The organism is Mesorhizobium sp. M0052, assembly GCF_040323255.1.
Lineage (GTDB): Bacteria > Pseudomonadota > Alphaproteobacteria > Rhizobiales > Rhizobiaceae > Mesorhizobium.
Window position 1 is genome coordinate 57,672 of record NZ_JAMYUS010000017.1, and the last position, 56,369, is coordinate 114,040.

At 60.7% G+C, this 56,369-nt stretch carries 54 protein-coding genes and 2 tRNA genes (2 of these 56 cut by a window edge); 33 read left to right on the forward strand and 23 right to left on the reverse strand.

What is annotated here, in order from left to right:
- A protein-coding gene (locus NKJ77_RS22260) for a nodulation protein NodZ (RefSeq protein WP_023747232.1) crosses the window boundary here: on the forward strand, positions 1-381 show its final stretch. 606 nt of this gene lie to the left of the window's left edge; 381 of the gene's 987 nt are visible here — the last part of the coding sequence; the start codon falls outside the window, past its left edge; the stop codon is at positions 379-381.
- 240 nt (positions 382-621) lie between these two features.
- The gene (locus tag NKJ77_RS22265; protein ID WP_023747231.1) at positions 622-2,037 is read left to right on the forward strand and encodes a mannose-1-phosphate guanylyltransferase/mannose-6-phosphate isomerase; all 1,416 of its coding nucleotides are present in this window, start codon (positions 622-624) and stop codon (positions 2,035-2,037) included.
- 198 nt (positions 2,038-2,235) lie between these two features.
- On the opposite strand, the gene NKJ77_RS22270 is transcribed toward NKJ77_RS22265, so the two are convergent.
- Genes NKJ77_RS22270 through NKJ77_RS22285 form a run of 4 tightly spaced genes read right to left on the reverse strand, consistent with a single transcriptional unit; the run spans position 2,236 to position 5,187 of the window.
- Positions 2,236-3,792: an E2 ligase fold family C protein gene (locus tag NKJ77_RS22270; RefSeq protein ID WP_023708035.1), complete on the reverse strand. Its 1,557-nt coding sequence runs from the start codon at positions 3,790-3,792 to the stop codon at positions 2,236-2,238.
- A gap of 3 nt (positions 3,793-3,795) precedes the next feature.
- The gene (locus NKJ77_RS22275; RefSeq protein ID WP_023708034.1) at positions 3,796-4,284 is read right to left on the reverse strand and encodes a Mov34/MPN/PAD-1 family protein; all 489 of its coding nucleotides are present in this window, start codon (positions 4,282-4,284) and stop codon (positions 3,796-3,798) included.
- The gene (locus tag NKJ77_RS22280; RefSeq protein ID WP_023708033.1) at positions 4,281-4,898 is read right to left on the reverse strand and encodes a putative metal-binding protein; all 618 of its coding nucleotides are present in this window, start codon (positions 4,896-4,898) and stop codon (positions 4,281-4,283) included. The genes NKJ77_RS22275 and NKJ77_RS22280 overlap by 4 nt, the downstream gene beginning before the upstream one ends.
- Complete coding sequence (locus tag NKJ77_RS22285) at positions 4,891-5,187, reverse strand: DUF2604 domain-containing protein (RefSeq protein WP_023708032.1); 297 nt, start codon at positions 5,185-5,187, stop codon at positions 4,891-4,893. Before NKJ77_RS22285 ends, NKJ77_RS22280 begins: the two co-directional genes overlap by 8 nt.
- A 477-nt stretch (positions 5,188-5,664) precedes the next feature.
- Here NKJ77_RS22285 and NKJ77_RS22290 point away from each other — a divergent pair, with 477 nt between their 5' ends.
- The 4 genes from NKJ77_RS22290 to NKJ77_RS22305 all read left to right on the forward strand — a co-directional run bounded on the left by NKJ77_RS22290 (position 5,665) and on the right by NKJ77_RS22305 (position 9,800).
- The gene (locus NKJ77_RS22290; protein WP_198020971.1) at positions 5,665-6,558 is read left to right on the forward strand and encodes a nucleotidyl transferase AbiEii/AbiGii toxin family protein; all 894 of its coding nucleotides are present in this window, start codon (positions 5,665-5,667) and stop codon (positions 6,556-6,558) included.
- A 503-nt stretch (positions 6,559-7,061) separates the two neighbouring features.
- Positions 7,062-7,562: a hypothetical protein gene (locus NKJ77_RS22295; RefSeq protein WP_023708031.1), complete on the forward strand. Its 501-nt coding sequence runs from the start codon at positions 7,062-7,064 to the stop codon at positions 7,560-7,562.
- Positions 7,516-8,031 (forward strand): hypothetical protein, encoded by a 516-nt coding sequence (locus NKJ77_RS22300; RefSeq protein ID WP_156932383.1) that lies wholly within the window; start codon positions 7,516-7,518, stop codon positions 8,029-8,031. The genes NKJ77_RS22295 and NKJ77_RS22300 overlap by 47 nt, the downstream gene beginning before the upstream one ends.
- Positions 7,989-9,800: a 5'-methylthioadenosine/S-adenosylhomocysteine nucleosidase family protein gene (locus NKJ77_RS22305; RefSeq protein ID WP_084567123.1), complete on the forward strand. Its 1,812-nt coding sequence runs from the start codon at positions 7,989-7,991 to the stop codon at positions 9,798-9,800. Before NKJ77_RS22300 ends, NKJ77_RS22305 begins: the two co-directional genes overlap by 43 nt.
- A 447-nt stretch (positions 9,801-10,247) precedes the next feature.
- Here NKJ77_RS22305 and NKJ77_RS22310 read toward each other — a convergent pair whose 3' ends face one another.
- The 4 genes from NKJ77_RS22310 to NKJ77_RS22325 all read right to left on the reverse strand — a co-directional run bounded on the left by NKJ77_RS22310 (position 10,248) and on the right by NKJ77_RS22325 (position 17,227).
- On the reverse strand, positions 10,248-10,472 hold the full coding sequence (locus tag NKJ77_RS22310; RefSeq protein WP_023708028.1) for a hypothetical protein: 225 nt from the start codon (positions 10,470-10,472) through the stop codon (positions 10,248-10,250).
- 208 nt (positions 10,473-10,680) lie between these two features.
- A complete protein-coding gene (locus NKJ77_RS22315) occupies positions 10,681-14,694 on the reverse strand; it encodes a DNA/RNA non-specific endonuclease (protein ID WP_156932382.1) in 4,014 nt (1,337 codons plus the stop codon).
- Positions 14,691-15,932, reverse strand: a complete 1,242-nt coding sequence (locus tag NKJ77_RS22320; RefSeq protein ID WP_352535770.1) for a hypothetical protein — start codon at positions 15,930-15,932, stop codon at positions 14,691-14,693. Before NKJ77_RS22320 ends, NKJ77_RS22315 begins: the two co-directional genes overlap by 4 nt.
- Positions 15,929-17,227, reverse strand: a complete 1,299-nt coding sequence (locus tag NKJ77_RS22325; protein ID WP_023708025.1) for a hypothetical protein — start codon at positions 17,225-17,227, stop codon at positions 15,929-15,931. The genes NKJ77_RS22320 and NKJ77_RS22325 overlap by 4 nt, the downstream gene beginning before the upstream one ends.
- Positions 17,228-18,033: 806 nt before the next feature.
- Here NKJ77_RS22325 and NKJ77_RS22330 point away from each other — a divergent pair.
- On the forward strand, positions 18,034-19,350 hold the full coding sequence (locus tag NKJ77_RS22330) for a hypothetical protein (RefSeq protein WP_023708024.1): 1,317 nt from the start codon (positions 18,034-18,036) through the stop codon (positions 19,348-19,350).
- Positions 19,337-19,534, forward strand: coding sequence for a hypothetical protein (locus tag NKJ77_RS22335; protein WP_156932381.1), 198 nt, complete (start codon positions 19,337-19,339; stop codon positions 19,532-19,534). The genes NKJ77_RS22330 and NKJ77_RS22335 overlap by 14 nt, the downstream gene beginning before the upstream one ends.
- Positions 19,535-19,666: 132 nt before the next feature.
- Here NKJ77_RS22335 and NKJ77_RS22340 read toward each other — a convergent pair whose 3' ends face one another.
- A complete protein-coding gene (locus NKJ77_RS22340) occupies positions 19,667-19,987 on the reverse strand; it encodes a helix-turn-helix domain-containing protein (RefSeq protein ID WP_023708023.1) in 321 nt (106 codons plus the stop codon).
- A gap of 134 nt (positions 19,988-20,121) precedes the next feature.
- On the opposite strand from NKJ77_RS22340, the gene NKJ77_RS22345 reads away from it, so the two are divergent.
- The 18 genes from NKJ77_RS22345 to NKJ77_RS22430 all read left to right on the forward strand — a co-directional run bounded on the left by NKJ77_RS22345 (position 20,122) and on the right by NKJ77_RS22430 (position 36,711).
- Positions 20,122-20,361 carry a DUF2188 domain-containing protein gene (locus tag NKJ77_RS22345; protein WP_352535773.1) on the forward strand — a complete coding sequence of 80 codons (240 nt, stop codon included), beginning with the start codon at positions 20,122-20,124 and terminating at the stop codon, positions 20,359-20,361.
- Between the two features lie 16 nt (positions 20,362-20,377).
- Positions 20,378-20,647, forward strand: coding sequence for a multiubiquitin domain-containing protein (locus NKJ77_RS22350; protein WP_031212482.1), 270 nt, complete (start codon positions 20,378-20,380; stop codon positions 20,645-20,647).
- The gene (locus NKJ77_RS22355) at positions 20,622-21,800 is read left to right on the forward strand and encodes a ThiF family adenylyltransferase (protein WP_023708020.1); all 1,179 of its coding nucleotides are present in this window, start codon (positions 20,622-20,624) and stop codon (positions 21,798-21,800) included. The genes NKJ77_RS22350 and NKJ77_RS22355 overlap by 26 nt, the downstream gene beginning before the upstream one ends.
- Positions 21,793-22,194, forward strand: a complete 402-nt coding sequence (locus NKJ77_RS22360) for a ubiquitination-like system serine protease family protein (protein WP_023708019.1) — start codon at positions 21,793-21,795, stop codon at positions 22,192-22,194. Before NKJ77_RS22355 ends, NKJ77_RS22360 begins: the two co-directional genes overlap by 8 nt.
- A 313-nt stretch (positions 22,195-22,507) precedes the next feature.
- Positions 22,508-24,538 (forward strand): conjugal transfer protein TraG, encoded by a 2,031-nt coding sequence (locus tag NKJ77_RS22365; protein WP_023747225.1) that lies wholly within the window; start codon positions 22,508-22,510, stop codon positions 24,536-24,538.
- Between the two features lie 117 nt (positions 24,539-24,655).
- Positions 24,656-25,069, forward strand: coding sequence for a CopG family transcriptional regulator (locus tag NKJ77_RS22370; RefSeq protein WP_023708017.1), 414 nt, complete (start codon positions 24,656-24,658; stop codon positions 25,067-25,069).
- Positions 25,066-26,034, forward strand: coding sequence for a P-type conjugative transfer ATPase TrbB (trbB, locus tag NKJ77_RS22375; protein WP_023669259.1), 969 nt, complete (start codon positions 25,066-25,068; stop codon positions 26,032-26,034). The genes NKJ77_RS22370 and trbB overlap by 4 nt, the downstream gene beginning before the upstream one ends.
- A gap of 11 nt (positions 26,035-26,045) precedes the next feature.
- Complete coding sequence (locus tag NKJ77_RS22380) at positions 26,046-26,354, forward strand: TrbC/VirB2 family type IV secretion system protein (protein WP_023669260.1); 309 nt, start codon at positions 26,046-26,048, stop codon at positions 26,352-26,354.
- The gene (locus NKJ77_RS22385; RefSeq protein ID WP_023689361.1) at positions 26,354-26,626 is read left to right on the forward strand and encodes a VirB3 family type IV secretion system protein; all 273 of its coding nucleotides are present in this window, start codon (positions 26,354-26,356) and stop codon (positions 26,624-26,626) included. The genes NKJ77_RS22380 and NKJ77_RS22385 overlap by 1 nt, the downstream gene beginning before the upstream one ends.
- Complete coding sequence (gene trbE, locus NKJ77_RS22390; protein ID WP_023669262.1) at positions 26,620-29,070, forward strand: conjugal transfer protein TrbE; 2,451 nt, start codon at positions 26,620-26,622, stop codon at positions 29,068-29,070. Before NKJ77_RS22385 ends, trbE begins: the two co-directional genes overlap by 7 nt.
- Entirely contained in the window at positions 29,067-29,792 is a 726-nt protein-coding gene (gene trbJ / locus NKJ77_RS22395) for a P-type conjugative transfer protein TrbJ (RefSeq protein ID WP_023669263.1), read from the forward strand. The genes trbE and trbJ overlap by 4 nt, the downstream gene beginning before the upstream one ends.
- A 36-nt stretch (positions 29,793-29,828) precedes the next feature.
- On the forward strand, positions 29,829-31,151 hold the full coding sequence (gene trbL / locus NKJ77_RS22400; RefSeq protein ID WP_023747224.1) for a P-type conjugative transfer protein TrbL: 1,323 nt from the start codon (positions 29,829-29,831) through the stop codon (positions 31,149-31,151).
- Entirely contained in the window at positions 31,152-31,883 is a 732-nt protein-coding gene (trbF, locus tag NKJ77_RS22405; RefSeq protein WP_023724108.1) for a conjugal transfer protein TrbF, read from the forward strand. It abuts the gene before it with no gap.
- Positions 31,873-32,901: a P-type conjugative transfer protein TrbG gene (gene trbG / locus NKJ77_RS22410; RefSeq protein ID WP_023724107.1), complete on the forward strand. Its 1,029-nt coding sequence runs from the start codon at positions 31,873-31,875 to the stop codon at positions 32,899-32,901. Before trbF ends, trbG begins: the two co-directional genes overlap by 11 nt.
- Positions 32,902-32,911: 10 nt before the next feature.
- Complete coding sequence (locus NKJ77_RS22415) at positions 32,912-34,129, forward strand: TraB/TrbI/VirB10 family type IV secretion system protein (RefSeq protein WP_023747223.1); 1,218 nt, start codon at positions 32,912-32,914, stop codon at positions 34,127-34,129.
- Positions 34,130-34,142: 13 nt separating this feature from the next.
- Positions 34,143-34,421 carry a DUF2274 domain-containing protein gene (locus NKJ77_RS22420; RefSeq protein WP_023689356.1) on the forward strand — a complete coding sequence of 93 codons (279 nt, stop codon included), beginning with the start codon at positions 34,143-34,145 and terminating at the stop codon, positions 34,419-34,421.
- A gap of 673 nt (positions 34,422-35,094) precedes the next feature.
- Positions 35,095-35,388 (forward strand): helix-turn-helix domain-containing protein, encoded by a 294-nt coding sequence (locus NKJ77_RS22425; RefSeq protein WP_023689355.1) that lies wholly within the window; start codon positions 35,095-35,097, stop codon positions 35,386-35,388.
- The gene (locus tag NKJ77_RS22430; protein WP_050588757.1) at positions 35,389-36,711 is read left to right on the forward strand and encodes a type II toxin-antitoxin system HipA family toxin; all 1,323 of its coding nucleotides are present in this window, start codon (positions 35,389-35,391) and stop codon (positions 36,709-36,711) included. It begins immediately after the preceding gene.
- A 263-nt stretch (positions 36,712-36,974) separates the two neighbouring features.
- Here the strand turns inward: NKJ77_RS22430 and NKJ77_RS22435 are convergent, their stop codons facing one another.
- From NKJ77_RS22435 to NKJ77_RS22485, 11 genes are all read right to left on the reverse strand, one after another.
- On the reverse strand, positions 36,975-38,285 hold the full coding sequence (locus NKJ77_RS22435) for a tyrosine-type recombinase/integrase (protein WP_023747221.1): 1,311 nt from the start codon (positions 38,283-38,285) through the stop codon (positions 36,975-36,977).
- Positions 38,286-38,497: 212 nt separating this feature from the next.
- Positions 38,498-38,573 (reverse strand) — tRNA-Phe (locus NKJ77_RS22440).
- 214 nt (positions 38,574-38,787) lie between these two features.
- On the reverse strand, positions 38,788-38,979 hold the full coding sequence (gene yacG / locus NKJ77_RS22445; protein WP_023669280.1) for a DNA gyrase inhibitor YacG: 192 nt from the start codon (positions 38,977-38,979) through the stop codon (positions 38,788-38,790).
- A complete protein-coding gene (locus NKJ77_RS22450; protein WP_023681911.1) occupies positions 38,976-39,602 on the reverse strand; it encodes a Maf-like protein in 627 nt (208 codons plus the stop codon). Before NKJ77_RS22450 ends, yacG begins: the two co-directional genes overlap by 4 nt.
- A 19-nt stretch (positions 39,603-39,621) precedes the next feature.
- On the reverse strand, positions 39,622-39,840 hold the full coding sequence (gene infA, locus NKJ77_RS22455) for a translation initiation factor IF-1 (RefSeq protein ID WP_006200926.1): 219 nt from the start codon (positions 39,838-39,840) through the stop codon (positions 39,622-39,624).
- A 185-nt stretch (positions 39,841-40,025) separates the two neighbouring features.
- A complete protein-coding gene (locus NKJ77_RS22460; RefSeq protein WP_081725519.1) occupies positions 40,026-40,490 on the reverse strand; it encodes an arsenate-mycothiol transferase ArsC in 465 nt (154 codons plus the stop codon).
- Positions 40,478-40,963, reverse strand: a complete 486-nt coding sequence (locus NKJ77_RS22465) for a UPF0262 family protein (RefSeq protein ID WP_023669283.1) — start codon at positions 40,961-40,963, stop codon at positions 40,478-40,480. Before NKJ77_RS22465 ends, NKJ77_RS22460 begins: the two co-directional genes overlap by 13 nt.
- A gap of 6 nt (positions 40,964-40,969) precedes the next feature.
- Complete coding sequence (gene hisD, locus NKJ77_RS22470; RefSeq protein ID WP_023727783.1) at positions 40,970-42,262, reverse strand: histidinol dehydrogenase; 1,293 nt, start codon at positions 42,260-42,262, stop codon at positions 40,970-40,972.
- 134 nt (positions 42,263-42,396) lie between these two features.
- On the reverse strand, positions 42,397-42,831 hold the full coding sequence (locus NKJ77_RS22475) for a DUF2948 family protein (protein WP_023692404.1): 435 nt from the start codon (positions 42,829-42,831) through the stop codon (positions 42,397-42,399).
- A 167-nt stretch (positions 42,832-42,998) separates the two neighbouring features.
- Positions 42,999-44,291 carry a UDP-N-acetylglucosamine 1-carboxyvinyltransferase gene (gene murA, locus NKJ77_RS22480; protein WP_023727782.1) on the reverse strand — a complete coding sequence of 431 codons (1,293 nt, stop codon included), beginning with the start codon at positions 44,289-44,291 and terminating at the stop codon, positions 42,999-43,001.
- Between the two features lie 134 nt (positions 44,292-44,425).
- A complete protein-coding gene (locus tag NKJ77_RS22485) occupies positions 44,426-44,620 on the reverse strand; it encodes a hypothetical protein (protein ID WP_023669287.1) in 195 nt (64 codons plus the stop codon).
- Between the two features lie 150 nt (positions 44,621-44,770).
- On the opposite strand from NKJ77_RS22485, the gene NKJ77_RS22490 reads away from it, so the two are divergent.
- The 7 genes from NKJ77_RS22490 (at position 44,771) to NKJ77_RS22520 (ending at position 54,019) form a co-directional block, all read left to right on the forward strand.
- Positions 44,771-44,845: transfer RNA gene (locus NKJ77_RS22490), tRNA-Thr, on the forward strand.
- Between the two features lie 404 nt (positions 44,846-45,249).
- Positions 45,250-49,086 carry a caspase family protein gene (locus NKJ77_RS22495; RefSeq protein WP_352535774.1) on the forward strand — a complete coding sequence of 1,279 codons (3,837 nt, stop codon included), beginning with the start codon at positions 45,250-45,252 and terminating at the stop codon, positions 49,084-49,086.
- A gap of 182 nt (positions 49,087-49,268) precedes the next feature.
- Positions 49,269-50,663, forward strand: coding sequence for a multicopper oxidase family protein (locus NKJ77_RS22500; RefSeq protein WP_352535775.1), 1,395 nt, complete (start codon positions 49,269-49,271; stop codon positions 50,661-50,663).
- A 152-nt stretch (positions 50,664-50,815) separates the two neighbouring features.
- Positions 50,816-52,138 carry an NAD(P)H-dependent oxidoreductase gene (locus tag NKJ77_RS22505; RefSeq protein ID WP_023747215.1) on the forward strand — a complete coding sequence of 441 codons (1,323 nt, stop codon included), beginning with the start codon at positions 50,816-50,818 and terminating at the stop codon, positions 52,136-52,138.
- A 71-nt stretch (positions 52,139-52,209) separates the two neighbouring features.
- Positions 52,210-52,452, forward strand: coding sequence for a type II toxin-antitoxin system VapB family antitoxin (locus NKJ77_RS22510; RefSeq protein ID WP_352535776.1), 243 nt, complete (start codon positions 52,210-52,212; stop codon positions 52,450-52,452).
- The gene (locus NKJ77_RS22515; protein WP_352535777.1) at positions 52,421-52,843 is read left to right on the forward strand and encodes a type II toxin-antitoxin system VapC family toxin; all 423 of its coding nucleotides are present in this window, start codon (positions 52,421-52,423) and stop codon (positions 52,841-52,843) included. The genes NKJ77_RS22510 and NKJ77_RS22515 overlap by 32 nt, the downstream gene beginning before the upstream one ends.
- A gap of 276 nt (positions 52,844-53,119) precedes the next feature.
- Positions 53,120-54,019 carry an MBL fold metallo-hydrolase gene (locus tag NKJ77_RS22520; RefSeq protein ID WP_023747213.1) on the forward strand — a complete coding sequence of 300 codons (900 nt, stop codon included), beginning with the start codon at positions 53,120-53,122 and terminating at the stop codon, positions 54,017-54,019.
- 67 nt (positions 54,020-54,086) lie between these two features.
- Here the strand turns inward: NKJ77_RS22520 and proC are convergent, their stop codons facing one another.
- The 3 genes from proC to NKJ77_RS22535 all read right to left on the reverse strand — a co-directional run.
- The gene (gene proC / locus NKJ77_RS22525; RefSeq protein WP_352535778.1) at positions 54,087-54,902 is read right to left on the reverse strand and encodes a pyrroline-5-carboxylate reductase; all 816 of its coding nucleotides are present in this window, start codon (positions 54,900-54,902) and stop codon (positions 54,087-54,089) included.
- Between the two features lie 85 nt (positions 54,903-54,987).
- The gene (locus NKJ77_RS22530; RefSeq protein ID WP_352535779.1) at positions 54,988-56,307 is read right to left on the reverse strand and encodes an O-antigen ligase family protein; all 1,320 of its coding nucleotides are present in this window, start codon (positions 56,305-56,307) and stop codon (positions 54,988-54,990) included.
- A protein-coding gene (locus tag NKJ77_RS22535; RefSeq protein ID WP_023692395.1) for a glycosyltransferase family 2 protein crosses the window boundary here: on the reverse strand, positions 56,276-56,369 show its 3' end. Its footprint extends 905 nt past the window's final position; only the last 94 of its 999 coding nucleotides appear in the window; the start codon falls outside the window, past its right edge; its stop codon occupies positions 56,276-56,278. Before NKJ77_RS22535 ends, NKJ77_RS22530 begins: the two co-directional genes overlap by 32 nt.

The window sequence follows — 56,369 nt, forward strand, 5'->3', positions numbered from 1 at the left end:
GTTCGGCAAGTGTGCGCTGCAATTGACAAGGCTAAGGCGTTACCGCATCCCAGGCCTGTGCGGCTGTTCTTATGCACGGACAGCGCGCGGATACTGGATCTTCTGTCGGCCAGGTTTCCCGATCTGCTCACTGTCCCGAAGCACTTCGGATCCAATCAAGGTGGCCCCTTACACACTGCAGCACTCGGGATTGACGGCGGAATTTCCGCCCTCGTTGAGATGTATCTTCTCGGGCGCTGCGATACCGTAATTCGGTTTCCCCCGACGAGCGCCTTTACACGATATGCACGTCTATTCGCACCACGGGTAATTGAATTCGATCTGAAGGAGCCAAGTCGTTTGACTTTGATAGAAGACAGCCAAGTCTCTGATCTCAGTTAAGACCCGCGACCTGCGCAATTCGGCAGACGCAACCAACAGGCATAGTTGAATGCGCATTTCTCACCGACGCCAGTGGAGGCGTCGTACATTACCGATAGCGTCGTCATCTGACGCCGCCTGCAACGCGCCAGAACTTCGCCGTTACGCGGGGGCCGCAGACAAGCCAGAGCGACGGCGATCGTGACGCTGACGCTCGAAAGAACGTGGACGATCACTCCAGAGACGAAATCGAGGTTGGTTATGAAAGTGATTCCCGTGATCATCAGCGGCGGAGCCGGATCGCGGCTATGGCCCGCCTCAAGGCAATCGCACCCCAAACCTTTCCTCAAAGTAGCGGATGGATATTCTCTCATTCAGCACACTGTGCTGCGTGCCGCTTCGATAGAAGGTGTCGTGGAACTCGTCGCTGTGACATCCGGGGAACACCTCTTCCTGACCAAGGACGAATTTGACGAACTGGATTCCGTGGTCCTGCCACGCACCTTTCTGCTCGAGCCCGAAGCTCGGAATACGGCCGCCGCCGTGGCTGCAGCCGCGATCCATGCGAGGGTAACGCAAGGCCCTGACGCGATCCTGTGCGTTTTCCCGGCCGATCACCTGATTAGCAACCTGCCTGCGTTTCTAGACGTCATGGGCCTGGCCATGGAACATGCGAAGCTCGGGCGGATCGCCACATTGGGCATCACCCCAACCAGACCGGACACGGCATTCGGCTACATCGAAGCAGATGGTGAGAACGTCGTCCGTTTCGTTGAAAAACCGGATCTGGATACAGCCAAAGCCTATGTCGCGTCTCAACGCTTCTTCTGGAACGCCGGCATCTTCTGCTTCAGTGCGCAAACCATGCTCGACGAGATGGTTTTGCATTGTCCCGAGGTGCTCCAGGCCGTCGCCGACAGCTACGAGAACGGCCGCGCCAGTCAATGCCAAGGCTTTGCCAAAATCGAACTCGCGCCTGAGCATTTCGGTTCCGCGCCGCGGATCTCGCTCGACCACGCTGTCATGGAGAAAACTAACAAACTTGCCGTGATTCCCTGCGACATGGATTGGAGCGACATCGGATCTTGGAACGCAATGGCCGATTTGATCGCCCCCGACGAAAGCGGGAACAGGATACACGGCGATGTGCACATGGTCGACACGACCGGCACCTATGTGAGCTCCGACAAGCGCGTCATCGGCACGGTGGGCGTAAGCGATCTGGTGATCGTGGATTCCCCGGACGCTTTGCTGGTCACATCCCGCGACCGCGTTCAGGACGTTAAGAAGCTCTTCGAGGGCCTCAAGGCTTCGGGACATGAAGCTCATCTGGTCCATAGCACGGTACACCGGCCCTGGGGTTCCTATACGGTTCTGGAGGAAGGCGAGCGCTTCAAGATCAAACGCATCGAGGTGAAGCCCGGTCGCCAGTTGAGCCTGCAGATGCACTATCATCGTTCGGAGCACTGGGTCGTGGTCAGCGGCTCCGCCAAGATCGTCAATGGCGAGCAGGAGTTGTTCCTGGGGACAAACGAATCTACTTACATCCCCTGCGGCCATAAGCATCGGCTCGAGAACCCAGGCAGAATTGACCTGGTGATCATCGAAGTGCAGAGCGGCGATTATCTCGCCGAGGATGATATCGTTCGCTTCGACGACGAATATGGTCGAACGTAGATAACAGTACAAAAAAGTTAAACGACGAGGCGTCGCTCAAGGATCTCTGTCGTGGGTTCTGGGCCTGACATTGGCAAGCAGCGGGCCGAGCGTGTCATAGTATCCGCCCCGCGCTCTCCAGGCACTCGATCGTGGTCGAAAACGTCGGTGAGCGCTTGACAGCGCGCCGTCCGCGGTAACGAAGACTTCAGATCTTTCTCAGGCGGACCAGTTGCTCAGCTGTTCAACGGCACAGCCGTATTTCAGCCTGTAGGCGGCAACGAAATCCTCATCGCTGCAGATGCAGCGGCCGCTGGAATCTTTGGCTTTCGGATCATGGAGGTGAGAACCAAGGGGGCGCAGTAGATTCACGCGAGTGCTTGTCGTCGGACTCATCGGAAAACCCGCACTATGCTTGACCAGGTCTGCGGCAAGCATGATCCCGGCAAGCGCTGATTGAAAGGCCATCGGAACCACGGTTCGAACGAGACGACTTCCATCGCTAAGCTGGAACACCAGGCCGCCGCAGATAACCTGCTGATAAAAGGAACGGAGGGGCTGGCCAACAAACGCGGCGAGCGGCTCAAACGGCACAGCCATTGCCGTAGCCACCCGAGCTACGAACTCATTAGGGACTCCGGTATTGGTCTGCAGGAGCGTTTTTACCTCCTCGTGTGCTTCCGGCATTCCGAGTTCCTCCGCGACCAGTTGGTGTTCGTCCTTGGATTTCCCGGTCGGCATGTACATGCAGCAAAGGCAAGCCTGGCCGTCATCGAAACCATGCCGCGAGATGCCTAGATCTTGCTCCTGAGTCCAGGCGTTCGCGATCCATCGGGGCAGAGCACCTTGGACAGCTAGACGGTCGGCGGCGGTGTCAAGCGCCACACCCACTCGGTCGAATACCCAATCGCCCCGGCGCGCAACATATTCTGCCCACTTCATAGGGTGCGCCTCGACTTCAAGGGCGGTGGACCGAAGGGCGTTGGTCGCGAGGGCCGCCTTAGAGAGGCCGACCTCCGCCTGACCTGCCAACACGTAGCGCTGCAGGTTTGAGAGTTCGATAGCTTCGTGATCAACTACATGCAGGCGCCCCGACAGACCGGATTGCCTTGCCAGCGCCCAGAGCGAGCCATGGCCTATCGCGCCGAGCCCAACGAGGTGCGTTTCGCCAAGGTCGACAGGGAAATTTAAGGGGCTGGAATCGCCGGCGTTGCTCTTGTTGTAGGTGCATAAAGAGAGGTCGATGTTCTCGTCCAGCTCGGCGCCGGTCAGCTGGGAAGCAAAGATGGTTCGAAAGACGTTGGCCGCGGCGAAGCAGCTTGCGGCGCCAGCTCCATAGGGCAGCAAGCTCGAGCCAGAGCCCACCGGGTCCGTACGCGACAGCTTTGCCGCCCAACCCTGGGATCCCATGAAAAACGTTGGGCACCGAAGTGATGGGTGCACCGCGCCTGCAGCTACACAGACCGTCGCATACTTGCCGGAACGCCGGATGCTGATTTTTGGATTGATCGACTTTGCCAAGCGCTCGAGCGCTTGAGCTTGAGAGCTCGCGGCCATATCCAGGGGGAGTATGGCCAGGACCGGATACAGTCTGGCAAGCAACCTGACCGTAAGGTCAAGCGTCGCCTGGCCCTCGGCACACGAAGCGGCTTGGCTGTCGAAGGCCACAGCCACGACCTGCTTTTCGAGGGCTGCTTTGAAGTCGCATAGATGAAAGTCGGCCAGCACCTGAGAAGCTGCCGTGGCGGCGCGGTCAATGAAGTTAGCGAGTGCCATCGTTCAACCCGTTATCGTGATCATCCGCCTTAGTGCCGCGGATGGGAACTCATTCCAGTTCGCCTTCGCGTCAAGTCGATAGGCGGCGACCCGAGCAAGATCGAAAGGCTCGCGGGCGAAATTGGGCACCACCAGCGACAGACACCCAACTGTGGTAGCGACCGCGTAGGCGTCGTCGGTCGTCGAATGGTAGGCTCGGCCCGGATGGCTATGGATCTGGGCGAAGAGTTTAAGGTTGCTCTTGTAGAGCCAGACATTGAGCCGGTGTAGTTCTTCGGCCGGAACTATCACGCAAACGCCGTCACCCGTACGAATGTGACGCTGTGCTGGGATAACGGTCTCTGTTACGCCAAAGTGTTGGTCTTGCTGAACGCCGACCCAGAGCGCCATCCCCTCATGGCCCTGTCGCCCAACTGAGCGCAGGTGCGCCTGGACACTTGAAAGACAGTCTCGGGGAAGAGCGACTGTTCCGACATCCTTGAGCTCGGTCATTCTGGAATGGCGGGTAGGGGTGCTATCATGGCTCCCACTGAGATTTGGAACTGATACTGAAGCTGCTCCACGGGACCGGTCCCGTACTTGATGATCTTGTCCAGGATGAAGGCCAAACAGCCCTCGCCAGAAGCCCGATGGAGAAGCCATGAATCACCTGAATGGGCTGGATTGTCGTGGTATTCCCGGACGCCTGCCATGCACAGGAATGGCGTGTGTTCCGCACTGTTGGCCTGGATGAAGTCCGACAGCGACGGAGCGTTCTGCTGCATTAGGACCAAAATCATATCCGGTGGGGTTCCGGGTAGATGCGGTCGTCTCAGCATCCTGAGCAGCAAATCTTTCCGGGCAATCGGCCGGCGTATAAAGGGGTCTACGAAGACCACCGACGGAGGTCGGAGGTCGTAATTGGAGAAGTCGATCTCGACAGCTGCACCGATTATCTGTGGCTTTATCTTCGGCGGTACGAAGATGAAGAAGGCCGTCGGGAAGCTCGCCTCGATCAGGAAACAACCCTGAGCCCGGTAAATACCTGCTTGTGTTTGGAACCAGCCGATCTGCCGATCGAACTTCGCTCGGGACACCTCCGGGTCCACAGTTTGGAGTTCAGGCACCTGCGACGCCCGCCTTCAGGCTGAGGAACAGGGTCACAGTGGTCGCGAAACCGAAATCGCCAACTTTTTTGTCGACGTCGAGCAAGGTGCCGGCCTCGTCCTTGAATTCCCAATTCTCGGCCGGCTGGGCGACGTTCTGCGTGTTTTCAAGCGCTTTGGTGCGGACGACGTGAAGCGGCTGGTTGGGATTGGCTTCGACCTGTGTGGGCTGGCCGTTCACCACCACCGTGATCTCGATCTTCCCGGGGCCGCCGCCGTGATTTTCGCCCTTGCCCGAATCCTCCGACATTGTCCTACTCCTGTGGCTTACCAACGGGCCCCAAGCCGCCAGTGCAGACCTGCTGGTGAGCGGGCTGGCGGTCCTCAATCGTCCACTCGGCGCCACGGACCGCGAGTACGCGAAAGACAGGGGATAACATCGAATCGATGCTGTCTCCTTTTTATGGGGACTTGTGGGGCAAGTAAACGGCCGAAACTGCTCTTCGCAAATATAATCGATTAGAGCATTGGCAAAATACCGGCCACCATCTATTCATGAACGCGCCGCAGCTTGCTCATTCCACTGGCCGCGTGCAACTCGGGCACTCGGTGATTCAGTTGGTAACATGCAAAATGGACCCACGCCGCAATATCCAACGTCGAAGTCGGCAATACCCCCGCAAGTTGTCCCTGCTCGTTTGGAATAACGCGCCTGGGTTGGGCCTCGCCCTCCCGCATGGATGCGGCACGCTCGTCGCCATCGCAACAACGCAAGTGGGTGCCCTGGGTGAATAAGGTTCCCCTCTTGCCGGCACACGAACGCTCCGCGCTGTTCGGCGAAACGGGCGCGATCCGCGGCGTTGCCAATACGATCGTAGAGAAGGACTTCTGGGTCTGCGGGACTTTGAGACGACTCTTCGAGGTGCCAAGGAGGACGCCCACCTTGCTCTTCAAAGGCGGAACGTCCTTATCCAAAGCTTACGGCGCGATCCGCAGATTCTCAGAGGACATAGATCTGTGGTTCGACCGCGCCGAGCTCGGCTATATCGGCGATCGTGATCCGAGCGGGACGGGATCAGCAGAACAGGCCGGCAGGCTTGTCGAGGAGCTCGTCGGGGACGTCGAAATGCACGTTGCAGAGAAGCTGCTGCCGGCGCTGCGCGCAGCAATGATCTACAGACGATCAACTTTCACTATCCGACCGCGCCGGCCGCGGAAGAGTACGAAGGCATGGCCGACACCACTTCGGGGGTTCAGCTCGAGTTCGGCGCCCGTGGCGACCCATGGCATACCGACAGAAGACGACCCGTTCCTATGCGGCGGAAGATTTTCCAGATTTCTTCGAGAATCCGGATTCCACAGTTACCGTGTTGTCGGTTCGGCGGACTTTATGGGAAAGATAACCGCCCTCCATGCCGAGACGCACAGGCCCGAGGAAACGCCGACGCCGCAATATCTCTCGCGGCATTACTACGACATAGCGATTCTGCTCGACACCGAAGATGGGAAGGGTGCGGCCTTGGACTTTGAGCTGCTCGAACAGGTAGCCAAGCACAAGGCGGTCTTTTTCCGCTCTAGCTGGGCGAGCCACGTACGGGGGTGGTCCGGGACGCTTCAGCTCGTGCCTTCCGAAATGCGAGTGCGGACCTGCGCTCCGACCACCGTGGCATGCCGCCGATGATGTTCGATCAAAAGCCACTGTCATTCGACAAAGTCGTTTCGCGTCTCCGGGAATGAAACCATCAATGCCTCGTCGCCCATTCTGCAGAAGCCGGGCGAGTAATTCAAGTCTGAGAAGCGTACGGCCGAATACAGGGCCTGTTGTTCCAATCTGGGCAATCGGCCGGCACTGGCGGTGGCGTTGTCGCGACAGGAACAGTTCTCGATCTTTTTACTTCGCCAACCACTGCTTTGCGCCTCAACTCGGTCGCAGAGATCATCATCGACCTCGCCTGAAAGGGGACTTACCTTGGCGGCTACATGTCCCCTGTGCGCCAAACTCGGTCATAGGACGCCAACAGACACCTGCCGGCGCGCTTCCTCCTTTTCGATCGAGGCACCGACTGCGCTAGTTGGATCTGCAATGCATTGCTAGGTCACCGAACGATGTTGTTTCAACACCGAGAATGTGCAAGTAAAACTCGCCTTAAGGAGGCTTGGCCGTTCAAAGCTGGGTGAAAGATCGTGGTGTTCAAGCTCGCGGTTATTGGCAGTTTCCGTCGTCCGAACTATCCAAAAGTCAGGTCAACAATCGAGGTATTCCGGCTTGCGGGCCTTGATGTCACTTCTCCATCCGGAAGCGAAATTATAGGCGGGGAAGAGTTCGTCCGATTCGAGAGCGACCCCCTGGATCAATCCGATGCTCAGATACAGACGGAAACCCTTGAACGAATATTCTCGGCAGATGCTGTCTACGTGATTACCGGCCCGAACGGATATGTCGGCAAAACGACATGCTACGAGATCGGACGAGTGATCCAGCGGCGGCAGCCAGTGTTTTTCGACGATTTCCCCGACGATCTTCCTGTACACATCCCGCCGGCGTATGTGGTGTCGCCGGCAGAATTCGTGATACGCTACTCGGAATTCAGCGAGCGCCCCACTTGGCTATACGAGTCAGGTCAAGGAGATGTTTTCGATGGCGAACGCCGCCTCATCGGGTATGCCGTGGACCAGAAAGAATGATAATTCGTTCAGACGGCGCTTCGTCGTGTGCGGGAGTATGGCGTTCGCCCATAAGATGGACGAAATTTGTTCTCGACTTGCCGAGCACGATGTCCTGGCCGTTGCACCGGACGACGTCGATGCCGGAGCCGACTTCAGCGAGCAGAAGAGCTATCAGAGGTTCAAGAAAGAGGTCTCCAAGAGACACATTAAAAAGGTGCGCGATCCCAGGACGATCGGTATTGTTGTCGCAAACTTCGAAAAGCACGGCACGCGTAGCTACATCGGCGCAAATACGTTTGCCGAGATCGCGATCGCTTTTGCCGACAATAAGGCTATCTTTCTGCTTGACGGCATCCCCAGAAATTTTTCCGACGAGCTGTCAGCATGGGGCGTACACGACCTTAGGGGAAGTCTTGATCCGCTGATTTTCAGGTATCGCGATCTATGTCGAAAGGACCTAAACCAGCTCAGACTTCCCTGTTTCTGAAACCGGCGTCGATCCATCCTCGCGTATTCTTTCTCCACTTTTTCGACATCCACTTCCTCGAAGAACGGGGCGAATATGCACGGAGTCGTGGCGCGCTACAGGAAATGGAGTTGGCGGTCAGGTTCGCCGTCATCCTCGGATCACGCATACTTGTGCCAGCGGCATCCTATCAGGAGTCCGACATCGCGGGACGATTGCTAAAGCCGTTCCTGCGCGGTGATACGGCTTCCCTTTTCAAGCTTCTTGGAGGCGGAAGCTCGCTTGAGGAGTTCCGCCTCGACAAGCTGGAGCAGTACCGCCGCGGTTCGGCACAGCACAGGGTGTATTCAAAACCGTCGAGACAGAATGTGGGTTGGGAGCGACGCAAGCGTAGCGCCACTCATGACATCACATCCGACTGGCTGTTGGAAGCGAACAACGAAGGGCTCTACGCCCGCTTCCACGCACTGAAAGCGGATGCAACCTCCGACCTGGAATTCGAGCGTGCTTGGCGTGATGTTCCCGAGCGTCTTGGAAAGGATGCCTTCGTCGTTCCTCACGTGACGGGTCTTCTACCGATCAAAGCCGGCAACATGGCTGCCGAGAACGCGCTTCACAACCTTGTAAATCGCTACTATTTCGGCAGCTATGCCAAGGATTATCAAGCTTCGGCCGTCTTCCAGAATATGGGAATATCAACGGGGGAGGTCATTCCGTCTGCAAAGCCCAGAGACGATATTGATTTTGCGGCGTTGTTGAAACAATGCCGATCGCGCGGAATTCTTGCTGAGATAAGAGATTGCCCTATCGAAAAACTGGAAACGATGGCATTTCATCCATCATTCGAGGAAGCATTCCGATTTTCACAGACAGACGGATATGCATCTATGACTGAAATCCAAAAAACCTTAAGATATAAGGTCGACTTGGCTATCTTGACCGCGCTTCCTAAGGAGCGCGAAGCCGTGGAAGTGGTCTTCGGAAAAGGCCGCGACAAGCAGTTTGATAATGACCCGCATGTTTACAAACTCATAAACTACGAGATCGACGGAATGGTCAAGGAGATAGCCGTGGCCGTTCTAGCCGAGATGGGAAATACACTGTCGGGGGTGACATCTACCGATTTTATGCGGTCGATCGACGCCACTCACACTATCATGGTTGGCATCGCGGGCGGTTGTCCGCTTCCGACCAATGCCCAAGAAGACATCAGGCTAGGCGACGTCGTCATCGGGCAGAGCATCATGGAAATCGACTTCTTGAAGCGGAAGCCGGACGGCAGCATCGAATACAGAGACTCGCCGCAGAAGGTGTCGTATTCGCTGACGCAGATGGTCCGTAACTTGCAGTCCCACCTGAAAGGATTCGACACCGGATGGGTGTCTTACCGGAATGAGGCCTTCAAAGCCTACGGCCTATCGACTGATGCATTGCCCCCCGACGTACTCTTAGGCGCAGACGGAGAACCAGTCGTGCGGTTATCTGACCCGCGTCGATTGATGTCGCCCACGGTCGTCCATTTCGGACGAGTCGGTGCAGGTGATACCCTTCTAAAAGACCCAGTGGTCCGGGACGAGCTGCGCGCTAAGTACGGCATTCTGGCCGTGGAAATGGAAAGTGCGGGCCTGCGCGATGCAGGCTGGTCGCGATCCCAAGAGATTGGCGTCGTCCGTGGGATCGTCGATTACTGTGATGGCCACAAGGACGACGATTGGCATATCATCGGTGCTCTGAACGCCGCGGCGGTGACAAGGCTGCTATTCGAAAAGATGATTGCAGCGGTGAAATAAGAGCTCATGTCCACAATGGGTTGATGGCCGCTTTTGTATGTTGGGATCGGAAGCTGTCAGACCGCTATCGGCTCCAAAGCGGTCGTTGGATAGTTCTACAAATCGCAAATGACTGAGGTTCCTGGAAGCCTTTTGAACTTTCTGGGTAGCGCCTCAGTCGGAATTGCGGGCCTTATGGACAAGGTGGGGCACTAGATTCGGCAGTTGATTGGGTTACATGTGGTGTTAGCGGCCGATGATTTGTGCCCAGCCATTGCGCTTGGGCTTGGCTCATACCCTAGAGCGGACGCGTGTCTCCGCCTCGAGAAAATTGCACCGATCAAGCTTTCCTGGCGGAAGTTGTCTACGACCTTCAGCCGATCTTTACCGTAGAACTGCGCAGGCGCACGGACGTTCCGTGCCACGGCGAGGTGTGCAACCCGCTCAACTCGTGATTGGAGGACAGCGTCACACGCACTTTTTGCGGTCGGTTGCCTCGACACCGAGCGGGAACGCCTGGCCGTCCTTCAGGAAGTATTCCCGGCGACAAGTTGGCCTACTTGTTAACTTCACCGATCGCACGACATGGAAGTAATTAAAGAACGGTGTTAGAGACGCCACGACGATCGCGATCGTCGCGGTGACGGCACTGTAGGGAATCTGGCTAAGCCTTAATCGCAACTTCTCAAGCATAGTCGTAATGTCCCATCTCGGCGCTGGAGCTTGACGGTTCGCCCAGAGCAAGCGAGCGTGAAGTTAGCGCCATCGCCACTGGTGAGAACCGGGGCAGGTGAAAGCGGCCACCGCATTCGAACATCGCGCACGCTAGTGCAAACGACCAATTTGGGGTCCGAAGCCGAGCGGCAGCTATCCCCTCCACGCCCACGGCAACGAGCCAGCGTCACGATTGCATGCGAGCGATTCGGACGATTTCGTCGCCATTCGGCTTGCCGAATTGATCTGCTTGGCGCAGCACCTCCGAAAATCGGATCGTGTTGCCGAGGCGCTCCTCGAGCGTGGAGATTGCGACCATCCTGCGCCGCCACTCGCGGGTCGGCTCGAACTCGAAGGCAGACGGTTCCATCGCTTCCTCAACAGCCGGTGTTTCTAGGCGGAGATCGCTAAGATCCTGATCTAGGACAAAGGCGAAGGTCTGCAACGATCCCGCCTTGGCGGCGACAACAACCTTCCAGTAGCTCCTGGGAATTTTGACCCGAAGCGGACCGTCCTCACCCACGCCATGGAACTCGCGGTCCGTCTGCTGAAAGATCGGCCCGGCGAAGACGCAATAGGTTTCCACCTTGGCCTGCATCAGCACGAAGTTTTCGAGATCTCCCCAATTGTCGACCCCTCGTGCCGATTGATTGTAACCTGACACCTGAGGCGAGCAGTTGGTTGTGTGGTAGGTATCGCCGTTGGCCCGCTGGATCTGAGCGAAGGATGTGCCGAAGCAAACATCGTCGCGCCGCACGACGTGGCCTTTGTCGAACGCGCCTCGATCGTTGCTGTAGAATTTGTCGGGCAGTTGATGCGAGCTTGGAATTCGGGCTTCCGTGACCCATTCCTCTATATTGTTCGGACCAAGTCCGGTCAGCCCCTTGCGCGAATAGTCACGTCCCGGTTCGGGACGGCGGCTTGCCTGACGACCATCTACGTTTGAGGCGGTGAACAGCGCGAGGCGGCGCGACTTGTGCATGACGATGGAGAAATGCTCGTAGGGGATTGCCTGGCGACCATCGGCCATAGTCGAAACGGTAGTGGGATCCGCTACTGTGGGAAGTGGGACAAAAAAATTAGGTCCGAGAAACGCCGGATCATAGCCGGCTCGGGATGCGTAGTTGCGGTCGACGATCGGCTGCTTGGGCGTGAGCCGCTCGAGGAGGTCTGTCCGGGCACTTGTCGCCGGAGCAACCGGCCGCGCCTGCACCGCGTCGGGAGTTCCCAGCCTGACGGAAATAGTGAGAGGCACGTTGAAGACGATTTCGCCGGCTATCGTGCTCTGAGCCGGCGAAGCGGCTCGCGAAGCATTCGGTTCGTCAAGTGCGCTGGACGTGCTTGATGTCATTGGTTGGGAGTCTCCTGGCGAATTCAAGATCGCGGCCGGGCTCGGCTGGGTCTCCGGCGCCAAAATCGGAGGCGTCAACAGTTGGTCGAGCAAAGCCTGTTGTTGCGGCGACAGGCTGGTGAGACTGCGGAGCCGGGCGATGATACTGCTGATTCTGGCACCTTCGTTGGCGATCCATTTTACCGCGGCTTCGCCCATGTCGGGCGTCCATATCCGATCATCGCGGCTGAGAATTCGGCCATTGGCATCCCGGGCTGCCACGCCGGAATGATGAAGTGCGATCATTTCCCACTGATTGTTGAACACCGGCGACCCCGAGGAGCCAGGCAGGGTGTCCGTCCGATAATGAAGGAAATTCTCGAGCCGATCAATCAGTTCGTTTTGCTGAAGCGCGATCTGTTTTGGACGCCCGTCAGGATGCTGGACGATGTTGACGGATTCGCCTAGCACCACCTTGCCGAGCTCTTCAGTGAGGCGATTGAAGCCGAAATCACCAATTGAGGACCGGCCATCCTGCGATCGCTCGGTAACGGCGACGATGGTGAAGTCGAGATCGGGATCCGTGTAAAAGAACATGCTAGGCTCGAGCCTGAAGACGCTGAGGGGGAGCGGCCGTCCGTCCTCCCCGGTTTCATAGTCAAACTCTACCTCGGAGAACTGCGCCGCGAGAATGTCAGGAAACACGTGATTGTTGGTCATCACCAGCCGCGGCGATACCAGCGAAGCCGTGCCGAATCCCAGCGTCGCGCCCGCCGGACCGCGGACGACGACGCGCGCGACCGTGCGAGAGACCTTGGTGCCAATTTTCAGGAATGCGGTACCCAGCAGATTGTCACCGCCGATGATCCGCTCGAGAACAATTGGATCGACTGTGCCTAGCGTTTCGAGCTGATTTCCGCCGGGCCCACTCGCCAGGATATCGCGGACCCCGGGCTGTGATAGCACGCGCTGGCTCCGCAACGCGATCCTGTCTTGGTCATCGACCTCTAGCAGGCTTCCCTTCCGCTCCTTGGCCTTGTCTATCTTTTCGATGTGAGCGGTTCGTTCCGCCGTGCGCTCAGCAAAGCGCTGCTCCGTGGCAGCGAGAACCGCCTCCGGCAACGCCAGGCTTCGTGCGGTCGGACGGAGCGAGGGCTCCGCAGCACCCTGGGTCTCGAGCGGCATGGTTGGCGTATTTCCTCTCGCCTGGCGTGGGTTCGGCATAATCGCAGCGCCGTTCGGGTCGAGGCGCAGGGTAAGCAGGCCCAAGCCGGGTTCACCGCCGCGAAAGTCACGAACCACCTCGCTGCCCGGCCTGTTTGGCGAAACGCCGGTGTAGCTGAGCAGCTGCCGATTATTGCTCGAATATTCGCAGAACTTGCGCAGCAATGCGGTCAGGCCGCGAGCTCGCTGCAATGCGTCCCGACTGAGCGAGCTTTCGAGCGTTCGCAGATAAAGGTCGAGCCGATCCATCACGTATCCGAGGCCTTCGGTGAACATCGGCAGCCCACGCCCGGAAAGAAGCAAGAAAGCGTCGAGGGCCTCGTCGTGCCTTCCCAGCCGTGCGAGATGCTCTCCGCGGACCACCGCCCCATCCGGCAGCCATTCGAATCGGTTTGAAAGATTCTTGGTCCAGCTGTCCGGCAGCCGGTCCAACTTATTGAATCGGAGCAGAGTATAGCCGCCGACGACCGCAGCGACCGGATCTTCGAATTTCTCCGAAAGCAGGTGGTGGGCGGTTAAAGTCTGACCATCGCCAAGGCTGGTCTCAACCTGCCTGAGCTCTCCCATCGCGCGATAACGAAGCAGCGAGTTGGCGGCAGCACTGTCGAGATGAACATCGATCGAGATCACGTCCACATCCGACGTCGGATTCAGCGGTGCCGCAAGTCTCGAAATCTCGACTAGGCAGCCATGTTCGGTAGAAACCGGAAGGGCGATATTCAGTGGCGGCCGGCCGGCCTCGATGACCTGCAGCGTGCATGGGGAGTCGTTGCCATTGATCGCGATCCGGATGCTCCGATCTGCGACGCTCGCTATCCATGGCGTGTTGTCGACCACCAGGCTCGATTTGAAAGAGAGTGGGTTGCCGCGGAAGAAAGCGAGCTGAACGTCAAGCGGTCCGGCAGCGGCCTGCACTTCCGCTTGCGAAGCGATGGCCGGCGCCGTGGCCGGTCCCGCCGGCCCCATGACTTCGAGGGCGGCAAGGCGGCCCGCGGCGCGCGTTGGTGGCGGCATGCCTGACTGCAATGCGGCGAATTCGGCAAGCAGCAAGACGCTCTCCGACTCCCCCAGTGCGGCCATGGTGAAGCCGCTCGGGGCCGCGCCCAGCATCTCGAGGCCGCCCTGCCGGGCGCCGGAGCGAGGGTCGCGGGGTGCGGATTCGAACGTACTGGCGCCAGTGCCCGTCGTAGCCGCGAACGCGCTGGCCGGATCCTGCGACAGCGGCACGGGCGATCTCCAGCCCGCTTGGTCAACCGGCGGCGCTGAGCTAAGCGCAGTCCTGACCGGTAGGCCCATATACTCGGTTCTCTCGTCCGTCTCCCTAGCCGAGCGCTGCGACTCGCGGACGGAAAGCTGTACCTCGACAGGTAAGGACGAGGGATTCTTCGGGATCTTTACCGCTTGAGACAGATTCTGGCCGCCCGGCAGGGAGGCCACAACATAATATTGACCGGGCGGCAGCTCACCAACGGTTTGCAAGCTTGTGGTCCTGGCCATGACCGTGGAATCGAGCGCTCTGACCTCCAGCGGGATTTCCAGGTCCTTCAACTCGTTCGACCGGAAATCCGTGGTGAATTTGAGCGAGCCGGTCTTTCGACTCGGCCGCCCTCGGCGCGAGGTGGGTGATGTCGGTCGCGCGGCGCTCATGACAGCCTCACCTTCGTCCGGCAACGCAGAGGCTCGACCGTGTGAGTGAATTGGTCGGCTTCACGCAGCCCGTCTATCTTCGGATTTACTACGGCACCGATCTCGTAGATTCCGGCGGGGACGTCCCTTCGGAAGGGATGAGAATCACGGTTCGACCTGAACTGGGCGAGGGCCGCTGCCGCGCCGCCCATCTTCAGTTCCACTGTGGTGCTGCCGAGCGCACGCTCTGGATCGACTTCAATCTGCAGTGGAACGGTCGGCGTACCGCTGATGTGGGTAAGTACGGCATCGTTGCCGCCACCATCCATGGTCCAGCTCTGCTGACCGCCATATTCCCGGTTGACCTCATCGAGCACCATCGGCAGTCCTTGGCCGATCGACTGCGTGGAGACATACCAGTGGTTCGCCGCCCGGCCGTTAGCCATTCGATCGGGCGGGAAAGCGGCCCGACCCGCGAGACAACGGAGCAATGCTATGCTGAACAGGGTCTGCACCCGGGGAACCGCCTGCGCCTTACCGTCAGGTGGCGAGGCGAAGAAGATCGGCGCCCGGCGATCGTCAAGGCCGCTTGCATGAACTTGGAAGACATCTCCAGCACGCACATTCTCCAGCGAGAGGTTGGCCGGTGGCAGGTTCCGGCAGGCGTCGACGAAGTAGAATTGGGTCCGCGCGATGTCCGGATGTGCTAACGAGGGCGCCATTCCGTTGCGCAAGACGCTGCAATCCACGGAATGCAGCGACACCGGGCCGATGTCACCGAAGCTGTCGAGCAGCAAGGCCTGGTTATTGCGTGTGATCTGTATGCCATGGCCGGCAAAGTAGAACAGCGTGCTATCGTTTTTGTTGGTCGCGGCATCGTTCCGCCAGGCTTCGGCCGCAGCCCGGAACAGGGGCATAGAGCAATTGGGCGGGGCCAACGCAGCAATCCCAGGCGCACGTCCAGCACTGTCCGATCGTTCTTCAGCGGAGGGCGTCAGCAGCAGCCGACAGGTCGCGAGCGGCTGTTCGAGCAGGCCGTTCTGACTAGCGTTAATCAACCAGTAGAACATGAGGTAGGCAGTCAGTGAGGTCGACGACAACGGCACCATGCCAAGCCCGTTCGCGCTCGGCAGTTTCGGATAGGCGCTCACGCCCGCGATCAGCGCGTGCAGGCCCGGCTTGCCCTCAAGCTGCTTCCGGGCGTCATAGACCAGGAATGGTTCCGCAGGTGATCGCTCATGCGGAGGAACGATGCTCATACTCTTTGCTCCAGTTCCTTGGCGATAAGCGTGTAGAAGCTTGGCCGCTTGAGGTAAGCGCCATGTGCTTCAAGTGTGCTAGCTCCTGACTTGAACCTCAGGTCTTTGATGACGAAGCGAGGATCCGCACTCTCTAATACGGGCGCAATGAGGAAGCTCAGCACGTCGACCGGGTCGTAGACGTTGAGCCAGGTCTTCACTCGCCCGCCGAACGGCTTGACCTTCGCCGGCGGGCCGAGTGCCGGGTCGCTCGCCAGGAACAGCTTCATCTCCTCGAACTGGCCGACCTGACCGCCGACCGAGATCCAGGCATCGACTTCCAATGCAGGATCGAACGTCGTCAGCAGATCGTACAGAATGTTGCCGCCCATCGAATGGGTGATTAGAACCAGCGGCCCGCCGCTCTTACGTGCCTTGTGGATTTCATCAAGAACGAGCTTCGGGATAGGACCCGGAGATGCCCGATCTCCGCGATGCTGGAGATAAGCGAAAACGTCGCCGAGGAACCGCCCTATCTGGGCGTGGAGCCGCGCCCGATAGGCATCAAGCGTGCCAGCCGAAAGTGCTCTTCCCGCTTTCGACTTTGCGCGATCGAACAATTGCTGGATCCGGTCTTTCGCGCCGGTTAGCCAGGACGGCCCAAGTTCCTCAAGGTTGGCGCCCTCCCCGGCGTCGGCGGGTTTGGCTGCAAGGCTGGCACGTTTGGTGAAGCGTTCAGCGAGGCGGTCGCGAAGAAGGTCAAGTGCGGCGTTGCCGGAAGGCGCCGCTTGCACTTCAGCCACAACGGCTGAGTCCGCTGCAATTTCCTGCGCTGCGGCAAGCAGCATCCCTTCAAGCGCACCGTGCGCTTCGGCGTCCAGCGTGGGTCCGCGATCGACCAGAGGTTCTTCCGAATAGATAAGCGGCGCCAACACCGCCTCGAGAAGCGCCTGCACATCGCGTCGCGCGGCCGCTGCGATCGGATCGGCCGCACCGAGAGCCTCAAGTTCGCTAGCCGTCCCACGTTGCTCCTTCAGCAGCATCGTCAATTCCAGGTCGGACTGGAAATTGCTTTGCGCCGTCCCGAGGTCCTCCAGGAGGCTGACGTTCGGCACCGTCGCCTGCCCCCAGGCGTGGGTAACGCCCAGTCCGCCCCAATACGGGTTGATGATTTTCAGCCCGCCATAACGCGGATTTCGCTGTGCCAAGGGTTTTAGGAGGAGGCTCCGGATCAGCTCGTCGCGTGCGGCCACGTCGCGGTCGTAGCTTGGGTCGTCTTTGCGAACATTCACGCCGTGGATGAAGCATACTGGCATCACATCCCCCGCAGAAAATGAAACCTTCCGCTCAGTAGTCACGCTATGCCGGAGCGGCCAATATTATTGTGAAGTCTGGCTCAAACAACAAGTTGTTAGTGCTATACACGAAATCAGGCTATATGTAGCGGATGAAGCCCGATCATGCAACTCGCATCAGTTCGCGGCGTTTCTTCACGCGAAAAGAAACTCTAGCGCCGAGCCGGCGATCATCCCCGTCGTCCGGGGTGCAGCATCACTAACGGAGAAACGCGACCCGGCGCTCTGCGTCGTTCCGGCTGTCAGAGACGGGCGATCTGATCTACATACTACGGCCCCCATCGCACCTAGTCCGCTGATCTCGCCGGCTAACCTTCTGGTACACGTCAAACTTGAGAGACGTTGGACGAATCGGCACTACGCGTCAGGCCATCCGAGCATGTCCTCTTCACAGGCGCGGTTGATGCAAGCGGCCAATCAACTTTCGGCCCGATGTTTCCAGTCTGCAATGCGCCTCAACTCGGTCGTTCGAGTGCGGCAGCATGGTTTCTGAAACCTGCCATTCGCCGAGTCAATTCGATACGCGGGCGTCCGGGGCCTTGTATTACTCTAGGGTCGCGCTAAGGCTCGTTGGCACAGCTTGGCCCCACAATTTTGTGAAGAATAGTGAAGTAATCACTTCCCTTGCCGGCAAAGCCGCGTAAGCTCACAAAAGAATCGAGCCGAATTATGGGGAGTGGGCGGCTTTTGATGAGGGCACGTTTTCAGTCCGAAGCCGATCCGGCTTCGGCATTTTTCAACATGATGCCAATTGACGCTGTAGCGCCATGACAGCGGAAATCGCCATCCTAAATAAATCCGCAGTGGCCTTGGCCGCTGATAGCGCTGTCACGATTTCGGCGGGTGATGTCGAGGAAAAAACCTACGATTCCGCCGAAAAGCTCTTCGATTTGTCCCATCGGGACCCTATCGGGGTCATGATTTACAACGGCATGCAGTTCATGCAGGCGCCGTTACAGATTCTGATCAGCGACTATCGACGCGACTGCAAGTCCTTCCCGCGATTGCAAGATGCGGCACTGGATTTTTTGACATATCTCAACGCGTGGGGAAACGATGCCTCAGCGAAGGTCCAGACAGCCGCGGTCGAATCAATCCTCATGCCGTTGATCCGCCAGATCAACGAGCGCATCACGACAAGGCTTGAACGTCTGCTGAAGGACTTCAAGAAAAGCATGCATCTGGAGACCGAACTCAACAGAATTGTTGATCTCGTGCTGGCGACGTTCGAGCAGATCTACCGGCGCGTCAAGCCCGCCAGGTTCATCGGCGGTTCCGCTCCGAGGATTACAAAAGGTCGTGAAGCTCAAATCCGCGAGATCGTTGAACAGAACTTTATGCGTGCGGACGACCGGGGTTTTACAGATCGCGTCGTCGCTTTGACCAAGCGCGCGGTTCTGAGCGAGACCAGGACGGGCTCGCAAACGGGCATCGTCATCGCCGGGTTCGGGTCTAGGGACCTTTTTCCTTCACTGATCTCCTTCGAAATCGACGGCGTGGTGTTCGGAAAGTTGAAATACGCCCGGACCAACTTTGTCGACATCGATCGCGACGGCGAGCGGTCGCGTGTCCTGCCGTTTGCGCAGAGGGAAATGGTGGAACGGTTCCTGTACGGCCTTGATGAGGGTATCGAGAGACACATAACGACCTTCGTGAACAACACGATTTCAAGCATCTCGAAAGATATCATTGCTCAACTGGATATGCCCGAGGCGGAGCGGCGGCTACTGATCCGGCAAGCTGGCGAGGCCGAGACAGCCTTCAACAAAAGGTTGCGTGAGGAGGAATTTGAGGAAATCCGTTCACAATCCCGCAAGGAGATTGAGGACATGGTCGAATTCATGCCAAAGTCCGAGCTGGCCTCTATGGCGGAGGCCCTCGTTAACCTGACGTCATTGAAACGTCATGTCTCGCGTGGCATGCAGACCGTTGGTGGCCCGATCGATGTCGCGGTCATTTCGCGGGCCGACGGCTTCATATGGGTGAAGCGGAAACATTATTTCGAGCCCGAGTTGAACCTTCGATACGTGCACCGCGTTCGATCAAATCTGATGATGACAGAGAGCCGCGATGATGAAGCGTAATTCTGCATTCAAGCGTCTGATCAATCGTGAAGAGGAGAGGCAGGGCCTGGCACCTGAGCCTTTGCCGGAAAAGCTGGCCCGCAGCATTGCGGATACGCAAAAGGCGATTCGCGACGTCTTCAAAGGGTCCTCCAAGATACGGGCGACGCTTAAATCACATGGTTCTGGCAACCACAGAAGCTGAGTTCGCCCGGAAACAGGTCATCGTTTCGGAAACGGCGGCCCCAGCACTCTCAGGCGACCCGCCGAACATCGGGGGCGAAACCCCGCTTTGAGAAGCGCCCGCAATTGCAATTGCCGCAGCGTGGGCGCCCGCTTACTGCTCATCGTCCTTTATGACCGCGAACATCTGGCGCAGACGTGCCTTGGTCTTCGGCCGCTGCGCTCTGTACTCCCTGTAGAACGCCTGATCTGCAGCATCCTCCAATTCGACATCGTCGGTCAGGAAATAATCGGTGGTGACGCCGAGCGCCGTGGCGATCTTGCTGATTTTGTCGCCGGACGGTCGTGGCGGCTCCTTGTTCTCAAGCTCCCAGATATAGCTCTTGCTGGAGTCAGCGAGCTCCGCAAGCCTGTCCAGCGTGTAGCCCTTATCTTTGCGCAGCGCGCGAATCTTGTTGCCGAGCGGCGTGGTCACGATTGCCTCTTTCTGTCGTTTTCCTCTGTTCAGAGTAGCAGCACAGAGAGTGCTTGACAATCGATATGCGAGACGGCATACCTGTTCGGAGTAGACGTACTTCCCGTACCGAAACCAACGAAAGGATACAAGATATGGCGTCACAGAAGACCATCGGTACGCATCATGTGGTTCCCAACCACGATGGCGGCTGGGACGTGAAGAGGGGCGGAGGCCAGCGGTCGTCCGGTCACTCCGACAGCAAGAAAGAGGCGGTAGACTTCGGCCGCGGGGTCAGCCGCAACCAATCGACCGAGCTCAAGATTCACAACCGTGACGGCAAGATCGCGCAGAGCGATAGCCACGGCCACGACCCCAATCCGCCGCGCGGCTAAGCGAAAGGACAGCACAATGGCGCAGGAAGATGATAACAAGGGCCACGACGAGACCATCACGATCGTGGTCAACGGCACGCCGCACGAGGTGCCGAAAAAAGACGAACTGACTTATGTCGAGGTCGTTACCCATGCTTATCCGGACTATCCCCAAAATCCGGGCGCGACTTATTCGGTCACCTACACCCGGGGCCACAACGACCGAGATGGAATCCTCTCCCCCGGAGGCACCGTCAAGGCAAAGGATGGGATGGCGTTCCGTGTTAATCGCACTAGCGAATCATAATCCCGACATAAAACGGCTGCTCGACCGGGGCTTCGCGCTCCGGTTCGACAGCGGATATTTGGTTGTCCGCGACATTCCCTACCTCAACGCGCAACTGGAGCTGTGCACGGGCGCTTTTGTGACTAAGCTTGTCTTCGTCGACGCTGAAAAGGTCCAGCAAGACGACCATCAGGTCTTCTTCGCTGGTGGGGTTCCCCATGAGGCCGACGGGCGGCCGATCCCGAACCTGGGCGGTGGCCCGAGAACCTTGGCCCTGACCAGAGATGACGTGTTGGTTGAGCGCTCGTTCTCGAACAAACCGCCAACCGGTTTCCCGGATTTCTTTGAGAAAATCCAGCACTACGTAGCTCTGCTGTCCGGTCCGGCCGTGAGCCGCTACCCGCAAGCGACACCCCTCACGTTCGCGGTCGACCACGATGTGGTCGCAGATAGTGTCTTCACCTATCAGGACACGTTAACTAGCCGCGCGGAGATTGGCGATTTGGCGGCGCGGTTCAAAGATGAGGTGGTCGCAATCATCGGGCTCGGTGGGACCGGTGCCTATGTGCTTGACTTCATGGTCAAGACGAATGTGCGCGAAATCCGCGGTTTCGACGCCGACGTGTTCCACGTCCACAACGCCTACCGATCTCCCGGCCGGCTTCAGGAAGACGATTTCAAGCGGGCCAAGGCCGACCTGTATCAAGATCGCTATGGCAACTTCCGGAGCGGGTTGAAACTTGAAAGGAAATTCATCGACCAGTCGTCAACTGAGGAGTTGCAAGGCGTCACCTTCGCCTTCGTCTGCGTCGATAAGGGGTCGGCCCGCGCCGGAGTTTTCGACCTGCTCATCGGCCTGAAGATTCCCTTCATCGACGTCGGCTTGGGTTTGAACCGCCAGCAGTCTGCGCTGGCAGGCATGCTGCGCGCAACAGTCTATCTGCCTGACGACGCCGAAGAGATCAGGGCCAAGGCTCTATCCGAGACCGCTGATCAGCCCGGCGATGAATATCGCACCAACATACAGATATCCGAGTTGAACGCGATGAATGCCTGCATCGCGGTGATCCGATACAAACAATACCGGGGTTTTTACGTCGAGGACCATCCAGCCTACCACATCTTGATGGACACAACCATGCCACGCTTTTTCGTCGAGACGCGCCATGAATGATATCCGGCTTCAAAAGGTCCATTTCGTGCCCAAGGAGCTTGATAAAGGCGTCCTGTATGTGTCCGATGAATACCAGGTTGCGGTGCACCTGTGCGCCTGCGGCTGCGGCTGCAAAGTGGCTATACCTCTCGGACCTGCGGAATGGCGGTTTACCGAACGTGGCGGCAGGCCGTCACTACAGCCGTCAATAGGCAGCGGGCAACTTCCCTGTAATTCCCACTACATCATCCGCGACGGACGGATCTTGTGGGAGCCCAAAATGACCGCGGCCCAGACGGTTACAGGCATGCTGAGGGATGAAAGGCGTAGGCAGGCCTACTATGAGGCCCATAGGCCACTGCCTGGCTTCTTCGCAAGTATATGGCAGCTTGTCCGGCGTCTGTTCGGGTTATAGCCCACCTTCGGTGAGCCTCAGTGTGACATTTTTCTTTCGCACTGAGGCTCTCATCGTGCCGGTACTTTTCGTACGGACAGACCGTGACGAGGGCGGCTTTTTCGCAATCATGTTTCCGAAAGCTGCCTGTCCGCAGTCGGCCCAATACAAGTCATTCGCTCGTCGCCCTTCGCGATGACACTTCTTGGCGCCCCAGTCTTCCAAGCCTGCAACGTTCACTGCATCGCACGGGCGCGTATATTGGGTATCTTCATATTCTGAAACGTCACGTCATGCTGCTTCCATCTGCTACCAAACAGTGGAGGCTGTGCCCGTGACACCGACGAAGCTCCTTGTCGGCCAGATCGTAGTTGTGTTCGCCATCGTCATCGTTGGCATATGGGCGGCAACGCAATGGTGCGCCCACATGCTGGACTATCAGCCGCAGCTTGGCGCGCCATGGTTTGCCGCGGCGGCCCGGCCGATCTACAAGCCGTGGAAATTCTTCGAATGGTGGTTTCAATTCGACGCCTATGCGCCTGAGGTCTTCGACAAGGCCGGCATGCTTGCCGGAGCCAGCGGATTCCTGGGGTGTGCGGCCGCAATAGCTGGCTCCCTCTGGCGCGCGCGGCAGAGGGGGTTGGTCACCACCTACGGTTCCTCACGATGGGCCGCGGCTCGGGAAATCGAGAAGGCAGGCCTGTTTGAGCCGGCCGGCGTTTTCCTTGGCAAACTGAAGGATCACTATCTGCGACATGACGGGCCGGAACATGTCATGGCCTTTGCGCCGACACGTTCGGGCAAGGGCGTGGGATTGGTCGTTCCAACGCTTCTTTCCTGGACCGGCTCGGCCGTCATTCACGACATCAAAGGCGAGAACTGGCAGCTGACTTCCGGCTGGCGGTCGAAGTTCTCTTTCTGCCTCTTGTTCAATCCGACCGACTCGAGGTCGGCGCGCTATAATCCGCTGCTGGAAGTGCGCAGGGGTTCAGATGAGATCCGCGACGTTCAGAACATCGCGGACATTCTCGTCGATCCGGAAGGCGCCCTGGAGCGGCGAAACCATTGGGAGAAGACTAGTCATTCACTCTTGGTCGGGGCCATCTTGCACGTGCTCTACGCGGAAGAAGAAAAGACGCTTGCCCGCGTCGCCACTTTCCTGTCGGATCCGCAACGCTCGTTTGCCACGACACTGCTGCGGATGATGACCACCAACCACCTCGGCACGGCCGACACACCTCGGGTCCATCCCGTCGTGGCTTCGGCGGCTCGCGAGGTGCTGAACAAGTCAGAGAACGAGCGTTCTGGCGTTCTCTCGACCGCCATGTCGTTTCTCGGGCTCTATCGTGATCCGACGGTTGCCTCGGCAACATCGGCCTGCGACTGGCGCATCGCCGACCTCATGGATGCGGAACGACCGATGTCGCTCTATCTGGTGGTGCCGCCATCGGATATCTCGCGCACCAAGCCACTGGTGCGACTGGTGCTCAATCAGATCGGCAGGCGACTGACGGAGCGGCTGGAAGGTGACCCGAAGAAAAGCCGCAAGTACCAACTGCTCATGATGCTAGACGAATTTCCGGCTCTTGGTCGCCTCGACTTCTTCGAGACCGCGCTGGCCTTCATGGCGGGTTACGGCATCCGCGCCTATCTGATCGCGCAATCCTTGAACCAGATCTCCAAAGCCTATGGCGAGAACAACGCCATTCTCGACAATTGCCATGTGCGCATTGCCTTTTCCTCCAACGACGAGCGCACGGCCAAACGCATATCGGATGCGCTCGGTACAGCGACGGAACTCAGGTCCATGCGCAACTACGCCGGCCACCGGCTGGCTCCCTGGCTTTCGCACGTCATGGTCAGTCGCCAGGAGACTGCTCGCCCGCTGCTGACGCCTGGCGAAGTGATGCAGTTGCCGCAAGCTGACGAATTAATCCTCGTTTCGGGGTTGCCGCCGATCCGCGCCCAGAAGTTGCGCTATTACCAGGATCCGAATTTCACCGAACGGGTGCTGCCGGCGCCGGTGTTGCGCGACGGTCTGTACGCGGACTGTCCTGCGTCGCGCCCCGACGATTGGAGCGGACAAGTCCGCAGTGTTGACCGCCGTCTCGCTGCCGATGACGAACACGCCGGCGCGGCAATCGAAGAAGGGAGCGGCGTGCAACAGCAGCGTCATCCCGGCCTGCCTGAAGACCACGTCGTCGTCTCTCGGGAGCCTGATCAGGATGACCTCTTCAATCTGTCGGACGATGACGCCGAGGCACTCGCAGACAAGCGCGTCATGGACCGGGTTTCTACCGCGGCGAGCGCCTACGGCCTCAGCGAGGGAAGGGGCGACGACAAGGACATCATCCCCGGCTTCTGAACGCTTTCCGCAACTGAGGCGTATCTCGGCGTAGATAACGCCCATAAGCGATTTTGCGGATCTCGGCGATGTTCGTTCGCACCGGCGCATCAGCGCCGGCCAGTCGGAACGAGACGTATGAAGCCCCATCGCATTCGCCACCAGTTTCTGCTCGAACCCGAATTGAGCGAGAAGCTGGAAACCCTCAGCCGCAACCCGTCGACCACGAAATCGGCAATCGTCGCGAAAGCGGTCGAGGCCTTCATCGAACGGCGTGGTGAAAACGAGCTCGACCAGCGCTACGGCAAGCGGCTGGACCGTCTTTCCCGCGATCTCGACCATGTCAGGCGCGACGCCGAAATAACTCTGGAGAGCCTGGCGCTCTTAATCCGCTTTTCAATCACGCTTCATGCGCACACGCCAATTCCGGATCGGGCGACACAGGCGATCGCCCAAGAGCGCTTTGACAAATTCGTCGAGCAGGTCGGTCGCCAGATAGCCTCCGGGAAGCGCTCGCTTGGTTACGGCAATGGCAACGGAGGCGAAGGATGAACTCTCATCCCGCAGCGGACCACCGCCGCCGAGCCATGCTGCGCACAGCCATGGGCGCCGCGATCACCGAGGCCCTTGCCGATCCGACCGTCATCGAGGTGATGGTCAACCCCGACGGCGCGCTGAGGCTCGACCGGTTGGGAGAAGGCCGGGTCGATACAGGCGTGCATATGCATCCTGCCGAGGCGGAACGCATCATCCGGCTCGTCGCCTCCCATGTACGCGCCGAGGCGCATGCAGATAGTCCGATTGTCAGTGCCGAATTGCCATCAGGCGAGCGCTTCGAGGGTCTGCTACCGCCGGTCGTGCTGGCGCCATGCTTCGCCATCCGCAAACCGGCGGCAAAACTCTACACGCTGGCCAACTACGTCGCCGATCGCGTCATGCTCCCGCTGCAGGCTGATGCCCTGAGGAAGGCAGTGCGCGAGCGGCGCAACATCCTGGTCGCCGGCGGCACATCGTCGGGCAAAACGACACTTACCAATGCTCTACTGGCAGAAGTCGCCGAATGCGATGAGCGGGTGATCCTGATTGAGGACACCCGCGAGCTGCAATGCGCGGCCAAGGACTGCGTTGCCATGAGGACGAGGCGGGGCTCCATCACACTCGCCGATCTCGTACGCTCGACCTTACGGCTGAGGCCCGACCGCATCATCGTCGGCGAAGTCAGAGGCGCGGAAGCGCTCGATATGCTGAAGGCATGGAACACCGGACATCCCGGCGGCATTGCCACGGTTCACGCCAATTCGGCACGCTCCGCACTCTATCGTATTGAGCAGCTCGCCCAGGAAGCCGTTGTCACCGTTCCCCGCCGGCTGATCGCCGATGCCGTCGACTTGGTCATCTTTATTGCCGGAAGAGGACCCGCGCGCCGCGTTGACGCGATCGCCGAGGTCACGGGTCTCGACGGCAGCGGCGATTACGCCGTCACCCCGCTCACACTTCCGCAACTCCAGCAGCTCTGAAAGGTCACCTCATGCGCAAGAAGCTTCGCTTTCTTTCGTTCGCCGCCGTCGCGCTTCTTCTCACGGCCCAGGCCCACGCTGCCGGCTCCGGCATGCCGTGGGAACAGCCGCTGCAGCAGATTCTGGAATCGGTGCAGGGGCCGGTCGCCAAGATCCTCGCGGTGATCATCATCATCACCACCGGTCTGACCCTTGCCTTCGGCGACACGGCGGGCGGTTTCCGCCGGCTGATCCAGATCGTCTTCGGCCTGTCGATCGCCTTCGCGGCCTCGAGCTTCTTTCTTTCCTTCTTCTCCTTTGGCGGCGGGGCAGTCGTCTGATGAGCACCGGAGAGCAGCATATCGAAGGCTTCGAGGTTCTGGTCCATCGGGCGCTCACCGAGCCAATCCTGCTCGGCGGCGCGCCGCGGGCGGTGGCGATCCTCAATGGCACGGTGGCCGCGGCCATCGGCCTAGGCCTGCAGCAGTGGATTGCCGGTCTGATCCTCTGGATCGCCGGCCACACGCTCGCGGTCTTTGCCGCACGGCGTGATCCGGATTTTGCCAGCGTGCTTGTCCGTCATCTTCGTCAAAAGGGCTGGCTTGCATGCTGAAGCTTTCCGAATACCGCGGCAAAGCCGACCGGCTTGCCGACCATCTGCCCTGGGCAGCACTCGTCGCGCCCGGCATCGTGCTCAATAAGGATGGCAGCTTCCAACGGACATTGCGGTTTCGTGGCCCCGACCTTGAAAGCGCGACGGAGGCCGAACTCATCGGCATATGCGCGCGGGCAAACAATGCGCTGAGAAGGCTCGGCTCTGGCTGGGCATTATTCTTCGAGGCCGAGCGCATCGAAGCGCTGGGCTATGCGAGCTCGGCCCTTCCCGATGCTGCCTCATGGCTGATCGATGAGGAACGGCGCGCGGCCTTCGAGGGCAAGGTCGCGCATTTCGAGAGCATCTATCATCTGACCTTGGTCTTCATGCCTGGGCCCGATGGCCAAGCGCGCGCGGAAAGTGCTCTCGTCGACTCGCATGACTTGGGAGGGGAAAGAGACTGGCGCCAGGAGCTTGCCCGGTTCCGAGACGAGACTGACCGCGTTCTCGATCTTCTTTCGGGCTTCGTGCCCGAGGTGCGCGCGCTCGACGATGCCGAGACCCTGACCTACCTGCACGGCACGATCTCGACACGCCGTCATCCGGTCGCCGTGCCGGAAACGCCAATGTATCTCGACGGCGTCCTGGTTGACGCGCCGCTGACCGGCGGCCTAGAGCCGATGCTGGGCGAGCAGCATCTGCGCACCCTCACAGTTCTCGGCTTTCCGAACGTCACCCGGCCAGGAATCCTTGATGCGCTCAATAACCAGGATTTCGCCTATCGCTGGGTGACGCGCTTCATTCCACTCGACAAGGCGGAAGCCACGAAGACGCTGACTCGGCTCCGGCGGCAGTGGTTTGCCAAGCGCAAATCGATCGCGGCTATTCTGCGCGAGGTGGTGACCAACGAACCGGTGCCTCTCGTCGACAGCGACGCCGACAACAAGGCGCTCGATGCCGATGCAGCACTGCAGGCATTGGGCGGCGATCATGTCGGCTTCGGCTATCTCACCACAACGGTGACGGTGTGGGATCAGAACCGTAAAGCCGCCGCGGAAAAGCTTCGCGCCGTCGAGCGGATCGTCAACGGGCTCGGCTTCACCACCATTCGCGAAAGCATCAATGCCGTCGAAGCGTGGCTTGGTTCATTGCCGGGTCATGTCTACGCCAACGTTCGCCAGCCGCTCGTTCACACGCTTAACCTTGCCCATCTCGTGCCGCTGTCGTCCGTGTGGGCAGGTCCAGCGGAGAACGAGCACCTTGCCGAGGTCACCGGCGATTACGCTCCGCCGCTTCTTTTCGCCGAAACCAGCGGCTCGACGCCGTTTCGGCTTTCGACCCATATCGGCGATGTCGGCCACATGCTGATTGTCGGGCCGACCGGTGCCGGCAAGTCGGTTCTGCTTGCCCTGATCGCTTTGCAGTTCCGGCGCTACGCTGGCGCGCAAATCTATGTCTTCGACAAAGGCAATTCGGCCCGCGCCGCCGCGCTTGCCATGGGCGGCGACCACCATGCGTTGGGTGCGAATGGTGCGCTTGGTTTCCAGCCGCTGCGCCACATCGACGACCCGGCCACACAGAGCTGGGCGGCCGAATGGATCGCCGGCCTCATTGCCCACGAGAATGTCACCGTCACCCCGGAGGTGAAGGAGGCAATCTGGTCGGCGCTCACCAGCCTCGCCACCGCGCCGGCGCAGGAACGCACGCTGACTGGCCTGTCGGTCCTGCTTCAGTCCAATGCGCTCAAATCGGCATTGATGCCCTACACGCTCGACGGACCATTCGGCCGCCTTCTCGATGCCGATGACGACCGGCTGGCCATCTCGGATGTGCAGTGTTTCGAAACCCAGGAGCTGATGCACAGCCAAGGCGCTGTGCTGCCTGTGCTCACCTATCTGTTCCATCGTCTTGAGGACCGGTTTGACGGGCGGCCGACGCTGCTCATGCTCGACGAGGCCTGGGTCTATCTCGACAACCCGCTCTTTGCCGCCCGCATCCGCGAATGGCTTAAGGTGCTGCGTAAGAAAAACGTCTCCGTCATCTTCGCGACGCAGTCGCTTGCCGACATCGCCGGCTCTTCTATCGCACCCGCAATCATCGAGAGCTGCCCGCAGCGCATTTTTCTCCCCAATGATCGTGCGGTGGAGCCGCAGGCACGGGCAGCCTATGAGCGCTTCGGTCTTAATGAGCGACAGATCGAATTGGTCGCCCGCGCCACGCCGAAGCGCCACTACTATCTGCAGTCGCGCCGCGGCAATCGCCTCTTCGAGCTCGGGCTAGGCCCGATCGCTCTTGCGCTTTGCGGCGCCTCCGACCCGGCCGCGCAGACCCTGATCGACAATATTCTTTCCGAAGAAGGGCAGGGCAGCTTTGCCGCCCGTTTCTTCAGTGCGCGCGGCCTGGATTGGGCTGCCGAGCTTCTCCAGCAATTTCCTCAACCTAACAAGGAGCAATCGTCATGATCGGACGCCGCCTTTTTACTAGCCTGGTCACCGTTTCCCTGATTGCCAAACCGATGGCTGACTACGTCCAGCCGGCCTATGCGCTCATCGTGTTTGACCCGTCCAACTATACGCAGAATGTGCTGTCGGCAGCACGCGCATTGGAGCAGATCAACAACCAAATCCAGTCGCTTCAGAACCAGGCGACCATGCTGCAGAACATGGCGCGCAACCTTCAGCGCCTGGATTTCTCTTCCGTGGGCCAGCTTACCGGCTCGCTCCAACGGATTGACGGTCTGATGACCCAGGCGAGCGGCCTGAGCTTCGATCTCGACAAGCTGCAGGACCAGTGGCGCCAGCAATATCCGGAAAGCTACGACGCCACCATCAAGGTCAGCGATGTCGCGAGCGCCGCGCGCGAGCGCTGGCAGAGCGCCATGCAGGCGTTCCGCCAGACCATGAGCGCGCAGTCGCAGATCGTCGAGAACGTGCAGGCCGACGGCGACCTGCTTACCGATCTCGTCAATCGCAGTCAGGGCGCGGCAGGTGCCCTCGAGGCAAGCCAGGCTACCAATCAGCTGATCGCGCTTTCGACCAAGCAGCAGATGCAGATCCAGACGCTGCTTGCGACCCAGTTCCGGGCCGAAGCCGAGGATGCGGCGCGCAAGGCGCAGTCTGAGGAAGCCGCTCGCGAGACGACGAAGCGTTTCCTGGGCACCGGCACGGCTTATCCCGGCAACTGAGCGGCAGTTCTTCAAGACAACGAGGAAGGCGGCGACATGAACGACCTCGGAGTCATCGATCGCTTCATGGAGACCTTTACCCGCTACATTGACAGTGGGTTCGGTCTGCTTTCGGGCGACGTCGCCTTTCTCACCACCATTCTGATCGGCATTGACATCACGCTCGCGGGCTTGGTCTGGGCGTTCGGCGGCGAGCCCAACATTCTCGGCCGGCTTGTTCGCAAAGTGCTCTATGTCGGCGCCTTCGCCTTCGTCCTGAACAATTTCAAGAACTTCGCCGACATAATTTACCGCTCCTTTGCCGGTCTCGGCATCAACGCATCGGCCGGCAACCTGTCCGCCGACAGTCTCCTGCGGCCAGGCCGCATTGCCGCGGCCGGCTTCGAGGGCGCCTGGCCGCTCCTCAATCAAGCGAGCCAGCTAGTAGGCTTCCCCGAGATCTTCGGTAACGCGCTCACCATCTTCGTGCTGCTTCTGGCCTGGTTCCTGGTCCTCATCGCCTTCTTCATTCTTTCCATCCAGCTCTTCATCACCATCCTCGAGTTCAAGCTCACCACGCTGGCCGGCTTCGTCCTGGTGCCCTTCGCGCTCTGGAACCGTTCGGCGTTTCTGGCCGAGCGCGTGCTCGGCAATGTGATTTCGTCGGGCATCAAGGTGATGGTGCTTGCCGTCATCGTCGGCATCGGCTCCACGCTCTTTGGCGAGTTCGCTTCCGCCCTGCAGGGCCAGGAGCCGGACCTGGCGGCGGCCATGTCTCAGGTGCTGGGTGCGCTGGCGCTGCTTGGGCTCGGCATTTTCGGCCCCGGGATTGCCTCGGGTCTTGTTTCCGGCGCGCCGCAGCTTGGCGCCGGCGCGGCACTTGGAACAACGGCGGCCGCAGCTGGATCAACGCTCGTTGCCGGAGGCGCTGCGTTTGCCGGCGCGCGCATGGCAACAGGCGGCGGCCTCGCCGCAGTCCGTGCCGGCGCCGCCATGGGGTCCGCTGCCACCGTCGCTTGGCAAACGGGGCGCGCGACATCGCCCGAGTCCGGGCTGTCCGGGGTAGCTGCTGGGCTGCATGGGGTTGCGAGTGCCGCTAGCGGCGCCGCGATGCGGGGAATGCGATCCGCAGCAGAACCATTCCGCCGTAGTGCCGACGCCGGTCGCGATGCCGGCTGGACCGCGACCGGCGGCATGCCGACCGCGTCAAAGACAGGAACCTCGCCCGCTGCAGCCTCTGACCCCGCGCCGGTCTGGGCAAGGCGTCTGCGTTCCGAACAGACCGCACGCGCCCATCGCAATGCTGCCACGCAGGCGGTGCGCGATGGAGATCGGGGCGGAAGCGGCGCCAATCCCTCCCTCAATGACAAGGAAGACTAGATGCTCTTCAAGCGACCCGTTCAGCGTTATGGAAAGACGCCCGAACCCGTAACACCCTACCAGAAGGCCAGCCAACTCTGGGATGAGCGCATCGGCACGGCGCGCGTCCAGGCCAAGAACTGGCGCTTCATGGCCTTTGGCTGCCTGGCTCTGACGACGGGGCTTTCCGGTGGGCTTCTGTGGCAGTCGATGCAGGGCCGCGTCGTGCCTTATGTCGTCGAGGTCGACCGCTTTGGCGAGGCGCACGCGGTCGCGCCGGCAGTCCAAAACTACCAGCCCGACGATGCCCAGATCGCCTGGCATCTCAGCCGCTTCATCCAGAATGTCCGTTCGGTTTCCACCGATGCGGTTCTGGTGCGGCAGAATTGGCTGTCGGCCTACGACTTTGCCACCGACCGAGCGGCGCTCTTCCTCAACGAATATGCCAAGGCGAACGACCCTTTCGGCCAAATCGGCACGCGCAGCGTGTCAGTGCAGGTGACCAGCGTGGTCAGGGCTTCCGACAGCTCGTTCCAGGTCAAATGGACCGAGCAGGTGTTCGAGCGCGGCAGCCTCGCCAGCACGACGCGCTGGATCGGGATCCTCACCATCCTCATCCGCCCGCCTAGGACAACCGAGCAGCTGCGCAAGAACCCGCTCGGCGTCTTCATCAACGCCATCGACTGGTCGCGCGAGCTCGACAGCGCCGCGCCAACCCCCGTTTCCCCTAAGGAGCCCGCCAATGACAAATAGAGCCCCATTGCTTCGTGCTGCCTTGATCCTGTCGGCGTCTGCTGCGGTTCTTTCGGCCTGTGCCTCGAAGCCAGTGCCGCCGCCTCAGATTTCCTATGACCACGAGGACTTCAAACCAGCCGCGATCGAGAAGGCGCCGGAGAAGCCGGTCAAGGTCGTGGAAGTGCCGAAACCGTTACCGTTGCCTGGTCAGTTGATGCCCGCACCCGGCAAGCCCGCCCCAGATAAGCGCTCGCCGGAAGAACAGGTCGCCGATGCCAACAAGGCGGCGACGCAACAACCCACCAAGTTTGGCTATGTCAATGCGGTGCAGGTTTACCCCTTTGCCGACGGCGCGCTCTACCAGCTCTACGCCGCGCCGGAGCGCGTCACCGATATCTCATTGCAGCGGGGCGAGAAGCTGACCTCGGTCTCAGCCGGCGATACGGTCCGTTGGGTGATCGGTGACACCGTTAGTGGCTCAGGCGATGACCAGCGCACTCATGTGCTGGTGAAGCCATTCGCGCCGGGGCTTGCCACCAATCTGGTCATCACGACGGACAGGCGATCCTATCACCTGCAGCTTCAAAGCACTGAGAAAACTGCCATGGCGGCGCTCTCCTGGATTTACAGCGAAGACCAACTCGTGGCGCTTCGGCGGCGCAACGCTCAGGCAGAGGCTGAAATGCCCGCGGCCTCGAACGTAGCACTCGAAAACATCCGCTTCCGCTATTCGATCACCGGCGACACGCCGCCGTGGAGACCGACGCGCGCCTTCGATGATGGCAGCAAGGTCTACATAGAGTTCCCGAAGCGCATTGATCAGGGCGAGGCGCCACCGCTCTTCATCGTCGGTGCTGACGGGGACAACCAGCTCGTCAACTATCGGATGCACGGCAACTACTACATCGTCGAGCGCCTCTTTGCCGCGGCTGAACTCCGTCTCGGCGCCAAGCAGCAGCAGGTGGTGCGCATCACCAGGACCGACGGACGGCAACTGCCGCGGCGGATATCGCTCTTTTCGCGTTTTGGCAGGTGAGGGGAGGCTCATGACCGACACGTCCCGCCCCAATGTTCCGCCCAAACTCGATCCCGAACAGCTGCAGCTGCGGGCCTCACCGCGCCGGGCCGTGCGCTTCAAGCGCGGCATAATCGTCGCGATCGCAGCTGTTGGCTCCGCCACCATCTTTGGCGTCACGATGATGGCGCTGCAGGGGCCGGCACTGCGCCTGAAGCAGCAGGCTGAAGAGCTTTACAGCACCGACCGCAACCCGACCGCCGAGGGACTTGAATCGCTGCCCAAGGACTATTCCGGGAGCAAGCCGAAGGCTCCGGTGCTTGGACCGCCGCTGCCCGGGGATCTCGGCCGTCCTATTCTCGAGCACCAGCGCCAGCTTGGCATCGCACCTGGGCAAGACGTTTCCGCCGAGGCGCAGCGGCTTGCACAACAAGCGATTGAGGCGCGCGAGTCGCAAGTCCTCTTCCGTATCGAAAACCGGCCCCAGCAGACGGAAGCTTTTGGCAATGGGCAGGGCGGACGTTCGCCTTTCGAGACGGCGTCTCCGCAGCCAGATACCGAAGGCCAGCGAGCTTCCTTCGCGCCGGCCGAGGGCGACCAGAACAATCAACAGCGCAAGCTCGATTTCATCGATCAACGGAACACCGGCGGGATCTACAACCCGCATGCACTGCAGACGCCGGCTTCGCCCTATCAGATCATGGCCGGTAGCGTGATCGCTGCAAGCCTGATCACCGGCATCAATTCCGATCTGCCCGGCCTTGTCGTCGCCCAGATCACCGAGAATGTGCACGACAGCGTCACCGGCAGCATCCTGCTCATCCCGCAGGGCTCACGGCTGATCGGCACCTACGACAGCGTTGTAGCCTTTGGGCAAAGGCGCGCTCTGTTGGTGTGGCAACGCATCGTGATGCCGGACGGCTCCTCTACCGAAATCGACAATCTGCCCGTGACCGACGCGGCCGGCTATGCCGGGCTCGAGGACAAGGTGGATTTCCATACTTGGCAGTTGATCAAGGGCGTCGCGGTAGCCACATTGCTGGGGGTTGGTACCGAGTTGAGCTTTGGGGAAAATGAAAGCGACTTGGTCAAGGCAATTCGTGAATCCACCCAGCAGAACGTCAGTCAAGCGGGCCAACGGATCACTGAAAAGAACCTGAACGTCCAACCCACGATCACCGTGCGCCCTGGTTGGCCGTTGCGCGTCATCGTGCACAAGGACCTCGTGTTGCGGCCATACACGGGGTGAACAGGAGGACTTCATGGCTAACCTGAAACTCGGAAAGCTTCCGGACCGGACACCTTCGAAGATCACCATCACCGTTGGCGCCGACTTGAGCCAAGCACTCAACGACTATGCCGCACTTTACCGTGAGACCTATGGCGAGTCCGAAACGGTGGCGGAACTGATCCCCTTTATGCTGGTCGGGTTCCTGGAAGGCGACCGGGCGTTTGCCAAGGCCAGAAAGGAAGGTCTGCCGGGCGCCGGCGCGTCGGAGAAACCACGAAGGCAATCATCTTCCACACTGGACAACGGTTAGCGCTTGGTGTCGTTTTGGAGCACGCTAGGTTCTTGATCCTGACCGCGTTGCCGCCGGTCCGTACTCCACCAGTTCGAGTGCCTCCTCCTTTGTGCAGGAATTCGCCTGAGCGAGTTCGAGCGCCTCTTCAAGGAAGCGATGATTGCGCTCCTGTACATCGAGGTGCGCCGGCGTCGGAAAGCACGCGACAATCCATTGCCACACGCGGTGTTGAAACGAGCCTGAAGGCATGTCTAATTCCTAGCGGCTACCTTGAGAAGACACTGAGTCTGAGGGAGATTCAAGTTTCAGGGGAACAACTAAGCCTGCTAGACAATAAGTGCATAAAAGCCGTGGCTTTTTCTTGCGGCCGGCCTCGTTCTCTTCGGACAAAAATCGATCTTGTCACGATGCCGCCAGACCGGATGCTGAATGACAGCTTCTCGCCAACAGTAATTGAATAGCGGACCAGACCGGTCCCGGCCCCGACAAGTTGTTGAGTTCTCGACCAGCGGTCATTCTCGATGGTACCGTGGCGAAAGGTCGATCGCACATTGTTGCGTGGCGCAATGATGGTATATGAAGGTTGCCGATATTTGAACCTATATAGCGTTAAATTGATATAGTAGCGTATATTGACACCCGTCATATACGCGCGTATATCAGGCTAGCTCATACAGAAATCGTATACGCCATGAAGATCAGAACAGCTCGCGACATTGGAATCCTGATCAAGGAGGCCCGCACCCGGCGCGGCCTGTCACAGGCTGCCTTGGCCAAAATGATCACCACGACGCAGACGTGGGTGTCGTGGATCGAGAACGGCAAGCCCAGCGCCGAGATCGGCAACGTGCTGCTGGCGCTGACCACGCTTGGTGTGGAGATGGACTTTCAGATCCCGCCGGCGCCGACGTCGGCTGATCATCATCATAATGCCGATGAACGGCATGTCGACGATGACGACGACGAGATTCCCTACAAGCTCTAGATGACGATGATCATGATGAACCCGATCGACACCCTCGACGTCTATATCGCTGGCAGACCGGTTGGGGGGCTCCACCACCTGCAGGGCGGCAAGCTTTCGTTCTCCTATCACGAGGCATGGATGGAAGGCCGGGTGGCGATCCCGCTCTCCCTGTCCATGCCGACGATCACCAGGACCTACGAGGGCAAGGTCGTCGAGGCATTCCTCTGGGGCCTACTGCCGGATAATGAGCAGACCCTCGCCAGATGGGCGCAGAGGTTCCAGGTCTCCGCCCGAAACCCGTTTGCCCTGCTCAAGAATGTCGGCCGCGACTGCGCCGGCGCCGTCCAGTTCCTTTCGCGTGGCGACCAGATTTCCCGCGGCGAGAACGTGGAGTTGCTCACCGAGGCGCAGATCGGCGACCGCCTGCGCGATCTGCGCAAGGATGGTGCAGCGACCCGGCGCATCGGCGATCCTGGTCAGTTCAGTCTCGCTGGTGCGCAGGCAAAGACGGCGTTCCATTTCGATAAGGGCAGCAATCGCTGGGGGATCCCTCTAGGCGACACGCCCACGACACACATCTTCAAGCCGCCTTTGCCGCACTTGCACGGGCATACCGAGAACGAGCATTTCTGCCTGCAGCTTGCATCCAAGCTCGGCATGGACGCTGCACATAGCCAGGTTCTCGCCTTCGCAGGCGAAAAGGCAATCGTTATCGAGCGCTACGACCGCCGCAACAACGAGGGCAAGACCATCCGCATCCATCAGGAGGACATGTGCCAGGCCCTGTCGGTGATGCCGACGCTCAAGTACGAGAACCAGGGTGGGCCAGGTATCACGACGATCTCCAGAAAGGTGCTGTCGGCCTCCCTCGACCCCGTCCAAGACCGTCAGATCTTCATGGCCGCGAACGTCTTCAACTGGATCATCGCCGGCACGGACGCGCATGCAAAGAACTACTCGATGCTGCTCGGAGCCCAGGGCGAGGCCCGCCTAGCTCCGCTCTACGACATCTCCTCCATTCTGCCGCACCTCGGGGGAGAGATCCAATCTGAGATGCGCGACCTTAAACTGGCGATGAAGATCGACAGAGTCTATCCCATCGAGGAGATCATGCCGCGCCACTGGGGGCGCTGTGCGTCCTCAGCAAAGGTTGGCGGCGAGTACACGGTGCGGACGATCCGCCATCAGCTCGCGGTGATGCCCGATATGGCATCGGAGTGCGCCCAAGAGCTTCGCCAGGAGGGGATCATCCATGAGATCGTTGGTCGCCTCGTCGACGCGATCGCGACGCGCATCAAGGGCTTGTCCCGGATCTATGGAGAGGAAGGTTGTGGAGGTTAAAGTCGGGCGGGGATAGCGGATCCACGGACTAATGCCGGCGAAACGGACGGACCGCACACTGCCCACGGGATTCTCGCTCTAATAGCGCGCGGCCCCGGGCCGGGTAGATGGCCGGTTTCGGAACCGGCCATCGGCAGCTTGAATGACGGAAATGGGTCGGCTGCAGAACGGCAGCTTCCCGCCGAACGCGGTCAACTTTCTCTCCGGAAAATCTGACAATGCGGGCCTACGATTTGGCGTCGAGTTGTGGCGTTTTTCGACGGTCAGTATGATTTCCGGCGGTTGGAGATTTGTATCGGCGTTTGATGAACGGCCGCTGTTGGGTTCAAAGTGGATGGTCGCGTTGGTGTGTGGACAGCAGGCTTGCGGCGTCCCTCGATTGAGATCACCCGCAGGTTTTTGCTCTTGAGTTCATCCAGATAATCGGCCCACCACTGCATCATCTCGACGCGCTCGTCCCAGTGCTCTGCCCGGGCGTAGGCGCGCCGAACGTCGTTGTTCTCAATGTGGGCCAGCTGCCGCTCTATCGCGTCCGGATGCCACTTGCCGCATTCGTTCAGCAGAGTTGATGCCGTTGCTCGAAAACCATGCGCGGTAGCTTCTTCCTTGCTGTAACCCATACGACGCAGTGCGGCGTTAAGGGTATTGTCGGAAATCGGACGCGAAGCCGATCGAACACTAGGAAACAGCAGCGATCCATCACCAGAGATTTCTCTCAGTGAAGTCAGGACGCTAATCGCTTGCTTTGATAGGGGTATGCGGTGCGGCCGTCGCATTTTCATGCGTGCTTCAGGGATCGTCCACACCGAGCTTTCAAAATCGAACTCTTCCCATTCAGCGGCGCGAAGCTCGCCTGGGCGGGGAAACAGCAGCGCTATCAGCTTCAGACCGGCTCGGGTTGTAGGCTGTCCGTCAAATGCATGGATCGCCCTCAGCAAACCGCCCAAGGCCTTCGGATCGGTAATCGCGGCGCGAGACGTTACCTTCGGACTGATGAGTGCGCCTCTGAGGGCGAAGGTCGGATCTGTCTCGGCGCGTGCGGTCGCGATCGCGTATCGAAACACGCTGCCGATGGTGGAGCGCAGTCGCCTGGCCGACTCATACCGACCGCGAACCTCCACGCGACGGAGGGCGGTAAGGATGCTGGCCGGCTCGATCTCCCGAATGCACTTGTCGCCGATTATCGGATAGGCAAAGTCGAGCAGCCATTTGACCTTGCTGATCGTCCGGTCGGCACGTCCCTCCTTCTTCAACTTGTCAACATATTCGTCCGCGATTGAGCGAAAGGAGTCCTTTGCCGAATCGGCCTTCCGCAAGCTGCGTTCCTTTCCAGGGTCGACGCCAGCTAGCAGGAGCCTTTTAGCATCATCGCGCGCCTCCCGTGCCTCGGCGAGAGAGATAAGGGGATAGCTGCCCAGCGCGAGCAGTTTCTGCTTGCCGTCAAAGCGGTAGGCGAGCCGCCAGAGGCGAGAGCCCGTGGGCTGTACCCATAGCTGCAGCCCGCCCCCGTCAGACAATTTCGCGAGTTTGGAAGCAGGGCGGGCGTTTCGACATTTCACGTCGGATAGGGCCATTCGTCAGGTCTCCCTTGGCTGTTTCGATACCATCAGGATGTCGAATACCAACGGAAATACCATCCCCCCGCCTCGTTGGATCAAATGCGCCCGAAGCGCTCTCTGTCACGCCTAATTGCGCAATGCGACAGCAAAAGATCAATAATTCCAGTCGCTTGCAGAAGCTGCAGCGTAGACGGTTCGGCTAAACGGAGTGTCGGGAGAAGAGGGGATGGTGCCCAGAGGCGGATTCGAACCACCGACACGCGGATTTTCAGTCCGCTGCTCTACCAACTGAGCTATCTGGGCCTCGCCGGCAAACGAGACATCGCCTGACCGGATTTCAGGAAAGCGCCGTGGGGCACCCCTTGAAAGCGCGTGGGTTATAGCACGGGAATCCGGCCTGTCCAGCGCCTAAGCGCTGATTTTCCGGGGCAATTGTCGCAGACAATACCGACGCCGGCAAAGCAGCAATTGCGTAAGGTCGGCGAAGTGGAATTGCGCGGCCGGCACCGCCCAAACCCTACTTCGGCTCGTCGCTCTCGTCCTCGTCATCCCGCGCGGTGATGACATAGGCGCCCTTCAGCCAGCGGTTGAGGTCGATGTCCTTGCAGCGCTTAGAGCAGAACGGATAGGTCTCGCGCGCCGACGGCTTGCCGCATTCGGGGCAGGGGCGCTTCGGGCGCAGTGGTGTGACCTTATCGTCCAGGCTCATGGCCGCGCGGTATGCCAGCTGGTGTGGACCTTGAAGCCTTCGCCCGAAAGCAGCGCCACCGTCTCGTAGAGCGGCAGGCCGACAATGTTGGTGTAGGAGCCGACCAGCTTGACGACGAACGAACCGGCGAGACCCTGGACGGCATAGCCGCCGGCCTTGCCGCGCCATTCGCCGGAGGCGACATAGGCGTCGATCTCCTCGCGTGGAAGCCGCTTGAAGCGTACCCTGGATTCAACCAGCCTTTGGCGCAGCTTGCCGCCCGGCGTAATCAGGCAGATGCCGGAATAGACCCGGTGCGAACGGCCCGAAAGCAGTCCAAGGCAATTGGCGGCGTCGTCCAGCGTCTCGGCCTTGGGCAGGATGCGGCGTCCGACCGCGACCACCGTATCGGCGGCCAGCACGAAACTTGGCGCATAGTCTTCCTCGCTTTTCAGCGAGGCCAGCGCCTTCTCGGCCTTTTCCTTCGACAGCCGCTTGGCCAGCGAGCGCGGATGTTCGGCGCGCAGCGGCGTTTCGTCGACATCGGCTGGCAGCACGCGGTCCGGCTCGATGCCGGCCTGTTGCAACAGTTCGATCCGGCGCGGCGAACCAGAGGCAAGCACGAGCTTCTGCAGGATGCTCATCGCGGTTCGCGCCGGACTGTTACTTGAAACGGTAGGTGATGCGGCCCTTGGTCAGGTCATAGGGCGTCATCTCGACCAGGACCTTGTCGCCGGTCAGCACACGGATGCGGTTCTTGCGCATGCGGCCAGCCGTATGGGCGATGATCTCGTGTTCGTTTTCGAGCTTCACCCGGAACATCGCGTTGGGCAACAATTCCGTCACGACACCCGGAAACTCGAGGACTTCTTCCTTCGGCATTCGATACCTTTGCTTGGATTGCAGTTCCGGCGCCCTGGAGCGCCCAGGCCGGAATTTCGGCGGAACCTATATGATAATCGTGCGCTTGTGAACACGCTTAGATCGCGTCATATGCGACGCGCTCCAAGGTTTCGTTTTATGCATGTCGTTGTCTCAAAACCGGGACCGCTTTTGAGCGACATGCATCAATCCGCCGCGTTTTTTACCTCCGGAAGCAGAAAACGTCGGCTGATGCGCGCTTTCAGCCGTTCTCTCACGTCGCGATAGCTGGCCATGATCTGCTCGCGCCTGCCGCCGACATCGGTCGGATCCGGCATCGGCCAGTATTCGACGTCGACGGCAAGCGAGCGGGTGAGTTCGAGCGCGGCGTGGTGGGCTTCCGGCGCCAGGGTGACGATCAGGTCGAAATAATCGTCCTCGAGATCGTCCATCGAGCGCGGCTGGCGCTCGCCCAGCGTCAGGCCCTCTTCGGCCAGCACCGCGTCGACGAACGGATCGCGCTCGCCCCTGTGCACGCCGGCAGAGGCGACGAAAGTGGCCGGCGGCAGCATGCGCCGCGCCAGCTGCTCGGCCATCGGTGAGCGCACGGCGTTCATGCCGCACAAGAACAGGATCGAGCGGGGCGCCCCAGTCAGGTCTAACCCCGCCAGTGCAGCACGCAGACCAGCGTGAACAGCCGCCGCGCCGTGTCGAAGTCGATGTCGATCTTGCCGGCCAGCCGGTCCATCAACGTCTGCGAGCCTTCATTGTGCAGGCCGCGCCGGCCCATGTCGATCGCCTCGATATGGCTCGGTGTCGAAGAGCGGATGGCGTCGTAATAGCTTTCGCAGATCAGGTAGTAGTCCTTGACGATGCGCCTGAGCGGCGTCAGCGACAGGATATGGGTGACGACATCAGCACCATCCTCGCGGGCGACCGCAAACACCAGCCGGGATTCGGCCAGCGAGAGCTTCAGCCGATAAGGCCCGGCGCCGTCATCATTGACCGGCTGAAAGCTGTTTTCTTCGATCAGGTCGAAGATCGCCACCGCGCGCTCATGTTCGACATCGGGCGTCGAACGGCCGATCGACTCGTCGAGCTCGACATCGATCAGCCTTGCGCGGGTTTGATCGCCGTCCGCCATCGCCGCCTACATGTTCAGCCGGATGGCGACGGAGCGGCCATGCGCGTCGAGGCCTTCCGCCTTGGCCAGCGCAATCGCCGCCGGCGCAAGTGCTCTCAGCTGCTCCGGCCCGAGCTTCAGGATCGAGGTGCGCTTGACGAAATCGAGCACCGACAGGCCCGAAGAGAAGCGCGCCGAACGCGCCGTCGGCAGCACGTGGTTGGAGCCGCCGACATAGTCGCCGATGACTTCGGGCGTATGGCGTCCCAGAAACACAGCACCCGCATTGCGCATCCTGGCCAGGAAGCCCTCGGCATCGTCGATGGCGAGTTCCACATGTTCCGCGGCGATGCGGTCGACCAGCGGCAGCGCGGCCTCGATGGTCTCCACCAGGATCACCGCACCGAAATCGCGCCAGCTGGCAGCCGCCGTCTCGGCGCGCGACAGGCTCTGCAGCTGCCGCTCGACCGCCTGTTCGACGGCCTTGCCGAAGGCCGGATCGTCGGTGATGAGGATCGACTGCGCCGACACGTCATGCTCGGCCTGAGCGAGAAGATCAGCGGCAATCCAGTCGGGATCGTTGCTGCCGTCGGCCACGACCAGCACTTCAGACGGTCCGGCGATCATGTCGATGCCGACCGTGCCGAACACCTGGCGCTTGGCGGCGGCGACATAGGCATTGCCGGGCCCGACGATCTTGGCGACCGGCCGGATCGTTTCGGTGCCATAGGCAAGGGCGGCAATCGCCTGCGCGCCGCCGACGCGGTAAATCTCTGAAACGCCTGCTAGATCGGCGGCCACCAGCACCAGCGGATTGATGATGCCGCCCGGCGCCGGCACGACGATGACGATGCGCTCGACGCCCGCCACCCTGGCCGGCACGGCGTTCATCAGCACCGAGCTTGGATAGCTTGCCGTGCCGCCCGGCACATAGAGCCCGACCGCCTCGATCGCCGTCCAGCGCGAACCCAACTCGACCCCGACGGCATCGGTATAGCGATCGTCCTTGGGCATTTGTCGCCCGTGATGGGATCGGATGCGGTCACGGGCAAATTTCAGCGCCTCGACCGTCTGCGGATCGGCGTCTTTGTAGGCCTGCGCGATGTCGTCCTTCGACACGGCGATGCCGAGGCTATTGAGGTCGGCCTTGTCGAATTTCAGCGTGTAGTCGACCAGGGCAGCGTCGCCCTCGGCACGAACCCGCGCAATGATGGCGCGCACGGCAGTGTCGACGTCCTCCGATACCTCCCGCTTGGTGGTCAGGAAGGCGGCGAAACGCTGCTCGAAACCGGCATCGGACTGGATAAGCGTAATGGCCATCGGCTGCGTCTAGATCGTGATGAGACTTGGTTGAAATCTCATCACGATCTAACCCTTTGTTGGAGCATGATCTCTGGACAAACGATTCCCGTTTTGTCCAACAAAAACCGGCACCCACTTTTTGGGATCATGCTCTACACCCTGTGCACCGGACGCGAGGTCGCTTCCCAGGCGCCGCCTATGTCGGCAAGCCGCGCCTCGATGCATTCGACGTCGAGCATGATCGCGCCGCCGCCGGAAAAGACCAATTCGACGATGCCGGCCGGCTTGCTGATTTCGATAAAGCTGATTGCCAGAAGCGACAGCACCTCGGCCGGCCGATCGCGGGCAATGCCGCTGGTCTTGGCACCGAGCACGCGGTCGAAATGCAACACCGCCTGGCGCCGCTCATTGTGCTGGCTGAACAGCCCGGACTTCGCCTCCCAGACGAAGCGGTTCATGGTCAATATGAAACGCTTGGCCGAAGGCAGGTATTCGAGATCCGAGACCTTCATCACGGCGTCCTGGACGTGAGCCGAGACGATGCTCAGATCCTGATCGTCGAGCGCAATGAGTTTGAGGGCTGCCATGCCGAATGCACACCTGAAAGTTGGTTTCAGCCTTCTGTTAGGCGGTCTTTCCGGTCGGTGCAACCGCGACACAAATTCAACCCGAGGCTAGCGCCTCGGGTTTGAAGTGTTGGCGGTGAATGGAGGCAGCACCAGACGCCTGTCTGTCTGAAGCAACTGCCGTGCGGTCAAGCCGAAATCCGCTCGATCACCGCGCCGCAATTGGAGAGCTTTTCTTCCAGCCGCTCAAAACCGCGGTCGAGGTGGTAGACGCGGTTGACCGTCGTTTCGCCTTCGGCCGCCAGACCGGCGATGACCAGCGACACCGAGGCGCGCAGATCGGTCGCCATCACGGGTGCGCCCTTCAGCTTGGCGACGCCGTCGACGATCGCCGTTTGGCCGGACAGCGTGATGTGGGCGCCGAGCCGGGCCAGTTCCTGCACATGCATGAAGCGGTTTTCAAAGATGGTCTCGGTGATGCGCGACTTGCCCTTGGCCATGGTCATCAGGCCCATGAACTGCGCCTGCAGATCGGTCGGGAAGGCCGGAAAGGGCGCCGTCGTGACGTCGACCGGCGAAATGCCGGCGCCGTTGCGCTTAACGCGAATGCCGGAGTTGGTCGGCGTGATCTCGGTACCGGTCTGGGCAATCACATCCAACGCGGTCTGCAGCAGCTCGGGGCGGGCGCCTTCGAGCACGACATCGCCGCCGGTCATGGCCACAGCCATGGCATAGGTCCCGGTCTCGATGCGGTCGGGGATGACGCGCACGCGCGCGCCCGACAGCGATTCGACGCCATCGATGGTGATGGTTGGAGTGCCGGCGCCGGAAATTTTTGCGCCCATGGCGTTGAGGCATTCGGCGAGGTTGACGATTTCGGGCTCGCAGGCGGCGTTTTCCAGCACCGTCTCGCCCTTGGCGAGCGCCGCCGCCATCATCAGCACATGGGTGGCGCCGACGGAGACTTTCGGGAACACATAGCGATTGCCGACGAGGCGGCCGTTCCTGGTCTTGGCCAGCACATAACCAGTGTCGACATCGATGTCGGCGCCCAGCGCCTGCAGGCCTTCAAGGAACAGGTCGACCGGCCGCGTGCCGATGGCGCAACCGCCGGGAAGCGACACTTTCGCCTCGCCCATGCGGGCCAGCAGCGGGCCGATCACCCAGAACGATGCCCGCATCTTCGACACCAGCTCGTAAGGCGCGGTCGTGTCGACGATGTTGCGGGCCGAGAAATTGATGGTGCGCGAATAGCCCTCATTCTGCTTCTCGCGGCGGCCGTTGACCGAATAGTCGACGCCGTGATTGCCGAGAATGCGGATCAGCTGCTCTACATCGGCCAGATGCGGCACGTTTTCCAGCGTCAGCGTGTCGTCGGTGAGCAGCGAGGCGATCATCAGCGGCAAAGCGGCGTTTTTCGCGCCCGAAATCGGAATGCTTCCGGCGAGCTTGTTGCCGCCGACAATTCTGATGCGATCCATGAGAGAATGTCCCCTCGGCCCGATAGGCCGGTTTTCGTCAGTTTGAGTATCGGCCCGTCTAGACCATTGGCCGGCTTGGTTCAAGATTCCTGAGCCCGTTGGCCAAGTTGGCCGGCCAGTGTGGCCGATATCGGTCAGTCCTTGTGCATTTTTTCAGCAGCCGGCAGTCCTTCGGGCCGCTGGTCAGGATCACCGGTGCGCCGCGAGCGCGCTTGCGTCTTGCGCTTCATGAGATTGGCGCGCAGCTGCTCGGCCAGACGGTCCTTGCGGTCAGTCCCGTCCTTTTTTTCCGGATCAGCCTTTTTCGGTGGAATTGTCTTCTCGTCCATCGTTCCGTCCCGCCTGCAACTGGCAGGGCCTGCCGTTCAAGGGATAGCTAGCATTGTGGCGCCGCCATGTCAGCGAAACTTGTCTGGCAAAGCCTTTCACAGACGCCTTGCGCTTGCCGGTTCTATATGGCAGAAGCCCCGCCATCAGCGGCTGCGGTAGCTCAGTGGTAGAGCACTCCCTTGGTAAGGGAGAGGTCGAGAGTTCAATCCTCTCTCGCAGCACCAGATCATTCCTTTGATTTTAAAAAGATGCAGTCGCGAAGTCGGGGTCTCGTTGCGGACCAAAAAAGCCGGCTGACGCAAAAAAAGTGCCAATCCCGCGCATCCAACCGTGGCCCCCTCGCCCGGAAACATTGAGAGAAAGAGGCTCTACGGGGCCGGACGACTGCTCAACAAGTCCGGACCTGTCAACTCATGAACAGGCCGGACTGGCCGTATCCGGCATGCTGAATACTACCGCTCGCACGCTGAAAGCCAGCCGCCTCGTACGCATATCCATGACAAGAACACAGCTCGCCCAAGGACTTGCCATCGGCCGGCCATCATGATGCCATCTCGCCTGCGGAAGATAGCGTTGGGTTTTGGGGTAGAGAATGCTCTTTGGGCGAACGGCAGGTGCGACAGGGCGCATGTGCGCGGCAATTGCTGCGGCACTGGCGCTGTGCCTATGCGCGTTTGGCCCCGCTTTGGCTGAAGAGCCGAAGGCGCTGAAAGGCGTCGCGCTCATCATCGGTCAGTCCGACTACCAGCATGTCGGCAAACTGCCCAATCCGGAAAACGACGCCCGCGCCATCGAGGAGATGTTCGACAGGCTCGGCTTCGAGACCAATGTCGCCACCAACCGCGACGCGCGCAAATTGCGGCGCGATCTCGAAGGCTTCGTCGACGATGCCGAGGGCGCCGATGTCGCCATCATCTACTATTCCGGCCACGGCATCGAAGCCGGCGGCGAGAATTATCTAGTCCCTGTCGATGCCGATATCTCGGCGCTCGACAATGCCGGCGAAAAGCTGGTGCCGCTGTCGTCCATCGTCGCCGAACTGAAGGCCAAGGTGCCGGTCACCATCGTTCTGCTGGACGCCTGCCGCAACGATCCGTTCCCGCCGGGCACGCTCCTGAAGCTGGCGCCGGGCGACGAAGGCAAGCCGATTGGCGCCGGCGGTCTCGGGGAAACGCGCGGCGTGGTTTCCCTGAAGGGCGGCGCCGACGCCAAGGGCTCGGTCGACGACAGCCTCGGCCAGGTCATCGCCTTTGCCGCCGAGCCCGGCAAGGTTGCGCTGGACGGTCCGGCCGATGGCAACAGCCCCTATGCGGCAGCGATCCTGCGCCACATCGACACGATGGGCGGCGAGGAATTCGGCACCGTTTTGCGCATGATCGGCGAGGAGGTCTATCTCAAGACCAACGGCCAGCAGCGGCCCTGGGTCAATGAGAGCCTGCGCCGGCTGCTCTATTTCGGTACCCCCGCCGAGGCGCCGAAAGGCGACGAGGGGGAAATCCTAAGGGAGCGGCGCCAGCTCCTGCTGACTATCTCGACGCTACCCGATCCGGAGCGCCGCCAGATCGAAACCATAGCGCGTGACGGCAAGGTGCCGATGGATGGGCTCTACGCCATGCTGAAGGCGCTCGGGGTCGACATACCCAAGGATCCGGCTGAGCTCGACAAGCTGCTGCGTGGCCAGACCGAACGGCTGAAACACGTGTTGGCTGAACGCGAGACTTTGAAAAACCCGGACCCCGAAATTGCCAGGCTATCGAAACTCGCCGAACAGGCGGTTCAGGAAGGCGCGCTCGAAGCGGCGCAGAAATTCAACGAGCAGGCCAAGGCCCGCATCGGCGAACTTTCGTCTACGGTCGACCAGGCCGAGGCCGAGCTGAAGGCAAAGCGGCTGGAATTCGCAAAGGTCTTCGCCAGCAGTGCCAGGACTTATGAAATCTCCTTCAACTTCAAGGAGGCGGCGCAGGATTACGCCAAGGCCTTCGAGCAGGCTGCCAAATGGAGCGACGAAGACGCGTTCTACTACAAGGCGGCAGAGGCCAACGCTCTGTCGGAACAAGGGGACTTCTCCGGCGACAATGCGTATCTCGCCCAGGCCCTGACAGCCTATGAACAGGCATTGACCTATGTCACCCGCGAAAAGTTGCCGCTGCTTTGGGCGGCCACCCAGAACAATATGGGCGCCACGCTTGCTACGTTGGGCGAACGGGAAGCCGGCCGCGAAAACCTCGACAAGGCAGCTGCCGCCTATGAGCAGGCGCTGACCGTCTATACGCATGACGCCTACCCCGACGACTGGGCATCGACCTATGGCAATCTGGGCACGGTCTACTGGCGGCTCGGCCAGCGCGAGAACGGGACGGCACTGCTTGAGCGGGCAGTCGCGGCCTTCCGCTCGGCGCTCGAGGTACAGTCGTTGAAGAAACTGCCGCTGGAATGGGCGGCGACGCAGAACAATCTCGGCATCGTGCTGTCCGAGATCGGCGAACGCCAGACCACATCGGACAGTTTTCGCGCCGCAATCGAAGCGCATCGTGCGGCGCTGACCGAATACAGCAGGGAGCGCGTACCGCTCGACTGGGCGCTGAGCCAGGTCAATCTGGGGGCAGCGCTCTACCGCCTCGGTGAGCGCGAAAAGGATATCGCGACCATGCAGCAGGCGGTTGCTGCCTATCAGGCGGCGACCGGCGAAATGACCAGGGAACGCGCGCCGGCGCAATGGGCGACAATCCAGAATAATCTGAGCACGGCGCTGGAATCGATCGGAACCATTAACGGCGATGTCGCCACGCTTGAGCAGGCGCGCGACGCCGCCCTTGCATCGCTTACGGTTTGGACGCGCGAGCACGCCGCGGCGAGCTGGGCCAACGGCCAGCTGACGCTCGGCAACGCCTTGCAGCGCCTCGGCGCCAAGCAGAAGAACAAGGAACTGCTGCTGCAGGCAGCCACCGCGTACCAGGCCGCTCTGTCCGAATATCCGCGTGAGAAACTGCCGCTCGACTGGGCTTCGCTGCAGCAGAATCTGGGATCGGTCAACGACACGCTCGGCGATCTCGATACGGGAACCGATTACTACATTCAGGCGGTGACCGCGTATCGTCAGGCATGGGAGGTCTATACCGCAACCGCCGCGCCGCGCGAGTTCGCTTCGATCGGCTACAGCCTTGCAGGCACGCTGTCGAACTGGGGCGAACGCGCGGGGGACATCTCGATCCTGCGGCAGGCGATCGATGTCTACGGTCAGGTGCTCAGGGTTCGCACCCGCGACAAGGACCCAGCCAATTGGGCCAAGACGGAATTCCGCCTCGGCTGCGCATTGATGATGTCAGGCAAGCTGGCCTCTGACGATCTACTGCTGCAGCAATCGGTCGACGCGCTGCGGGCGGCGCTCGACGGGCAGACGAAAGGCGGTGATGTCACGGAGATCGGCCAGACGCGCCGCGTGCTCGGCCAGACCCTGTCGATCCTGGGCGACAATACATCCAACCTGGACTTGCTGGCGCAAGCAGCCGACATGCTGGAAGCCGCGCTCCCCGCCTACTCCAAGGACGCCGACCCGGAGGAGTGGGCCAATATCAATTACGACCTCGGCTTTGCCCTCTACAGCCAGGGCCGGATTGGTGGCGACGCCACGTTCTACGCCAAGGCCGTGGAGAGCTTCGAGAGGGCAGCGCGGATCTACGACGGTTTTCCCGACCGCATGCAATGGGCGCGCACCAAGGGCGATATCGGCAATGCCTTGCTGATGGCCGCGGACGGCAAGGACGTCGAGTTGCTCACCCGCGCGATTGCCGCCTATGACGCAGCGCTCAGCGTGGTAACGCGCGAGAATGCGCTGGCTGTCTGGGAGAACAATCAGAACAATCTCGCCGGCGGGCTGTCGAGTCTTGGTTACTGGGCGAACGATGTCGGCAAGCTGAAACGAGCCGCTCAGATCTACCGCGACCTCGCCACGGTGCGAACGATCGCCCGCGATCCCGATCTCTGGATCACCAACCAGACCAGTCTCGCGCAGACGCTGAGCATGATCGCGGCCCGCGAGCCTTCGGCTGAATTGTACGAGGAGGCGATTGTCGTCAACCGGGCGCTTGCCGAGCAGCTCGGTCGCGACCGCGATCCCGAACGTTGGGCCAATGCGCGCAACGAGATGGGCTATGCCTTGACCATGGCCGGCCGCGCCGAAAACAATGTCGCGCATTTCGAGGAGGCGGTGCTGGTCCTGCGCGAGGCGATCGTGGTGCAAAAGAAGATCAATTCGGTGCCGGCTGTCGCCTTCACGCAGGACAGCCTGTGCGACGTGCTGGTCGATCTGGGCGCCGCCCGCAAGGACAAGGCGATGGCACAGGAAGCGATCGCCGCATGCCAGGACGCGCTCGTCATCTTCCGTGACAAGAAGATGGACGATCTCGCCGCCGGTTCCGAAAAGAACCTCTCCGAGGCACAGGCGTTGCTGGCCGAGTTGCATTAATCCGAGCCCGCGCTCCCGGATGCGGGCGAATGGTGGGCACGCCAGCGTTCACGCTGTTGCGCAAGCAAACGTCATCGGCTCGCCATGGCGTGACAGAGATGCGATGTGGCAGTATCGGCTTGTGCGCCGGTCGCCGCCCGTCATTCAGGGCGGCAGGTAATCATATTCCGTTGGAGCGCCAGATGACCTCACTCACCCGCCGCAGGCTTTTGAAAACGGCTGCGGTTGCCGGCGTCGGCGGCGTTGGCCTTGCAGCGATGGCCAGGCTTGGTGGCTGGGCCGCGGCCGCACCGGAGCCGGTGGTTCTCAAGACGGCAAAGATCCAGGCCAGGTTCATGGATATCGGCCAGACCCGCGATGTGCTGACTTATGGAGAGGCCGGAATGCCGCCGGTGCTCAGGATGAAAAAGGGCGAGCCCTTTGCCGCGCGTCTCGTCAACGCCATCGACGACCCGACGACCATCCATTGGCACGGCATTCGCGTTCCAAACAAGATGGACGGTGTTCCCTTCCTAGTTCAGCCTTACGTCTATACCGGCGATCATTTCGACTACGCCTTCACGCCGCCCGACGCCGGCACGTTCTGGTATCACCCGCATTGCAACACGCTGGAGCAGATGGGCCATGGCCTCACCGGCGTGATCGTGGTCGAGAACCCCAACGATCCAAAATTCGACGCCGAAGCCGTCGTCAACCTGCGCGACTGGCGCCTCGGCGACGACGCGCAGTTCATCCAGCAATTCCGGCCGCGCGATGCCGCAAAAACCGGAACCTATGGCACGGTGCGCACCGCCAACTGGCTCGACCAGCCGCAATTCGACGCGCCGGCCGGCGGGTTGGTGCGGCTGCGGGTCGCCATCACCGATGTCACCCGCATCTACGCCTTTCGCGTCGAGGGTGCGGAGGCCGCGGTCATCGCGCTCGACGGCAATCCGGTGCCGCAGCGTTTTGCGCCCGATGCCTTGCTGCTCGGACCGGGGCAGCGCATGGAGCTCGCCATCCGCATGCCTGACCAGGAGGGCGCGATCGTCAGCCTGGGCGACATCAGGGGCACCAAACCCAAGGTCCTCGCCACCTTGCGCGCCACCGGCAGCTCGCTCAAGCGCGATTTGCGCGACCTCGCACCGCTGGAAGCCAACCCGGTGCCGGAGGTGGATCTCGCCAGCGCGAAACACATCGCGCTCTCGCTCAGCGCCACGGCGGAAAACGTGCCGAGCGACAGCATATGCGGCACGCTAGGCTACTCCTTCTGGGCCATCAACAAGGTACCGTGGCCGGGCGACACGCCGGACCCGACCGCGCCTTTGGCCGAGCTGAAGCTCGGCAAAAGCTATGTCATCGACATGGAGAATTTGACGCCGCAATCGCATCCGATGCATCTGCACGGCATGAGCTTCAAGGTGCTGTCGTCGTCGACACGCCAGGTTCAGCCGGTCATCTCCGACACCTATCTCATGCAGCCCAACGAGAAGGTTCAGCTCGGTTTCGTCGCGGACAATCCCGGCGACTGGCTGCTGCACTGCCACATCATCGAACATCAGAAAACCGGGATGACGAGCTATATCAGGGTGGTTTGACGCCGAGGCGGGTCAATCAGCCTCTACCGGGGTTGGCCTCACCTGTCGGGCCTGTTGCCGGAGAAATTGCCGCCGTCCGCTGGTTTCGTTGGCAAAGCGGGGCCGTTCCCTGCTATTCCCGCCTGCAATCAAGAAGCCGTGGACACGCTTGCATGACCAATGTCGCCCTGACCGGACTGGCCCGCGATCTCGCCAGGCGCGCCGCCGAGGGCCGCCCGGTGCGCATCGGCGTCATCGGCTCCGGCGAAATGGGCACCGACCTGGTCACGCAAGGCATGCTGATGCCCGGCATCTCGGTCGCGGCCATCTCGACACGCCGCCCGCACACCGCCCGTGACGCCATCCGCATCGCCTATGGCGATGAGGCGATGGCGGTCGAGGCGGACAGGGGCTCGAAAGTCACCGCGGCGATCGAGGCGGGCAAAATCGCCATTACCACGAACGAGATGCTGGTCACCAATCCGCTGATCGACGTCGTCATAGACGCCACCGGCAAGCCTGGTGTCGCCGCCGATTTCGACTTGAAGGCGATGGAGCACGGCAAGCATCTGGTGATGATGAATGTCGAGGCCGACGTCACGATCGGCTGCTACCTCAAGCAGCAGGCAGACCGGCTCGGCGTCGTCTATTCGGTCGGCGCCGGCGACGAGCCGTCGAGCTGCATGGAGCTGATCGAGTTCGCCTCCGCGCTCGGCTACACCATCGTCTCGGCCGGCAAGGGCAAGAACAACCCGCTCAACCACGATGCCGTTCCGGATGACTATCGCGAGGAAGCCCTTCGCCGCAACATGAACCCGCGCATGCTGGTCGAGTTCGTCGACGGCTCGAAAACCATGGTCGAGATGTGCGCCATCGCCAACGCCACCGGGCTGGTCCCAGACGTTCCCGGCATGCACGGCCCAAAGGCCGACCGCGATCAGCTGGCCAAGGTGCTCATCCCGAAGGCGGATGGCGGCATCCTGTCGAAGAAGGGCGTTGTCGACTACACCATCGGCAAGGGCGTGGCGCCCGGCGTGTTCGTCATCGTCGAGGCGACGCATCCGCGCATCGTCGAGCGCATGGACGACCTGCACATAGGCCACGGCCCCTACTACAGCTTCTTCCGGCCGTATCATCTGACCTCGCTGGAAGTGCCGCTGACGGCGGCCCGTATCATGCTCTACGGCCGCCCCGACATGGTGCCGCTGCCGAAGCCGGTGGCCGAAGTCTGCGCGGTGGCCAAGCGCGATCTCGCCACGGGCGAGACCTTCGATGCCATCGGCGAGACTTGCTACCGCTCCTGGACCATGACCGTCGAAGAGGCGCGCGTCAATCTGGCAGTGCCGGTCGGCCTGCTCGAAGGCGGCAAGGTGCTGAAACCGGTGAGGAAGGGCGAACTGCTCACCGCCGACAATGCTACGCCCGACCGCACGACCAGGCTGTTCGCTTTGCGGAAGCTGCAGGATGATTTGCTCTACGGGGCTGAGATGGCATGAACAGGCCAGCTCTCTGGCTTTGTCATGACAAGATCACTATATTGTAGTGACAGCGAACGGAGGCTTCCAGAATGAATCTCCAGATCAGAGACCCGCGCGCCCGTGACCTCGCCCGGCAGCTTGCCGAAAAGCCAAAGATTTCCTTGACCGAAGCGGTGATCGAAGCGCTCGAATCCGAGCTTCAGCGCGAACGTGAACGAGTTCCGCTGGCTGAGCGGCTGGCCGCCATATCGAACGATCTGAAGGCCAAGGCGGGAAGCGGTGGCAGGGATTTGACTAAGGATGAGATCGACGAGATGTGGGGACATTCCTGATGTTCATCGACACCTCGGTGGTGATCGCTGTCCTCGCCGGAGAGAAGACGCCGCCGATTGGAGCCGCCGGATCGGGCAGGCCTCGATACGGATCACATCTCCGCTGGTCGTGCTCGAAGCGGCGATGCGGCTTTCATCGAAGTTGGTGGTGGAGCCGCTCTTCGCCGAAAAGGCGATAGAGGACTTCCTGCGTGAGGCCGAGATCGAGGTGGTTCCGATCGAAATCGGTGATGCCAAGCTCGCGATCCAGGCTTTTTCGAACTATGGCAAAGGTCGCGGCCACCCGGCTCAGCTCAATCTCGCTGACTGCCTGTCATATGCCTCGGCAAAAAGCCGTGGGATGCCCTTGCTCTACAAAGGGAAAGACTTTTCCCACACCGATCTGGCCTGATCCTACTCCCCCAGTTCACGGTTAGGTCAGCAGCTTCGTCAGCCGCTCCCGCCCAGCAGGCCAAATGCTGCCGCGGTCGCGCCATGGGGCTTTTGACCTGCTCGCGCAACACGCCTGGTCATTGCGCTCGTGCTGACGGCGCAGACCCATCGGCTGCCATTGTAATGATCCATTCATACAGTCTGTCTCTTTGATCCGGGTTTTTCAAACGATGCCGAGATGGCAATCTCCGAACGATCAGTTGAACCCCCATTGAGGATTGAAATCTTGCAAACCATTTGGACAAGACGCGAGACGATGAAAACCCTTCTGGCAACGGGCATGGTTGCCATGCTTCAGCCTCTGGCTTTTGCAGCCAGGGCCGCCGCCAAGCTGGAATGGACCTATTTTCAGGCTGACGAGAATGGTTTCCGCCGCACGCCGGTGCTGCTGACCGGGGAAAAAGAAGCCATCCTCCTCGACGGTGGATTTACCCTGTCCGATGGCCGTGCGGTCGCGGATGCGATCAAGGCGACGGGCAAGACCCTGACGACGATCTATGTCAGTTGCAGCGACCCTGACTATTATTTTGGCCTCCGTCCCGTCGCGGATGCTTTCCCCGGCGCCAAGATCATCGCGGCCGGCGCAACGGTTGCGGCCATCAAAGCCAATGTGCAAGCCAAGCTGGATGTCTGGAGCCCACAGCTCAAGGACAATGGACCGAAGGTTCTGGCGGATGTCGTCATTCCCGAGGCTTCCGATATCACCTCACTTGAAATCGAAGGAAACAAGATCGAGATCGTCACCGTCGCCGATCTGAAAGACCGGCGGTATCTCTGGGTGCCCACCCTTGAAGCCGTGTTCGGCGGCGTGCTGATCTCGTCGGGCGTGCATGTCTGGGTTGCCGACGAACCAACCGTAGACGACCATAAAAAATGGATTGCTGCGCTTGATGAAATCACGGCGCGCAAACCCAAAATCGTGGTGCCGTCCCATCAGGTAGCCGGCGCGCCGGACGGTCTTGCGGCCGTGGAATTCACCCGCGCCTACCTCGAAGCCTTCAACGAGGAAGCCGGGAAATCGAAATCCAGCGTGGAACTGATTGCGGCGATGAAGCGGCGCTATCCTGATCTTCTTGACGTCTCGTCGCTGGAACTGGGAGCAAAGGTCGCCAAGGGTGAAATGAAGTGGGGCTGATACGGTTGGCCCGGGGCTAAGGCAGGAGCACACGGGCCACCTACAGCCCTGACGTATCGCGAACGGTTTACTTCCCCAATTCCACCGACCGCAGCCGCGCGGCTTCCACCGCCTCGGTCAGCAGCTTCGTCAGCCGGTCTTCGCCCATCAGCACGGCAAGGGCGGCTGCCGTGGTTCCGTTGGGGCTGGTCACCTGCTGGCGCAGGACGCCGGGCTCCTCGCCGCTTTCGGCAGCGAGTGCAGCAGCGCCATAGACGGTCTGCATGGCAAGCAGCCTGGCGGTCTCGGTCGGCAGCCCGGCCTTCTCGGCTGCAACCGTAAGCGCCTCGATGAAATGGAAGATGTAGGCCGGACCGGACCCCGAAACCGCCGTCACCGCGTCCATCAGGCCTTCGTCGTCGATCGTCGTCACCACACCGCTCGCCGACAGCAGCTCGGCAACGAAACGCCTGATGTCGTCGGTCACCAGCGGGTTGGAATAGACCACCATCATGCCCTTGCCGATCGCGGCCGGCGTGTTGGGCATGCAGCGGATAACAGGCGCGAGATGGCCGAGTATGTGCTCGAAGGTGGCGACCGGCGTGCCCGCGGCGATGCTGACGAAGGTGGTCCTGCCGTCGCCGAAGCGCTTATAGGCGGCGGTGACGTCGCGGATCACCTGCGGCTTGACGGCGATGACGACGAGGTCGGGCTCTGCGTCGGCGGGGATCCCGTTCGCGCCCGCGGCGACACTGCAACCGAGGTGCTCGGCGCGCTTGCGCAATTCGGCATTGGGCTCGACCACGAACACGGCTTGCGGGGCAAGCTTGCCCCATTTCAGCCAGCCCGCAAGCATGGCGTAACCCATATTGCCGCAACCGGCGAGAACAAGCCTGATCGTCATTGAGAGCCCTCCGAGACAAGGGTTCTCCTTAGACGCTAGCGGGCAGACGGGAAAGCCCCAAGGGGTGCTGGATCAGGCCAGCCGGTCAAGGTCGCCGGCGTACCGCGATCGGCCGCAGCGACACTTGCCGCAAGCCAAGCACGCCGAGCACGAAGAACAGCCACACCGGGTCGCCGCGATGGAAGAAGAAGCTTTCCAGGAACGCGTTCAGCGCCGTGAACAGCACCACCATCATGAAGAAGTCACCGAGATAGATGTTCTCCTTGCGCGGCGGGATGCGCATGTAGTCGCGCAGCGGCGCGATCACGAAAGTGTAGACGGCAACGCACAGCGCCGGGATGCCCATCAGCACCGCAATGTCGAGATAGCCGTCATGGCCATGCACGATGGTCCGGATGTCCCAGGCCCGGTCGAAAGGCTGGTCCTGGCTCAGCAGCAGCGGCGTGCCCCAGAAGCTTTCATAGCCGTAGCCGGTCCAGGGCTTCTTCGCCAGCATCTCGCCGGAGAACTCCCACAGCGTCGTGCGCCCGGTATAGGTGAGGTCGGGGAAATAGGTGGCCGCCAGCTCTTTCACCGGCGGGATGAAGACGATGCCTAAGGTACCGATGGCCGTCGCAATGATCGCCAGTGCAAACAGGATCGGCGTGCCGAACCGCATGCCGATCATGCCCGGCAGCACGACGATCAGGATCGAGAACGGCACCAGGCCGGCCGTCGTCTTGGATCCGGTGTGCAGCATGAAGATCATCGCCGCGCCGAAGATCGCCACGCCCCAGAATTTCTGGCCGCGCCGGACGAGATAGAGGCCGGCGAAGCTGAAGCAGGCCATGATTGGTCCGGCAATGTTCTTGTGGGCGAACACACCACGCCACAGGCCGGCATGTTCGGGCTCCTGCGAATCGGCCGTATGCAGGGCCTCATGCGGAAAGACGATGAGGCCGATATAGGACAGGCCGATAACGACGATCGCGCAGAATATGATGACTTTCGAAAAACTGTCGGCATCGCGCGGCAGCACCAGGACCGTCGCTATCGTCAGAACGCCAAGCAGCGTGAAGAAGGCCGCGCGCATGGCCGAGGACGGGTCGGTCGCGTTGATGACCGAAAGCATGAAAAAGCCGAGCATCAGAATCCAGGACGGGCTGAGCAGCGAGCGCACCACCTTGGGGTCGGCGAACGTCAGCAGTGAGAAGATCGAAATGGCGCCGAGCGAACTGAAGCCGAGCTGGTTGACGATGTCGCCGCCGTCGCCGGTCAGTTCCGCGCCTGCCGGCTGAAACGGCCGGAACGACACGATGATGACGGCAAATAACAGCGCGGCAATCGCCGTCGCCACGCCGTCGCGGGTGACGATGCCGCCCAGCAGCAGCTCGTCAGTTCTTCTCAGGCTGCCTGTATTGCTCATTGGCGTATCCGAATTCGGCAAGCACGCGGCCGAGCGAGACATAGACGGGGTAAAGCGCCGTC

Excerpts from the sequence above, each read along its gene's own strand:
- murA (WP_023727782.1), bottom strand. The coding sequence starts at position 44,291 with ATGGATCGCATCAGAATTGTCGGCGGCAACAAGCTCGCCGGAAGCATT.
- NKJ77_RS22420 (WP_023689356.1), top strand. The coding sequence starts at position 34,143 with ATGGCTAACCTGAAACTCGGAAAGCTTCCGGACCGGACACCTTCGAAG.
- NKJ77_RS22330 (WP_023708024.1), top strand. The coding sequence starts at position 18,034 with ATGACAGCGGAAATCGCCATCCTAAATAAATCCGCAGTGGCCTTGGCC.
- NKJ77_RS22310 (WP_023708028.1), bottom strand. The coding sequence starts at position 10,472 with ATGCTTGAGAAGTTGCGATTAAGGCTTAGCCAGATTCCCTACAGTGCC.
- NKJ77_RS22275 (WP_023708034.1), bottom strand. The coding sequence starts at position 4,284 with ATGACCGAGCTCAAGGATGTCGGAACAGTCGCTCTTCCCCGAGACTGT.
- NKJ77_RS22265 (WP_023747231.1), top strand. The coding sequence starts at position 622 with ATGAAAGTGATTCCCGTGATCATCAGCGGCGGAGCCGGATCGCGGCTA.
- NKJ77_RS22385 (WP_023689361.1), top strand. The coding sequence starts at position 26,354 with ATGAGCACCGGAGAGCAGCATATCGAAGGCTTCGAGGTTCTGGTCCAT.
- NKJ77_RS22500 (WP_352535775.1), top strand. The coding sequence starts at position 49,269 with ATGACCTCACTCACCCGCCGCAGGCTTTTGAAAACGGCTGCGGTTGCC.
- NKJ77_RS22530 (WP_352535779.1), bottom strand. The coding sequence starts at position 56,307 with ATGAGCAATACAGGCAGCCTGAGAAGAACTGACGAGCTGCTGCTGGGC.
- NKJ77_RS22435 (WP_023747221.1), bottom strand. The coding sequence starts at position 38,285 with ATGGCCCTATCCGACGTGAAATGTCGAAACGCCCGCCCTGCTTCCAAA.
- NKJ77_RS22270 (WP_023708035.1), bottom strand. The coding sequence starts at position 3,792 with ATGGCACTCGCTAACTTCATTGACCGCGCCGCCACGGCAGCTTCTCAG.
- NKJ77_RS22370 (WP_023708017.1), top strand. The coding sequence starts at position 24,656 with ATGAAGCCCCATCGCATTCGCCACCAGTTTCTGCTCGAACCCGAATTG.
- trbL (WP_023747224.1), top strand. The coding sequence starts at position 29,829 with ATGAACGACCTCGGAGTCATCGATCGCTTCATGGAGACCTTTACCCGC.
- NKJ77_RS22325 (WP_023708025.1), bottom strand. The coding sequence starts at position 17,227 with ATGCCAGTATGCTTCATCCACGGCGTGAATGTTCGCAAAGACGACCCA.
- NKJ77_RS22515 (WP_352535777.1), top strand. The coding sequence starts at position 52,421 with ATGAGATCGACGAGATGTGGGGACATTCCTGATGTTCATCGACACCTC.
- NKJ77_RS22285 (WP_023708032.1), bottom strand. The coding sequence starts at position 5,187 with ATGTCGGAGGATTCGGGCAAGGGCGAAAATCACGGCGGCGGCCCCGGG.
- trbF (WP_023724108.1), top strand. The coding sequence starts at position 31,152 with ATGCTCTTCAAGCGACCCGTTCAGCGTTATGGAAAGACGCCCGAACCC.
- NKJ77_RS22485 (WP_023669287.1), bottom strand. The coding sequence starts at position 44,620 with ATGGACGAGAAGACAATTCCACCGAAAAAGGCTGATCCGGAAAAAAAG.
- proC (WP_352535778.1), bottom strand. The coding sequence starts at position 54,902 with ATGACGATCAGGCTTGTTCTCGCCGGTTGCGGCAATATGGGTTACGCC.
- trbJ (WP_023669263.1), top strand. The coding sequence starts at position 29,067 with ATGATCGGACGCCGCCTTTTTACTAGCCTGGTCACCGTTTCCCTGATT.
- NKJ77_RS22315 (WP_156932382.1), bottom strand. The coding sequence starts at position 14,694 with ATGAGCGCCGCGCGACCGACATCACCCACCTCGCGCCGAGGGCGGCCG.
- NKJ77_RS22415 (WP_023747223.1), top strand. The coding sequence starts at position 32,912 with ATGACCGACACGTCCCGCCCCAATGTTCCGCCCAAACTCGATCCCGAA.
- yacG (WP_023669280.1), bottom strand. The coding sequence starts at position 38,979 with ATGAGCCTGGACGATAAGGTCACACCACTGCGCCCGAAGCGCCCCTGC.
- NKJ77_RS22300 (WP_156932383.1), top strand. The coding sequence starts at position 7,516 with ATGGCGAACGCCGCCTCATCGGGTATGCCGTGGACCAGAAAGAATGAT.
- NKJ77_RS22345 (WP_352535773.1), top strand. The coding sequence starts at position 20,122 with ATGGCGTCACAGAAGACCATCGGTACGCATCATGTGGTTCCCAACCAC.
- NKJ77_RS22380 (WP_023669260.1), top strand. The coding sequence starts at position 26,046 with ATGCGCAAGAAGCTTCGCTTTCTTTCGTTCGCCGCCGTCGCGCTTCTT.
- NKJ77_RS22430 (WP_050588757.1), top strand. The coding sequence starts at position 35,389 with ATGACGATGATCATGATGAACCCGATCGACACCCTCGACGTCTATATC.
- NKJ77_RS22510 (WP_352535776.1), top strand. The coding sequence starts at position 52,210 with ATGAATCTCCAGATCAGAGACCCGCGCGCCCGTGACCTCGCCCGGCAG.
- NKJ77_RS22360 (WP_023708019.1), top strand. The coding sequence starts at position 21,793 with ATGAATGATATCCGGCTTCAAAAGGTCCATTTCGTGCCCAAGGAGCTT.
- hisD (WP_023727783.1), bottom strand. The coding sequence starts at position 42,262 with ATGGCCATTACGCTTATCCAGTCCGATGCCGGTTTCGAGCAGCGTTTC.
- trbG (WP_023724107.1), top strand. The coding sequence starts at position 31,873 with ATGACAAATAGAGCCCCATTGCTTCGTGCTGCCTTGATCCTGTCGGCG.
- NKJ77_RS22350 (WP_031212482.1), top strand. The coding sequence starts at position 20,378 with ATGGCGCAGGAAGATGATAACAAGGGCCACGACGAGACCATCACGATC.
- trbB (WP_023669259.1), top strand. The coding sequence starts at position 25,066 with ATGAACTCTCATCCCGCAGCGGACCACCGCCGCCGAGCCATGCTGCGC.
- NKJ77_RS22465 (WP_023669283.1), bottom strand. The coding sequence starts at position 40,963 with ATGGCGGACGGCGATCAAACCCGCGCAAGGCTGATCGATGTCGAGCTC.
- NKJ77_RS22475 (WP_023692404.1), bottom strand. The coding sequence starts at position 42,831 with ATGGCAGCCCTCAAACTCATTGCGCTCGACGATCAGGATCTGAGCATC.
- NKJ77_RS22305 (WP_084567123.1), top strand. The coding sequence starts at position 7,989 with ATGTCGAAAGGACCTAAACCAGCTCAGACTTCCCTGTTTCTGAAACCG.
- infA (WP_006200926.1), bottom strand. The coding sequence starts at position 39,840 with ATGCCGAAGGAAGAAGTCCTCGAGTTTCCGGGTGTCGTGACGGAATTG.
- NKJ77_RS22335 (WP_156932381.1), top strand. The coding sequence starts at position 19,337 with ATGATGAAGCGTAATTCTGCATTCAAGCGTCTGATCAATCGTGAAGAG.
- NKJ77_RS22450 (WP_023681911.1), bottom strand. The coding sequence starts at position 39,602 with ATGAGCATCCTGCAGAAGCTCGTGCTTGCCTCTGGTTCGCCGCGCCGG.
- NKJ77_RS22505 (WP_023747215.1), top strand. The coding sequence starts at position 50,816 with ATGACCAATGTCGCCCTGACCGGACTGGCCCGCGATCTCGCCAGGCGC.
- NKJ77_RS22495 (WP_352535774.1), top strand. The coding sequence starts at position 45,250 with ATGTGCGCGGCAATTGCTGCGGCACTGGCGCTGTGCCTATGCGCGTTT.
- NKJ77_RS22320 (WP_352535770.1), bottom strand. The coding sequence starts at position 15,932 with ATGAGCATCGTTCCTCCGCATGAGCGATCACCTGCGGAACCATTCCTG.
- NKJ77_RS22425 (WP_023689355.1), top strand. The coding sequence starts at position 35,095 with ATGAAGATCAGAACAGCTCGCGACATTGGAATCCTGATCAAGGAGGCC.
- trbE (WP_023669262.1), top strand. The coding sequence starts at position 26,620 with ATGCTGAAGCTTTCCGAATACCGCGGCAAAGCCGACCGGCTTGCCGAC.